At 74.0% G+C, this 53670-nt stretch carries 66 protein-coding genes and 1 riboswitch (1 of these 67 only partly in view); of the genes, 29 read left to right on the plus strand and 37 right to left on the minus strand.

What is annotated here, in order from left to right:
* Positions 1 to 72 precede the first annotated feature (72 nt).
* The 4 genes from NLX85_RS08795 to NLX85_RS08810 all read left to right on the plus strand — a co-directional run bounded on the left by NLX85_RS08795 (position 73) and on the right by NLX85_RS08810 (position 2792).
* On the plus strand, positions 73 to 822 hold the full coding sequence (locus NLX85_RS08795) for an Fpg/Nei family DNA glycosylase (protein WP_254333176.1): 750 nt from the start codon (positions 73 to 75) through the stop codon (positions 820 to 822).
* Between the two features lie 130 nt (positions 823 to 952).
* The gene (locus tag NLX85_RS08800) at positions 953 to 1708 is read left to right on the plus strand and encodes a class I SAM-dependent methyltransferase (RefSeq protein WP_254333178.1); all 756 of its coding nucleotides are present in this window, start codon (positions 953 to 955) and stop codon (positions 1706 to 1708) included.
* Positions 1709 to 1791: 83 nt separating this feature from the next.
* On the plus strand, positions 1792 to 2217 hold the full coding sequence (locus tag NLX85_RS08805; protein WP_254333180.1) for an ATP-binding protein: 426 nt from the start codon (positions 1792 to 1794) through the stop codon (positions 2215 to 2217).
* 173 nt (positions 2218 to 2390) lie between these two features.
* Positions 2391 to 2792: a hypothetical protein gene (locus tag NLX85_RS08810; protein WP_254333182.1), complete on the plus strand. Its 402-nt coding sequence runs from the start codon at positions 2391 to 2393 to the stop codon at positions 2790 to 2792.
* A gap of 79 nt (positions 2793 to 2871) precedes the next feature.
* On the opposite strand, the gene NLX85_RS08815 is transcribed toward NLX85_RS08810, so the two are convergent.
* From NLX85_RS08815 to NLX85_RS08835, 5 genes are all read right to left on the minus strand, one after another.
* The gene (locus tag NLX85_RS08815; RefSeq protein WP_254333184.1) at positions 2872 to 3852 is read right to left on the minus strand and encodes an aldo/keto reductase; all 981 of its coding nucleotides are present in this window, start codon (positions 3850 to 3852) and stop codon (positions 2872 to 2874) included.
* Positions 3853 to 3895: 43 nt separating this feature from the next.
* The gene (locus NLX85_RS08820) at positions 3896 to 4411 is read right to left on the minus strand and encodes a DUF2231 domain-containing protein (RefSeq protein WP_254333186.1); all 516 of its coding nucleotides are present in this window, start codon (positions 4409 to 4411) and stop codon (positions 3896 to 3898) included.
* An 81-nt stretch (positions 4412 to 4492) separates the two neighbouring features.
* Positions 4493 to 5683 carry a cell wall metabolism sensor histidine kinase WalK gene (locus NLX85_RS08825; protein ID WP_254333188.1) on the minus strand — a complete coding sequence of 397 codons (1191 nt, stop codon included), beginning with the start codon at positions 5681 to 5683 and terminating at the stop codon, positions 4493 to 4495.
* Between the two features lie 13 nt (positions 5684 to 5696).
* Positions 5697 to 6362, minus strand: coding sequence for a response regulator transcription factor (locus NLX85_RS08830; protein ID WP_254333190.1), 666 nt, complete (start codon positions 6360 to 6362; stop codon positions 5697 to 5699).
* Positions 6363 to 6427: 65 nt separating this feature from the next.
* Positions 6428 to 7192, minus strand: coding sequence for a DUF3152 domain-containing protein (locus tag NLX85_RS08835; RefSeq protein WP_374628071.1), 765 nt, complete (start codon positions 7190 to 7192; stop codon positions 6428 to 6430).
* A 233-nt stretch (positions 7193 to 7425) separates the two neighbouring features.
* Here NLX85_RS08835 and NLX85_RS08840 point away from each other — a divergent pair, with 233 nt between their 5' ends.
* The 4 genes from NLX85_RS08840 (at position 7426) to NLX85_RS08855 (ending at position 10989) form a co-directional block, all read left to right on the plus strand.
* Positions 7426 to 8619: a DUF2786 domain-containing protein gene (locus tag NLX85_RS08840; RefSeq protein WP_254333194.1), complete on the plus strand. Its 1194-nt coding sequence runs from the start codon at positions 7426 to 7428 to the stop codon at positions 8617 to 8619.
* 104 nt (positions 8620 to 8723) lie between these two features.
* Entirely contained in the window at positions 8724 to 9083 is a 360-nt protein-coding gene (locus NLX85_RS08845; protein ID WP_254333724.1) for a YciI family protein, read from the plus strand.
* A complete protein-coding gene (locus tag NLX85_RS08850; protein ID WP_254333195.1) occupies positions 9080 to 10324 on the plus strand; it encodes an RNA polymerase sigma factor in 1245 nt (414 codons plus the stop codon). The genes NLX85_RS08845 and NLX85_RS08850 overlap by 4 nt, the downstream gene beginning before the upstream one ends.
* Positions 10325 to 10353: 29 nt before the next feature.
* Entirely contained in the window at positions 10354 to 10989 is a 636-nt protein-coding gene (locus NLX85_RS08855; protein ID WP_254333197.1) for a dihydrofolate reductase family protein, read from the plus strand.
* Between the two features lie 12 nt (positions 10990 to 11001).
* Here NLX85_RS08855 and NLX85_RS08860 read toward each other — a convergent pair whose 3' ends face one another.
* The 10 genes from NLX85_RS08860 to NLX85_RS08905 form a co-directional block, all read right to left on the minus strand.
* Complete coding sequence (locus NLX85_RS08860) at positions 11002 to 11442, minus strand: hypothetical protein (protein ID WP_254333199.1); 441 nt, start codon at positions 11440 to 11442, stop codon at positions 11002 to 11004.
* A gap of 17 nt (positions 11443 to 11459) precedes the next feature.
* A complete protein-coding gene (locus NLX85_RS08865) occupies positions 11460 to 11930 on the minus strand; it encodes an EndoU domain-containing protein (RefSeq protein WP_254333200.1) in 471 nt (156 codons plus the stop codon).
* A gap of 43 nt (positions 11931 to 11973) precedes the next feature.
* Complete coding sequence (locus NLX85_RS08870) at positions 11974 to 12468, minus strand: hypothetical protein (protein ID WP_254333203.1); 495 nt, start codon at positions 12466 to 12468, stop codon at positions 11974 to 11976.
* Between the two features lie 2 nt (positions 12469 to 12470).
* Positions 12471 to 12794: a hypothetical protein gene (locus tag NLX85_RS08875; protein WP_254333205.1), complete on the minus strand. Its 324-nt coding sequence runs from the start codon at positions 12792 to 12794 to the stop codon at positions 12471 to 12473.
* Complete coding sequence (locus NLX85_RS08880; protein WP_254333207.1) at positions 12794 to 13219, minus strand: YbaB/EbfC family nucleoid-associated protein; 426 nt, start codon at positions 13217 to 13219, stop codon at positions 12794 to 12796. The genes NLX85_RS08875 and NLX85_RS08880 overlap by 1 nt, the downstream gene beginning before the upstream one ends.
* Positions 13220 to 13329: 110 nt before the next feature.
* Positions 13330 to 13827 (minus strand): hypothetical protein, encoded by a 498-nt coding sequence (locus tag NLX85_RS08885; RefSeq protein ID WP_254333209.1) that lies wholly within the window; start codon positions 13825 to 13827, stop codon positions 13330 to 13332.
* Between the two features lie 133 nt (positions 13828 to 13960).
* Entirely contained in the window at positions 13961 to 14134 is a 174-nt protein-coding gene (locus NLX85_RS08890) for a CsbD family protein (protein ID WP_091260889.1), read from the minus strand.
* A gap of 133 nt (positions 14135 to 14267) precedes the next feature.
* Positions 14268 to 16523, minus strand: coding sequence for a cation-translocating P-type ATPase (locus NLX85_RS08895; protein ID WP_254333211.1), 2256 nt, complete (start codon positions 16521 to 16523; stop codon positions 14268 to 14270).
* A 14-nt stretch (positions 16524 to 16537) separates the two neighbouring features.
* A complete protein-coding gene (locus tag NLX85_RS08900) occupies positions 16538 to 17518 on the minus strand; it encodes a DUF748 domain-containing protein (RefSeq protein WP_254333213.1) in 981 nt (326 codons plus the stop codon).
* Between the two features lie 36 nt (positions 17519 to 17554).
* Positions 17555 to 17764, minus strand: a complete 210-nt coding sequence (locus NLX85_RS08905) for a heavy-metal-associated domain-containing protein (protein WP_091314797.1) — start codon at positions 17762 to 17764, stop codon at positions 17555 to 17557.
* A gap of 154 nt (positions 17765 to 17918) precedes the next feature.
* Here NLX85_RS08905 and NLX85_RS08910 point away from each other — a divergent pair, with 154 nt between their 5' ends.
* The gene (locus NLX85_RS08910; protein ID WP_046568942.1) at positions 17919 to 18218 is read left to right on the plus strand and encodes a metal-sensitive transcriptional regulator; all 300 of its coding nucleotides are present in this window, start codon (positions 17919 to 17921) and stop codon (positions 18216 to 18218) included.
* 44 nt (positions 18219 to 18262) lie between these two features.
* Here the strand turns inward: NLX85_RS08910 and NLX85_RS08915 are convergent, their stop codons facing one another.
* Together NLX85_RS08915 and NLX85_RS08920 are read right to left on the minus strand one after the other, a co-directional pair.
* Positions 18263 to 18889 carry a DUF305 domain-containing protein gene (locus tag NLX85_RS08915; protein WP_254333215.1) on the minus strand — a complete coding sequence of 209 codons (627 nt, stop codon included), beginning with the start codon at positions 18887 to 18889 and terminating at the stop codon, positions 18263 to 18265.
* A gap of 85 nt (positions 18890 to 18974) precedes the next feature.
* Positions 18975 to 19397, minus strand: a complete 423-nt coding sequence (locus NLX85_RS08920) for a DUF6153 family protein (RefSeq protein WP_254333217.1) — start codon at positions 19395 to 19397, stop codon at positions 18975 to 18977.
* Positions 19398 to 19596: 199 nt separating this feature from the next.
* On the opposite strand from NLX85_RS08920, the gene NLX85_RS08925 reads away from it, so the two are divergent.
* Together NLX85_RS08925 and NLX85_RS08930 are read left to right on the plus strand one after the other, a co-directional pair.
* Positions 19597 to 20922, plus strand: coding sequence for a YibE/F family protein (locus tag NLX85_RS08925; protein WP_254333219.1), 1326 nt, complete (start codon positions 19597 to 19599; stop codon positions 20920 to 20922).
* A 154-nt stretch (positions 20923 to 21076) separates the two neighbouring features.
* A riboswitch (cyclic di-AMP (ydaO/yuaA leader) is annotated at positions 21077 to 21208 on the plus strand.
* Positions 21209 to 21211: 3 nt separating this feature from the next.
* A complete protein-coding gene (locus tag NLX85_RS08930; protein WP_254333221.1) occupies positions 21212 to 22231 on the plus strand; it encodes a hypothetical protein in 1020 nt (339 codons plus the stop codon).
* A gap of 63 nt (positions 22232 to 22294) precedes the next feature.
* On the opposite strand, the gene NLX85_RS08935 is transcribed toward NLX85_RS08930, so the two are convergent.
* Positions 22295 to 22963, minus strand: coding sequence for a carbonic anhydrase (locus tag NLX85_RS08935; protein ID WP_254333223.1), 669 nt, complete (start codon positions 22961 to 22963; stop codon positions 22295 to 22297).
* Positions 22964 to 23181: 218 nt separating this feature from the next.
* Between NLX85_RS08935 and NLX85_RS08940 the strand changes: the two genes are divergently transcribed.
* Together NLX85_RS08940 and mycP are read left to right on the plus strand one after the other, a co-directional pair.
* Positions 23182 to 23523, plus strand: coding sequence for a MarR family winged helix-turn-helix transcriptional regulator (locus NLX85_RS08940; RefSeq protein ID WP_254333225.1), 342 nt, complete (start codon positions 23182 to 23184; stop codon positions 23521 to 23523).
* Between the two features lie 59 nt (positions 23524 to 23582).
* Entirely contained in the window at positions 23583 to 24821 is a 1239-nt protein-coding gene (gene mycP / locus NLX85_RS08945) for a type VII secretion-associated serine protease mycosin (protein WP_254333226.1), read from the plus strand.
* Between the two features lie 120 nt (positions 24822 to 24941).
* Here the strand turns inward: mycP and NLX85_RS08950 are convergent, their stop codons facing one another.
* The 7 genes from NLX85_RS08950 to eccCa all read right to left on the minus strand — a co-directional run bounded on the left by NLX85_RS08950 (position 24942) and on the right by eccCa (position 31559).
* Entirely contained in the window at positions 24942 to 25220 is a 279-nt protein-coding gene (locus NLX85_RS08950; RefSeq protein WP_107076550.1) for a WXG100 family type VII secretion target, read from the minus strand.
* A 28-nt stretch (positions 25221 to 25248) separates the two neighbouring features.
* Positions 25249 to 25557 carry a WXG100 family type VII secretion target gene (locus NLX85_RS08955; RefSeq protein ID WP_151462501.1) on the minus strand — a complete coding sequence of 103 codons (309 nt, stop codon included), beginning with the start codon at positions 25555 to 25557 and terminating at the stop codon, positions 25249 to 25251.
* 205 nt (positions 25558 to 25762) lie between these two features.
* Entirely contained in the window at positions 25763 to 26044 is a 282-nt protein-coding gene (locus tag NLX85_RS08960) for a hypothetical protein (RefSeq protein ID WP_254333228.1), read from the minus strand.
* The gene (locus NLX85_RS08965) at positions 26041 to 26766 is read right to left on the minus strand and encodes a hypothetical protein (protein ID WP_254333230.1); all 726 of its coding nucleotides are present in this window, start codon (positions 26764 to 26766) and stop codon (positions 26041 to 26043) included. The genes NLX85_RS08960 and NLX85_RS08965 overlap by 4 nt, the downstream gene beginning before the upstream one ends.
* A gap of 28 nt (positions 26767 to 26794) precedes the next feature.
* Positions 26795 to 27088, minus strand: coding sequence for a hypothetical protein (locus tag NLX85_RS08970; RefSeq protein WP_254333232.1), 294 nt, complete (start codon positions 27086 to 27088; stop codon positions 26795 to 26797).
* Positions 27089 to 27104: 16 nt separating this feature from the next.
* On the minus strand, positions 27105 to 27524 hold the full coding sequence (locus tag NLX85_RS08975) for a YbaB/EbfC family nucleoid-associated protein (RefSeq protein ID WP_254333233.1): 420 nt from the start codon (positions 27522 to 27524) through the stop codon (positions 27105 to 27107).
* Between the two features lie 69 nt (positions 27525 to 27593).
* A complete protein-coding gene (eccCa, locus tag NLX85_RS08980; RefSeq protein WP_254333235.1) occupies positions 27594 to 31559 on the minus strand; it encodes a type VII secretion protein EccCa in 3966 nt (1321 codons plus the stop codon).
* Between the two features lie 170 nt (positions 31560 to 31729).
* Here eccCa and eccD point away from each other — a divergent pair, with 170 nt between their 5' ends.
* Complete coding sequence (eccD, locus tag NLX85_RS08985; protein WP_254333237.1) at positions 31730 to 33127, plus strand: type VII secretion integral membrane protein EccD; 1398 nt, start codon at positions 31730 to 31732, stop codon at positions 33125 to 33127.
* On the opposite strand, the gene NLX85_RS08990 is transcribed toward eccD, so the two are convergent.
* Positions 33111 to 34283 (minus strand): type VII secretion protein EccE, encoded by a 1173-nt coding sequence (locus NLX85_RS08990; protein ID WP_254333239.1) that lies wholly within the window; start codon positions 34281 to 34283, stop codon positions 33111 to 33113. The two genes, eccD and NLX85_RS08990, sit on opposite strands and share 17 nt — an antisense overlap.
* A 163-nt stretch (positions 34284 to 34446) precedes the next feature.
* Here NLX85_RS08990 and eccB point away from each other — a divergent pair, with 163 nt between their 5' ends.
* The 10 genes from eccB (at position 34447) to NLX85_RS09040 (ending at position 42555) form a co-directional block, all read left to right on the plus strand.
* Positions 34447 to 35913: a type VII secretion protein EccB gene (gene eccB / locus NLX85_RS08995; RefSeq protein ID WP_254333242.1), complete on the plus strand. Its 1467-nt coding sequence runs from the start codon at positions 34447 to 34449 to the stop codon at positions 35911 to 35913.
* Between the two features lie 117 nt (positions 35914 to 36030).
* Positions 36031 to 36402: a hypothetical protein gene (locus tag NLX85_RS09000; RefSeq protein ID WP_254333244.1), complete on the plus strand. Its 372-nt coding sequence runs from the start codon at positions 36031 to 36033 to the stop codon at positions 36400 to 36402.
* Positions 36395 to 37657 carry a WXG100 family type VII secretion target gene (locus tag NLX85_RS09005; protein ID WP_254333246.1) on the plus strand — a complete coding sequence of 421 codons (1263 nt, stop codon included), beginning with the start codon at positions 36395 to 36397 and terminating at the stop codon, positions 37655 to 37657. The genes NLX85_RS09000 and NLX85_RS09005 overlap by 8 nt, the downstream gene beginning before the upstream one ends.
* A 222-nt stretch (positions 37658 to 37879) precedes the next feature.
* Positions 37880 to 38356, plus strand: coding sequence for a hypothetical protein (locus tag NLX85_RS09010; RefSeq protein WP_254333248.1), 477 nt, complete (start codon positions 37880 to 37882; stop codon positions 38354 to 38356).
* Between the two features lie 143 nt (positions 38357 to 38499).
* Positions 38500 to 39336, plus strand: coding sequence for a hypothetical protein (locus NLX85_RS09015; RefSeq protein ID WP_254333250.1), 837 nt, complete (start codon positions 38500 to 38502; stop codon positions 39334 to 39336).
* Between the two features lie 41 nt (positions 39337 to 39377).
* Positions 39378 to 39719, plus strand: coding sequence for a YkvA family protein (locus NLX85_RS09020; protein ID WP_254333252.1), 342 nt, complete (start codon positions 39378 to 39380; stop codon positions 39717 to 39719).
* Between the two features lie 49 nt (positions 39720 to 39768).
* Positions 39769 to 40191, plus strand: a complete 423-nt coding sequence (locus NLX85_RS09025; RefSeq protein WP_254333254.1) for a pyridoxamine 5'-phosphate oxidase family protein — start codon at positions 39769 to 39771, stop codon at positions 40189 to 40191.
* Between the two features lie 252 nt (positions 40192 to 40443).
* Positions 40444 to 41100 carry a C39 family peptidase gene (locus NLX85_RS09030; RefSeq protein WP_254333256.1) on the plus strand — a complete coding sequence of 219 codons (657 nt, stop codon included), beginning with the start codon at positions 40444 to 40446 and terminating at the stop codon, positions 41098 to 41100.
* Between the two features lie 87 nt (positions 41101 to 41187).
* A complete protein-coding gene (locus tag NLX85_RS09035) occupies positions 41188 to 41859 on the plus strand; it encodes an HAD family hydrolase (protein WP_254333258.1) in 672 nt (223 codons plus the stop codon).
* Between the two features lie 102 nt (positions 41860 to 41961).
* Positions 41962 to 42555 carry a hemerythrin domain-containing protein gene (locus NLX85_RS09040; protein WP_254333260.1) on the plus strand — a complete coding sequence of 198 codons (594 nt, stop codon included), beginning with the start codon at positions 41962 to 41964 and terminating at the stop codon, positions 42553 to 42555.
* Between the two features lie 54 nt (positions 42556 to 42609).
* On the opposite strand, the gene NLX85_RS09045 is transcribed toward NLX85_RS09040, so the two are convergent.
* Positions 42610 to 43065 carry an Lrp/AsnC family transcriptional regulator gene (locus tag NLX85_RS09045; RefSeq protein ID WP_254333261.1) on the minus strand — a complete coding sequence of 152 codons (456 nt, stop codon included), beginning with the start codon at positions 43063 to 43065 and terminating at the stop codon, positions 42610 to 42612.
* A gap of 96 nt (positions 43066 to 43161) precedes the next feature.
* On the opposite strand from NLX85_RS09045, the gene NLX85_RS09050 reads away from it, so the two are divergent.
* Positions 43162 to 44064 carry an SMP-30/gluconolactonase/LRE family protein gene (locus NLX85_RS09050; RefSeq protein ID WP_254333269.1) on the plus strand — a complete coding sequence of 301 codons (903 nt, stop codon included), beginning with the start codon at positions 43162 to 43164 and terminating at the stop codon, positions 44062 to 44064.
* 4 nt (positions 44065 to 44068) lie between these two features.
* On the opposite strand, the gene NLX85_RS09055 is transcribed toward NLX85_RS09050, so the two are convergent.
* The 3 genes from NLX85_RS09055 to NLX85_RS09065 form a co-directional block, all read right to left on the minus strand.
* On the minus strand, positions 44069 to 44302 hold the full coding sequence (locus NLX85_RS09055; protein WP_254333271.1) for a ferredoxin: 234 nt from the start codon (positions 44300 to 44302) through the stop codon (positions 44069 to 44071).
* Between the two features lie 25 nt (positions 44303 to 44327).
* Entirely contained in the window at positions 44328 to 45533 is a 1206-nt protein-coding gene (locus NLX85_RS09060; RefSeq protein WP_254333277.1) for a cytochrome P450, read from the minus strand.
* A gap of 187 nt (positions 45534 to 45720) precedes the next feature.
* Positions 45721 to 45903 carry an antitoxin gene (locus NLX85_RS09065; protein WP_107075590.1) on the minus strand — a complete coding sequence of 61 codons (183 nt, stop codon included), beginning with the start codon at positions 45901 to 45903 and terminating at the stop codon, positions 45721 to 45723.
* Between the two features lie 130 nt (positions 45904 to 46033).
* On the opposite strand from NLX85_RS09065, the gene NLX85_RS09070 reads away from it, so the two are divergent.
* Positions 46034 to 47137 (plus strand): AI-2E family transporter, encoded by a 1104-nt coding sequence (locus NLX85_RS09070; RefSeq protein WP_254333279.1) that lies wholly within the window; start codon positions 46034 to 46036, stop codon positions 47135 to 47137.
* 88 nt (positions 47138 to 47225) lie between these two features.
* On the opposite strand, the gene NLX85_RS09075 is transcribed toward NLX85_RS09070, so the two are convergent.
* Positions 47226 to 47888: a dienelactone hydrolase family protein gene (locus tag NLX85_RS09075; protein WP_254333281.1), complete on the minus strand. Its 663-nt coding sequence runs from the start codon at positions 47886 to 47888 to the stop codon at positions 47226 to 47228.
* A gap of 246 nt (positions 47889 to 48134) precedes the next feature.
* Between NLX85_RS09075 and NLX85_RS09080 the strand changes: the two genes are divergently transcribed.
* The 3 genes from NLX85_RS09080 (at position 48135) to NLX85_RS09090 (ending at position 49085) form a co-directional block, all read left to right on the plus strand.
* Entirely contained in the window at positions 48135 to 48527 is a 393-nt protein-coding gene (locus NLX85_RS09080) for a MerR family transcriptional regulator (protein ID WP_254333283.1), read from the plus strand.
* On the plus strand, positions 48497 to 48844 hold the full coding sequence (gene trxA, locus NLX85_RS09085; protein ID WP_305885015.1) for a thioredoxin: 348 nt from the start codon (positions 48497 to 48499) through the stop codon (positions 48842 to 48844). Before NLX85_RS09080 ends, trxA begins: the two co-directional genes overlap by 31 nt.
* Positions 48845 to 48905: 61 nt before the next feature.
* A complete protein-coding gene (locus tag NLX85_RS09090) occupies positions 48906 to 49085 on the plus strand; it encodes a hypothetical protein (RefSeq protein WP_254333285.1) in 180 nt (59 codons plus the stop codon).
* A 49-nt stretch (positions 49086 to 49134) separates the two neighbouring features.
* Here NLX85_RS09090 and NLX85_RS09095 read toward each other — a convergent pair whose 3' ends face one another.
* The 6 genes in view from NLX85_RS09095 to NLX85_RS09120 are tightly spaced (at most 47 nt apart) and all read right to left on the minus strand, a layout consistent with a single transcriptional unit that may run on beyond the window.
* Positions 49135 to 51507: a glycoside hydrolase family 65 protein gene (locus tag NLX85_RS09095; RefSeq protein WP_254333287.1), complete on the minus strand. Its 2373-nt coding sequence runs from the start codon at positions 51505 to 51507 to the stop codon at positions 49135 to 49137.
* Complete coding sequence (locus NLX85_RS09100) at positions 51504 to 52253, minus strand: beta-phosphoglucomutase family hydrolase (RefSeq protein WP_091314918.1); 750 nt, start codon at positions 52251 to 52253, stop codon at positions 51504 to 51506. The genes NLX85_RS09095 and NLX85_RS09100 overlap by 4 nt, the downstream gene beginning before the upstream one ends.
* A 47-nt stretch (positions 52254 to 52300) precedes the next feature.
* A complete protein-coding gene (locus tag NLX85_RS09105) occupies positions 52301 to 52768 on the minus strand; it encodes a DUF4442 domain-containing protein (RefSeq protein ID WP_254333289.1) in 468 nt (155 codons plus the stop codon).
* 9 nt (positions 52769 to 52777) lie between these two features.
* Entirely contained in the window at positions 52778 to 53173 is a 396-nt protein-coding gene (locus NLX85_RS09110; RefSeq protein ID WP_254333291.1) for a VOC family protein, read from the minus strand.
* An 11-nt stretch (positions 53174 to 53184) separates the two neighbouring features.
* Positions 53185 to 53373, minus strand: a complete 189-nt coding sequence (locus NLX85_RS09115; protein ID WP_254333293.1) for a DUF397 domain-containing protein — start codon at positions 53371 to 53373, stop codon at positions 53185 to 53187.
* Positions 53364 to 53670, minus strand: partial view of a helix-turn-helix transcriptional regulator gene (locus NLX85_RS09120; protein WP_254333295.1) — the 3' portion only. The gene runs 494 nt beyond the window's last position; the window shows 307 of its 801 coding nt (coding positions 495-801); the start codon falls outside the window, past its right edge — the gene reads right to left on this strand; the stop codon is at positions 53364 to 53366. Before NLX85_RS09120 ends, NLX85_RS09115 begins: the two co-directional genes overlap by 10 nt.

The following is a 53670-nucleotide window of genomic DNA, read 5'->3' on the forward strand; positions in this document are numbered from 1 at the left end:
CTCGGCGACGGCGGCGGTGTGGCCGCGACCCACGGTCGTTTCCGCCCCCGCCCGGTCGGGTACGCGCCGGACATGCCCGAGGGTCACCTCATCCACCGGTACGCGCGGGAGCAGCACGACGCGCTCGCCGGGAGCGACGTCACAATCTCCAGCCCGCAGGGCCGCTTCGACCCCGCCCCGTGGGCGGGCCGGCCGCTGCGGGCCGTCGAGGCCGACGGCAAGCACCTGCTCTACCACTTCACCGACGCGCCCGTCCTGCACGTGCACCTCGGCATGCGCGGGCTGTTCCTGCGCTACGACGACCCGGCCGTCCCGCCCCGCCCCGGCACCCGGCTGCGGCTGGCCGGCCCGGCGGTGGCGTACGACCTCATCGCGCCGATCCGCTGCGAGCCGCTGCCGGCGGACGCGGAGCGCGCCCTGCGGGCCTCGCTCGGGCCCGACCCCCTGCGCGCCGACGCCGACCCGGCCGAGGCGGTTCGCCGGCTCACCGCGGCCGGGACGCCGGTGGGCGCCGCGCTGCTCGACCAGGCCGTCTGGGCCGGCATCGGCAACGCCTGGCGGGCCGAACTGCTCTTCCTGGCCGGGCTGGACCCGGACGCCCGCCCGGTCGGTGCCCCGGCGGCGGAGCGGCTGTGGCGGCTCGCCGTCGTCCACCTCGCCCTCGGCCGGGACCTGGGCCAGGTGGTCAGCGACCCGGCTGCGCCGGACGAGCGGTGGGTGTACAAGCGGGAGCACTGCCGGCGCTGCGGCAGCCCGGTGCGGACCTGGCAACTGGGTGGCCGCACCGCGTACGCCTGCCCGGTGGACCAGCCGGCCGGCTAATTCGGTTGGCGGCCGGCCGCCCGGTGGCTAGCCTCCCCGGCAACGTCACTCCGACTGCCTGAAGAGGGTGTTTTGGTGCCCGTGCCGAGCGCTTCCCGTCTCGTTCCGACCATCGCACCCTTCCCTTGGAGTGACCGCTTTGGATCTGCCACGTAGCTTCACCATCCGCGAGGGCGACCTCCGGATCCTCAACCCGTTCGACGACGCCAAGCTCGCCACCCTGGGCCGGGCGATCAAGCTCCGGCCCGGCGCGTCGATCCTCGACCTGTGCAGCGGCAAGGGCGAGCTGCTCTGCACCTGGGCCCGGGACCACGGCGTCACCGGCACCGGGGTGGACATCAGCACCGCCTTCACCGCCGCCGCCCGGGAGCGCGCCGCCGAACTGGGCGTCGCCGACCGGGTCCGGTTCGTGCACGACGACGCCGCGACGTACGTACCGGAGCAGCGCGTCGACCTGGCCGCCTGCGTCGGGGCGACCTGGATCGGCGGGGGCGTACCCGGCACCCTGGAGATCCTGGAGCGCGGCCTGCGCCCCGGCGGGATGGTCCTGGTGGGCGAGCCGTACTGGCGGCTCGACCCGCCCGACGAGGAGACGGTGGCCGGCTGCCACGCCCGCTCGCGGGAGGAGTTCCACGACCTGCCCGGGCTGGTCGGGCTCTTCGGCGAGTGCGGCTGGGACCTGGTCGAGATGGTCCTCGCCGACCAGGACAGCTGGGACCGGTACGCCGCCGCCCACTGGCTCAACCTGCGCCGCTGGCTGGACGCGAACCCCGACGACGAGCTGGCCGGAGAGCTGCGCCGGGAACTGACCGAGGACCCGCTGCGGCACGTGCGCTACCCGCGGGAGTACCTGGGCTGGGGCATCTTCGCCCTGCTCCGCCGCTGACGCGCCGGACCGGCTCCCGACCGCAGGGTCGGGAGCCGGTCCCGGCCGGCTTAGCGGACGGCTACGCAGGGTAAAGCGAGATCATGGGACAGCTGCGAACGTCGCCGCCACCGCCGCAGGCCGCCGAGCTGGAGCGGTGGGTGCTCAGCACGGCCGAGGAACTGGGCGAGCTGCGGGCCTCGCTGCGCGACGCGCTGACCCGGCACGGCCTGGTCCAGGGCGAGGACCTCGACGAGGTGCCCCACCTCGTGGTGCTCGTGGCCACCGAACTGGCGACGAACGCGCTGCGGCACGGCCGTCCGCCGACGATCGTCACCCTCCTCGCGACCGACGACTGCTTCCTGCTCGACGTGGGGGACCACGACCTCAGCACCGTTCCGGGGCTGGGCGACATCCACCCGCTCGACTCGGGCGGGCGGGGGCTCATGCTGGCCGAGTCGGTCTCGCTCGCCGTCGGCTGGTACGCCACCGACGAGACCAAGAACATCTGGGCCTCGTTCCCCCGCTGAGCCGCCAGAAATTGCTTAACAAATTGTTCTTCACTTAATGTGATCTGCTTTACACCGCCCGCACTGGACGGCTCGTATGGTCCTTTCCGAACCGACCGGGAGAAGAACCTTCCGCCGGTTGTCCCGAGAAACCGCGGGAGATCCCCGCGACTATTCGAAAAGGACCCGAACAGATGCGCAAGCTCACCCGATCCCTCGTCCTGGCCGGCGTCGCCGCGGCCGTGCTGGCCCCGTCCACCGCACACGCCGCGACCCCCGAGCCCACCACCGCGCTGCTCGGCACGTACGGCTTCGGCCGCGCCGCGGTCATCGGTGAGGCCGGCCGGACCGCCGGCACCTGGGAGTCGTTCTCCGTCCGGTCGGGCTTCGCTGGCGACGACCTGATCGTCACCTACCAGCCCCGCACCACGGCCTACCCGGCGGAGAAGCAGGTCTACACCGCCGCCTTCGACCAGGTGGCCGACGCCCAGGCCGAGTGCCGGCAGGTCGGCGCCGACGGCGTCGCACACGGCGTCTGGGTGTCGTTCCGCTGCCGGACCGGCTTCGCCCCCAGCTACACCCTGTTCGTGCGCTGACGCCTTTCCAGCGTCAATTCCTTCGGCATTTCGCCGATTCCGTGAACGGCCGGGAAACTGTTTCCGAAAACCGCCGGCGCTACTGGAATCCCGCGACCGGGTGCGGGACGTAGGGCGCCTCCAGGGCGGCCACCTCCTCGTCGGTCAACTCCAACTCCAGCGCGGCCACCGCGTCGGTCAGGTGGTGCGGCTTCGTCGCGCCCACGATCGGCGCGGTGACCGCCGGGTTGCGGGCCACCCAGGCCAGGGCCACCTGCGCCCGGGGCACGCCGCGCTCCGCCGCGATCCGGGCCACCGCGTCCACCACCGCCCGGTCGTTCTCCTCGGTACGCGCGTACAGCGCCCGGCCGAACTCGTCGGTCTCCGCCCGCGCGGTGCGCTCCCCCCAGTCCCGGGTCAGCCGGCCCCGGGCCAGCGGGCTCCACGGGATCACCGCGACGCCCTGGTCGAGGCAGAGCGGCAGCATCTCCCGCTCCTCCTCCCGGTAGAGCAGGTTGTAGTGGTTCTGCATCGAGACGAACCGGGTCCAGCCGTGCCGCTCGGCGGCCCAGAGCGCCTTGGCGAACTGCCACGCGTACATGGAGGAGGCGCCGAGGTAGCGGACCTTGCCGGCCCGCACCAGGTCGTGCAGCGCCTCCAGGGTCTCCTCGATCGGCGTGCCCGGGTCGAGCCGGTGGATCTGGTAGAGGTCGACGTAGTCGGTGCCCAGCCGGCGCAGGCTCGCGTCGATCTCGCTCATGATGTGCTTGCGGGACAGCCCGCCCCGGTTCGGCCCGGGGCCCATCCGGCCGTGCACCTTGGTGGCGATCACCACGTCGTCGCGGCGGGCGAAGTCCTTCAGCGCCCGGCCGACGATCTCCTCGCTGGTGCCGTCGGAGTAGACGTTGGCGGTGTCGAAGAAGGTGACCCCCAGCTCCAGCGCCTGCTGGATGAAGGGGCGGCTCTCCTGCTCCGGCAGGGACCAGGGGTGGCCGCCGCGGCTCGGCTCGCCGTAGCTCATGCAGCCCAGGCAGAGCCGGGACACCTCCAGGCCGGTGGATCCGAACTTCACGTACTCCATGGGTCCATCTCACCACCGGCGGGCGGGCGGCGCAGGGACCGGCTCAGTCCCCGTCGCCGTCGCCTTGCCCGGCGGTCGCCGCCGGGGTGTCGCCCCAGACGGCCTTCGCCCCGGAGTCGCCGACGCGGTAGACCTGCACCAGGCTCGCCCCCGCGACGACCACGGCCAGCACCGCGACCACCACGCCGACCACGCCACGGCCGGGGGTACGCGGGCCTTCCGGGACGCCCTCGGCCGGCCGGCCGGACCGGCGGTGCAGCCAGACCAGCGCGACCGCGGCGACCAGCAGCGGCAGCGCGAACCAGATCAGGGTGTCCCCCAGCTCGGCGTGCCGGCCCGGGTCACCGACCCGGCGCTCCAGGCCCTCGCCGCTCTCGGTGGCGAGCGGGACGGCGGCGGCGGCCAGCGCGGCGATCAGCACGACGAGCACACCGAAGCGGCCCCGCCAGGACGGGCGGACGGCCAGCGCCACCACGCCCAGCGCGGCCAGCGGCAGGAGGACCACGACGGCGTGCACCACGAGCGGGTGCACCGGCAGTCCGTTGACGGTGTCGGGCACGATCTCTCCTCGACGGGTCGGTGGCGTTCACTGTCCGGCCCCACAGTGCCCAGCGTTTCTTGGGAAGTTCTTGCGGCGGGGTCAGGCCGCCGGCAGGACCAGGGTGACGGTGGCGCCCCGCCCCGGCGCCCCGGCGACCTCGACCGCGCCGCGGTGGGCCTGCGCCACGTGCTGCACCAGGGCCAGGCCGAGCCCGAACCGGCGGCCGGCTCCGGCGGTGCCGTGCGCGAAGCGGTCGAAGAGCCGGTCCGCCTCGGCCGGGTCCAGGCCCACCCCGTCGTCGGCGACCGCGGCGGCCACCCGGCTGTCGCGGCGGGTCACGGTCACCGTGACGTGGCCGCCGTCGGTCGCGTGCCCGACGGCGTTGTCCACAAGCGCGGTCAGGGCCCGGCGCAGGGCCGTACGGGCGCCCCGGACCCGGGCCGGACCGGCCGCCTCGACCCGCAGCTCGACCCGGTGCTCCCGCGCGTACGCGGACATGCTCGCCACCACCTCGCGTGCCACCTCGGCCAGGTCCACCTCGGTGTCCGGCAGCGGCTGGTGCTCGGCGGCGGCCGACACCAACAGGTCCTCGACCACCTCGCCGAGCGCCCGGGTGTCCGCCACGAGCTGGTCGAGCTGGTCGGTGAGCCGGTCCGCCGGCTGGCTCCGGGCGCGGCGGGCCAGCACCTGCGCCCGGGTGTGCAGCACGGTGAGGGGGGTGCGCAGCTCGTGCGAGGCGTCGGCGACGAAGCGGCGTTGCAGGGTCAGCGCGGTGGCCAGCGGCGCGACCGCCCGCCGCGCCAGCAACGCGGCGGCGACCAGCGCACCCGCCAGGCCGGCCAGCTCGGCCACGAGCAGCGCCACGGCGAGCTGGCTCTGCCGCCGGCGCAGCGGCGCGAGGTCGGCGGCGACCGCCCAGCGGCTGCCGTCCGCCCGGCGGGCGACCAGCACGCGGACCCGCTGGTCGTCGGCGGTGTCGGTCTCGTACCGCCCGGGCGGCCGCCCGACGGCGCCGTCCAGGATCCGGACCAGCTCCGGGGACGCGCTCCCGGTCACCTCGACCGAGGCCACGCCGGGGCGCTGCCGGGCCAGGAACTGGCCGGGCGGCGGGTCGTCCACGTCCTCGGCCGCCGCCAGCACCTCGGTCAGCCCCGCGTTCAGCGCCCGGGACTCCTGCCGGCTGGTGAGCACGAACATCAGCGCGCCGACCAGCAGCAGGACGATCCCGATCACCCCGGCGGTCTGGGCCACGCTGGTCCGCCGGGCGCGGTCCAGCCGGGCCTCGTCCACGCCGCCGCCCGCCTCAGCCCGGCCCGAGCCGGTAGCCCAGCCCGTGCACCGTGCGGACGGCGTCCCGGCCCAGCTTGCGGCGCAGGTGGTGGACGCAGGCGTCGACAGTGCCCGGCGCGTCGGCGTTGTCGAAGGCGGTGCTGAGCAGCTCGGCCCGGGTGAAGACCTTCGTCGGCCGGCCGGCGAGGGCGTGCAGCACGGCGAACTCGCGGGCGGAGAGCGGGATCTCCCCGGCGCCGTCGAGCACCCGGCGGTTGTCGACGTCCAGCCGACGCCGCCCGAGCGGCAGCCAGCCGGCCGTCTCCGGGTGCCGGCGGCGCAGCGCCCGAAGCCGGGCCAGCAGCTCGGCCACCTCGAACGGCTTGACCAGGTAGTCCTCCGCGCCCGCGTCCAGCCCTTCCACCCGGTCGTCGACCGATCCCCGGGCGGTCAGCAACAGCACCGGGCAGGTCACACCACGCGCCCGCAACCTGGCGACCAGCGCCAACCCGTCCAGCGCCGGCAGCCCCCGGTCGACCACCATGAGCTGGTAGTCGCGGGTCAGCGCGTGGTGCAGGCCGCTGTGCCCGTCGCCGGCCACGTCGACCTCGTACCCCTCCTCGGTCAGCAGGTCGGCGAGCAGGCCGGTGAGGGCACGGTCGTCCTCGACCAGCAGCAGGCGCGGGCGAACGCTCTCCACGCGCCCAGTATTCACCCTTCTGTGACCACTCCCGCCCGGCGCGTCCGGCGCCGGGCGGGACCGGGTCAGTCCTCGGCCGGGATCGGGTCGTCGTACTGGCCGGACGGGCCGCTGTGCGGCGCGCCGTCCACGAGGGGCCAGGCGTTCGGGGTGCAGCCGTGCAGGCCGAGCGTCTGCTGCTCCATCACCGGCGCCGGGCCGCCGGCCCGGGGGCAGAGTTCGTGACCCTGGCCGAGCCGGTGCCCGACCTCGTGGTTGAGCAGGTACTGCCGGTAGCGGCCGAGGTCGGGGAAGTGCGGCACGCCGTGCACCCAGCGGGCCACGTTGATCACCACCTGGTCGCCGTTGCGGCAGGAGGTGTAGCGGTCCGTGGTGTCGGCGCAGAGCCGGCCCCGGGTCACCGGCGTGGTCAGCAGCACGGTGAAGTCGGCCGGGTCGTCGCGTCCCACCCGTTGCAGCCGCCACCGGCCGTCACCGGTCCAGCCGCGCGGGTCGGCCAGGGTCGCCGCCACCTCCCGGGCGAAGCGCTCCACGTCGACGCTGCCGATGCCGTCCTCCACGGCGACCCGGTAGCGGAGCAGCTCGCCGCCGCGGCCGGCCACGGCACCGACGCCGGTTGCGGTGCGGAAGGCACCCGTACCCCGGGCCGGGTAGCTGATGCCGGGCGGCACCCGGCCGGCGGCGGGGACCGGCGGCGCGGCCCGCGGGGTCACCGCCGGGCGGGCCGGCCCGGCGGCCGGGGCGCCGGCCGCGACCAGCAGGTCCGGGTGCCGCCGGGCCGCGTACCCGCCGGCACCGAGGCCGGCCGCGACCAGCAGCACCACCAGGATCAGGGTGCCGCCGCGGGAGGCCCGCCGCCGACGGTGCAGCCCCCGGTCCCGCCCACGCCGCCCGCCCACGCCGATCTCCGTCCGTCGCGCCGCCCCGGTCCGGCCAGGAGTACGGACGCCGGGCCCGGACGGATGAACGGTGAGCGCGCTCACGGGTCGGGGACGCTCCCGCGCCGGTACCGTTCGTTCCCGGGTGCGCGACCCGCCACCTGCCGCCAGAGAGGGAGCCACCCGTGCCGGACGCCGAGCAGGTGCTCGCCGACGCCCTCGCGGCGGCGCGCGGCACCGACGTACGCGCGGCCGAACGGGCCCTCGACATGCTGGTGGTCGGCGACCCGCCGGCCGTGGACGGGGCGCTGCTCGCCCGGCTGAGCCACGGCGTGGCGCGGCTCTGGCCGCGCGGCTGGCAGCCCGTCGACCTGGAGCGGATCGCCACCCGACGGCTGACCCCGCGGGGCGCCCGGCTGCTCCGGGACGTGCTGGCCGCGCAGCGGCGGGCCATGCCCGAGCCGGTGCCGTCCTGGTTCGACGACCAGCTCGCCGAGCTGGGCGCGCGGTGGGACGGCGACCCGGGCTGGCTGGACCGGCGCGCCGACGGCGACCGGATCAGCGCGCTGCGGGACGCCGTCGACGCGCTCGCCCTGCTGGCGGGCCTCCCGCCCATCGCGGTGCTCCGCCCGCCGCCCGGCGGTCCGGCCGCCGCCCCGCGCGCCGCCGCCCCGCCCACCGGTTCCCGGATGCTGGACCGGGTACGCGCGCTGCTGGCCAAGGCCGAGTCGACCACCTTCCCCGCCGAGGCGGAGGCGCTCACCGGCAAGGCGCAGGAGTTGATGGCTCGGCACAGCATCGACGCCGCCCTGCTCGACGCCGCCGCCGAGCGACCCGACCGGCCCGGCGGGGTGCGGCTCGGCACCGACGCCCCGTACGCGGCCGCGAAGGCGCTGCTCATCCAGGAGGTGGCGGCGGCCAACCGCTGCGAGTCGATCTGGTCCGACGACCTGGGCTTCGCCACCGTCCTCGGCTTCCCGGCCGACCTGGCCGCCGTCGAGCTGCTGCACACCTCGCTGCTGGTGCAGGCCACCGCCGCGATGCTGCGCGGCCGGGGCGAGCGCCGCGCCGGCAGCGGCCGGCGCACCAAGGGCTACGACGAGTCCTTCCTCAACGCGTTCGCGCTGCGCATCGGGGAGCGGCTGCGGGCGGCCACCGCGACGGCGGCCGAGGAACGGGCCGACGACCGGCTGCTGCCGGTGCTCGCCGCCCGCTCGGACGCCGTCAAGGAGCGGGTCGACCAGCTCTTCCCCGGCGTCACCCGGCACCGGCTCCAGGTCCGCGACGCCGAGGGCTGGACCTCGGGCACCACGGCCGCCGACCGGGCCTCGCTCGACGCCGGCACGCCGACGCGCCGACCGGTACGCGGCGGCCGCTGAGATTTTCCTCGGGGATGATGTCGGATCAGGCGAGCCGGCTCCGACCCGTCTGCGAGAGGCGCCACCGCCGGTGGCCCGAACCCGAGGAGTGGATCGTGAAGTACATGCTGCTGATCTGGAACCGGCCCGGCTTCGTCGAGGAGCTGTCCGAGGAGGAGCGGAACGCGATCTTCAGTGACGTCGACGTCATCATGAAGGAACTGACCGAGTCCGGCGAGCTGGTGGGCGGTGAGGCGCTGGCCCACCCGTCGCAGACGCGTACCGTCCGGCCCGGCGCCGCGGGCGCCGAGATCACCGACGGGCCGTTCGTGGAGAGCAAGGAGCAGTTCGCCGGCTACCTGATGGTCGACTGCGAGACCCCGGAGCGGGCCGCCGAGATCGCCGCCAGCTGGCCGGACGTCGCGCGCGGCGTCGGCGTGCTGGAGGTGCGGCCGGTGATGGAGCAGGCCGGGACGGAGATGTGACCGACCGGGCGGTCGAGGACCTGCTGCGCGCCCTCGCGCCGCAGGTCCTCGGCGTGCTCGTCCGCCGACACGGCCAGTTCTACGCCTGCGAGGACGCCGTCCAGGAGGCGCTGCTCGCCGCCGCCACCCAGTGGCCCGCGCAGGGCCTGCCCGACCATCCCCGCTCCTGGCTGGTCACCGTGGCGACCCGCCGGCTCACCGACGAGTGGCGCAGCGAGCGGGCCCGCCGGGACCGCGAGGTCGCGGTGGCGGTCCGGGAACCGGCGTACGCGGCGGTCGCCCCGCCCGCCGACGAGGAGCCGCCGACCGGGGACGACACCCTGAAGCTGCTCTTCCTCTGCTGCCATCCGGCGCTCACGGTCAGCGCCCAGGTGGCGCTCACCCTGCGAGCGGTGGGCGGGTTGAGCACCGCCGAGATCGCCCGGGCGTACCTGGTGCCCGAGGCCACGATGAGCCAGCGGATCCGCCGGGCCAAGCAGCGGATCGAGGCGGCCGGGGCCCGTTTCGACATGCCCTCGGCGGCCGACCGCGACGCCCGGCTGCGCTCCGTGCTGCACGTCCTCTACCTGGTCTTCAACGAGGGGTACACCGCCTCCAGCGGGGCCGAACTGCACCGGGCCGAGCTGACCGGGGAGGCGATCCGGCTGGCCCGGGAGCTGCGCCGGCTGCTCCCCGACGACGGCGAGGTGGCCGGGCTGCTGGCCCTCATGCTGCTCACCGACGCGCACTGGGCGGCGCGCACCGGCCCGGGCGGCGAGCTGGTGCCGCTGGCCGAGCAGGACCGCACCCGCTGGGACCGGGCCGGGATCGCCGAGGGCGTCGCCCTGGTGACCGAGGCGCTGACCTGGTCGGCGCCCGGCCCGTACCAGGTGCAGGCCGCCATCGCGGCGGTGCACGCCGAGGCGCCCACCGCGGCCGACACCGACTGGCGGCAGATCGTCGCGCTGTACCGGCTGCTGGCCCGACTCGCGCCGAACCCGATGGTCACCCTCAACCAGGCCGCCGCGGTGGCCATGGTGGACGGTCCCCGGGCCGGGCTCGCCCTGCTGGCGCCGCTGGACGCCGACGAGCGCACCGCCGGCCACCACCGGCTGGCCGCCGTCCGTGCCCACCTCCTCGAACTGGCCGGCGACCGGGACGACGCCCGGACCGCCTACCTGGCCGCCGCCCGGGCCACCACCAGCCTGACCGAGCGGCACTACCTGGAGGTACGCGCCGCGCGGCTGACCACCGACCGATGAGTCACGCCGACCGGGAGAGTCCACCTCGCATGGGAGAGGTCACCAGTCAGATGTCGGTGTCGCTGGACGGCTACGTCGCGGCGCCGGGGCAGAGCCGGCAGGACCCGCTCGGCCGGGGCGGCCTGCGGCTGCACGAGTGGTTGTTCGCCAGCGAGAGCTGGCGTGAGCGGCACGGGCTGGCCGGCGGGGAGCGGAACGTCGACGCCGAGGTGGTCGAGGAGATCACGGCGGGCGTCGGCGCGTACGTGATGGGGCGCCGCATGTTCGGCGGCGGCGAGGGCGGGTGGGACCTGGACTGGACCGGCTGGTGGGGTGACGACCCGCCGTGGCGGGTCCCGGTCTTCGTGCTGACCCACCACCCGCGCGAGCCGCTGCTGATGCGGGGCGGCACGGAGTTCCACTTCGTCACCGACGGCATCGAGGCGGCGCTGGCACGGGCCCGCGCGGCGGCCGGCGACCTCGACGTGGCCGTGGCGGGCGGGGGCGGGGCGGTGCGCCAGTATCTCGCCGCCGGGCTGCTCGACTCACTCTGGCTGCACGTGGTGCCGATCGTGCTGGGCGGCGGCACCCCGCTCTTCGACGGTCCCCTCGACGTGCCCCTGGAACCGGTGCGGGTGGTCGCCGCCCCCACGGTCACGCACATCCGCTACCGCGTTCCCCGCTGACCCCGTTCCAGATCAGAACAGCCGGCCCCGGTACGGGTGCGGTCGACCCCACTTCTCCTCCCAGCGCAGCAGCGCCGCCTGCCACTCCGGCAGGTCCGGCCGGTACTCGCGGATCAGCGGACGCTCGGGAAGAGTCACCAGGAAGGACCAGTAGTCCTCCAATGCCTGCTTCACCTCGTCGACGGTGTACTCACCGTGCTCGTGCTCCAGCCACGAGTTCTGAATCACGATCCCGGACGAGGCGAAGGAGACCTCGTAGTTCTCGCTGCTCCACTCCTCGAACGGCGGGCGGCCGTTCGACACGTCATCGACCATCGCCAAGCCGTCGAGACAGACCAGGAAGTGCCGCGAGACGTCCGCGATCAGCCAGGCTCCCAGCGTCTCGTAGCGCTTGTCGTCCACCTGGAACACGGGGAGGTTGAACTGATCGAGCGAGAACGTGATGGAGCTCAAGGGATTCCTTCCGCAGGTCAGAGGACGGGCCACCCGTGGGTGAACCCACCGGCGCCATCGTAGAAGCCTTCGATGGTCAGGCCGCGGTACGTGCCACGCCACATGTTCCCGCCCGCGGGAACGGCGTTGTTGAAGGCTCCGGGGACCGCTGCGTCCACCTCCGCCGGAGTCCAGTGGTCGGGATAGAAGGAGCTGACGCCGTTGTTACCCGCCTTGGGCTTCCACTCTCCGTGTGGTGGGTTCCGCGTCGGGTCGAAGAACTCGGGTTCCGCCTCGTACGCCCCGGTTCGCGGATCCCGGTTGACGGTGCCGGGCTTGAGCCGCCGGCCCGGGAAGTCCTCACCGCCCGGCCGGTAGTGGTAGCCCGACCCCTTCGGCTGCCCGGGCTTCACGTGCCCGCCGAAGACGTGGTCCCGGAAGTGGGCGTTCATCCGCCCTGGACGATTACGCCTGTTGGCGCGCTTCAGGTACTTCAGCGCGGCGCGCATGAGGCGACCGCTGGCCTTCCCCGATCCCTTGGCCATCAGCTCGTCACCCGTCGAGGAGTTTCCAGATGACCTCTTGGACGAGGTTGCCGACGATGGTCCGGGCCAGCTGCTGGAAGACCGGGATTTCCAGGAGCGAGGCGCCGAAGGTGACCGCCGCCGTGGCGATCGCCTGGGCGATCTCGATGGCCAGGACGACCAGTTGCACGATCACGGCGATCTTCAGGGCGAGCACGATAGCGCCGCAGATGATCAGCCCGGTGCCGGTGAGCACGGCTGCCGTCACCCCGTCGCGCAGGCTGTCGGCGGGGCTGTCCTCCCGGTTCCACCAGGACTGGAAGGCGGTGATGTCCTGGCCCGTGTGGCTGGACCAGACGGTGGCGGCCCCGGTGTGCGCCTCGGCCACCACGCCGGACAGGGTGCCGGAGAAGCGGATCCAGGCGTTGCCCATCTCGAAGAGCTTGACCTCGTCGGCCTCGGGCCACGTGTAGCCGAGGATGCCGAGCAGCGAGCGCAGCTCGCCGGGTAGTTCGAGCCCCACCGTCAGCCTCCCAGCCCCTGCCGCAGCCCGTCGAAGCCCTGCTTGATGGCGGCCTCGATCTCGGCGTAGCGGACGGCCATGCCGGTGAGGTCGGAGCCGGCGGCGGCGATCTCCTCGAGGGCGGTGTCGAAGCACTCGAAGGCGAACGCGGAGACCTCGTCGTGGGCGGCGCCGATCAGCGAGCCGATGTCGTCGGAGCCCCAGGGCCGGCCGAAGGCGGCCAGCTCGGCCTGGAACGCCGTCATGGCCTGGCCGAACCGGGTGGCCACGTCGCCCAGGGCGCGGCCGGAGCCGCCCAGCCCCTCCGGGTCGACCTCGATGGCCATCACCGGCCGCCCTGGCCGGACAGCCGGTCCTGCGCCTGGACCAGTGCGTCGGTGAAGGTGGTGAGCTGCCGGCCGGCGTCCTCCTGGATCCGGCGCAGTTGCTCGCCGAGGGAGCTGAGGTCGACCTGGCCGGGGACGGCGCCGGTCGCCTTCTCCTGAAGGTCGGCGAGCGCCGCGTTGACCGCCGTGCTGATCTCTTCGGCCAGGGATTCGCTGGGCAGCCGCATCACCCGGGGGTCGAGGGTCAGCGCGGTGATCCGCCCGGGCGGACCGGCCGTCACCCGGACCAGGCCGTCGGCCGCCTCGCCGACGCCCTCCGGCGGCGGGGGCGCCTCGCCGTCGGCGCCGGCGGTGAACCGCCCCAGCGCGGACATGGTCTCGGACAGCACGCGGCCGAGGCCGGACGGATCGACGGGCTGGGCCATGGGCGTAGCTCCTCCGGGTCGAGGTCGCTTCGCATCCTACGAACTGTCCGCCACCGATGTGGCCCCCGGTGCGGCACTGTGGACTGTCCGACGGGGAGCCCCGGCGAGCGTCAGGCCCGGCACTCCCGGGTGAGCCGCTGCGGGATCTCGACGAACGTGGAGCCGAGCCACTTCACCGGGGTCGACGAGTTCGCGCCGGCCTCGATCCGCCGGGCGGCGTCGCCGACCAGCGCCTTGATCTCCGGGTCCTCGGCCCGGGCGGCCTGCCCGCGTACGTCGTCGGCCAGGTCGGCCAGGTCGGCCTTGACCTGGTCGTTGATCTGCTCGGGGGTGAGCTGGCGGCGGGTCGCGGCCGCGGAGTCGGCGGCGATCTCCTTGCTCTTCGCGATGATCAGCTTGTCGACCGCGGCGCAGACGGCGGCGGTGTTCGCGGCGGTGACCGGCGACGGCGGGGCGGTGGCCGCGGGAGGGGCGGTGGCGCTGGGCACGGCGGTGGCGCTGGGCGCCGCGGTCGTCTCGGCGGCCGGCTCCTCGGTGGACTGGCAGGCCGCGGCGAGCGCGGTCATCGTCACGAGGGCGGCGGCGCGGATCGCGCTGGTACCGGACATCGTTCTCCCGTGTGGTCGGCGGCCGTCGTTCCGGCCGGAGCGGGCGGTGACGACGCGCGACGGCCGGGCCACCCCCGCGCGCAGCACGCCGGGCCGGCAGGGCTGCCGGCCCGGCGAAGCGTACGACTCGTGCTCAGCTCTTGAAGGCGTCCTTGATCTTCTCGCCGGCCTGCTTCAGGTTGGCGGCGGCCTGGTCGTTGCGGCCCTCTGCCTCGAGGCGCTCGTCGTCGGTCGCCCGGCCGACGCCCTCCTTGACCTTGCCGGCGGTGTTCTCGGTCGCGTTGTCGATCTTGTCGTCGATACCCATGGGAACCTCCACTCAGCAGTTCCTGACGAGATTGAGGTACCCCGGCCGCCACCCGCTCAACCGCACCTTCATCACACCGGGTGAACGGAGGTGCCGCCGGCCCCGGAGTCCGGGACCGGCGGCACGCGGCTGGTCAGCCGACCGGGCGGAAGCCGCGCAGCCGGAGGCTGTTGGCCACCACGAAGACCGACGAGAAGGCCATCGCGGCGCCCGCGATCATCGGGTTGAGCAGGCCGGCGGCGGCCAGCGGCAGGGCGGCCAGGTTGTAGGCGAAGGCCCAGAACAGGTTGCCCTTGATGATCGCGAGGGTCCGCCGGGAGAGCCGGATGGCGTCCACGGCGGCCATCAGGTCGCCCCGCACCAGGGTCAGGTCGGACGCCTCGATGGCCACGTCGGTGCCCGTGCCCATGGCCAGCCCCAGGTCGGCCCGGGCCAGCGCGGCGGCGTCGTTGATGCCGTCGCCGACCATGGCCACGGTCCGCCCCTCACCCTGGAGCCGCTCGACCACGTCCACCTTGTCGGCCGGCAGCACCTCGGCGATCACCTCGTCGATGCCGACCTCGGCGGCCACCGCCTTCGCCACGGTGGTGTTGTCGCCGGTGAGCAGCACCGGGGTCAGCCCCAGCTCGCGCAGCCGGGCGACCGCCGCCCGGCTGGTCGGCTTCACCACGTCGGCCACGGCGAGGACACCGCGGGCCCGCCCGTCCCAGCCGGCCAGGACCGCCGTCCGGCCGGCGGCCTCCGCACCGGTCGCCGCCCGCGCGACATCCTCGGGTACGTCGAGACCGCGCTCGCGCAGCAGCCGGAGCCGCCCGACCACCACCTCGCGGCCGTCCACCGCGCCGGTCACGCCGAGGCCCTCGGCGTTGGCGAAGCCGGTGACGGCGGGCAGCGGTCCCGCCTCGGCGGCGCCGTCGGCGACGGCCCGGGCGATCGGGTGCTCGGAGGCGGCCTCCAGCGCGCCGGCCAGCCGGAGGAGTTCGGCGGCGTCCTCACCCTCGGCGGGCAGCACGTCGACCAGGGTCATCTTCCCGGTGGTCACGGTGCCGGTCTTGTCCAGCACCACGGTGTCGACCTGGCGGGTGGACTCCAGCACCTCCGGTCCCTTGATCAGGATGCCGAGCTGGGCGCCCCGCCCGGTGCCGACCAGCAGCGCGGTCGGGGTGGCCAGCCCCAGCGCGCAGGGGCAGGCGATGATCAGCACCGCCACCGCGGCGGTGAACGCGGCGGTCGTCCCGGAGCCGGTGCCGAGCCACCAGCCCAGCGTGCCGGCGGCCAGGGCGATCACGATCGGCACGAAGACCCCGGAGATCCGGTCGGCGAGCCGCTGCACGGCCGCCTTGCCGGTCTGCGCCTGCTCCACCAGCTTCGCCATCTGGGCGAGCTGGGTGTCCCCGCCGACCCGGGTGGCCCGGACGACCAGCCGGCCGCCGGCGTTCACGGTGGCGCCGACGACGGTGTCACCCGGCCCCACCTCGACCGGCACGGACTCGCCGGTGAGCATGCTGGCGTCGACCGCCGAGGTGCCCTCGTCGACCACGCCGTCGGTGGCGACCTTCTCGCCCGGCCGGACCACGAACCGGTCCCCGACCACGAGCTGGTCCACCGGGATCCGGGTCTCCTGCCCGTCGCGCAGCACCGCGACGTCCTTGGCGCCCAGCTCCAGCAGGGCGCGCAGGGCGGCGCCGGCGGTCCGCTTGGACCGGGCCTCGAAGTAGCGGCCGGCGAGGATGAACACGGTCACCCCGGCCGCGGCCTCCAGGTAGATGTTGCCGGCCCCGTCGGTGCGGGTGATGTCCAGCCGGAACGGGTGGGTCATCCCGGGCATCCCGGCGTCGCCGAGGAAGAGGGCCCAGAGCGACCAGCCGAACGCGGCCAGGGTGCCGAGCGAGACCAGGGTGTCCATGGTCGCCGCGCCGTGCCGCAGGTTGATCCAGGCGGCCCGGTGGAACGGCAGCCCGCCGTAGACGACCACCGGGGCGGCCAGGGTCAGCGACAGCCACTGCCAGTAGTCGAACTGCCAGGCCGGCACCATGGCCAGGAGGATCACCGGCACGGTCAGCGCCACCGACACCCACAGGCGGGTACGCAGCCCGTGCAGCTCGTCCACCGGCTCCGCGGTCGCCCCGGCCCCCACCTGGGTGGGCGGCGGCGGGACGACGGCCGTGTAGCCGGTCTTCTCGACGGTGGCGATCAGGTCGTCCGGGGTGACCTCGTCGGCGTACCGGACGCTGGCCTTTTCGGTGGCGTAGTTGACCGTGGCCTCGACGCCGTCCATCCGGTTGAGCTTCTTCTCGATCCGGGCGGCGCAGGAGGCGCAGGTCATGCCACCGATCGCGAGTTCGATCATGTTCGGCGCGACCGGCAGGGACTTCGCGGTCGATGTCATCGCGGCACCTCCTGTCAACTGTGCCCGTGACCCGGGGTGCCGTGGTCGGCGTCCGGGGTCGGTGCGGTCGTGGGGGCCGGCGCGGCGGGCGCCGGAGCGGCCTGGTCACCGGCCACCACGGTGAACTCCGCGGTGTGCACCGCGTCGCCGTGCCGGAAGTCCAGGTAGAGACGGTACGTGCCGGCCGACGGCACCTCGGCGGCGAAGGTCACCGCCGGCCCGGCCGGGGTCCGCCCGTCGCCGGGCGCGCCCTCCGGGTGCACGTGCAGGTACGCGAGGTCGCCCTGGCGCAGCGCCACCAGGTGCCCGTACGCCCCCAGGTAGGGCTGGAGGTCGGTGACCGGCCGGCCGTCCCGGCTGACGGTCAGGGTGAGTCGGCTGGTCCGGCCGGGCTCCGGGGTGCCGGTGAGGGTGACCGTGTAGCCGTCGACCGTGGTGCTGGTCGCCGGGGCCGGCAGCGGCCGGGTGTCCAGCGCGCCGGGGACGGTGACGTCGACCCCGAGTGTGAGCGGCCCTCCGCCGGTCGGGGTGAAGTCGGCGAACGCCCGCCAGACGCCGGGACCGGCGAGCGGTGAGGCGACCCGCCAGGTGCCGTCGGCGGCCAGCTCCGGGTGGACGTGCCGGAAGCCGGAGAGGTCTCGGCGGGCGACGATCAGGTGCATGCGCTTGTCGTGCGCGACGTCGTAGCGGGTGACGGGCCGGCCGTCCGGGCCGGTGATGCGGAAGGCGAACTCGCCCGCCGGGGCGGTCACCGGCTGGAGGGTGTAGCCGCGCTCGGAGACGAGCAGCCCGCCGGGCAGGTGGGCGGTGGCGGTGGCCGTGTGGCCGCCGTCACCGTGGTCGGCTCCGGCGGAGCCGTGGCCGGCGTCGGTGGCGTCGTGGCGGGTCTCGGCGGCCGGGGTGACGGGGCCGGCCGCGTGGCCGACCCCGTACGCCGTGCCGAACACCGCCGCGAGGCCGAGGGCGAAGCCGCTCAGTTTCGTCGCCGTGTTCATCGTGGTACCTCGGTTTCTTCGGGTCTTTCGGACCCGTCACGCCCCGACGAGGTCGTAACCGGCCTCGTCGACGGCGGCGCGGACGGTGTCCGTGTCCAACGGGCTCTCACTGGTGACGGTGACCCGGCCGGAGGCCAGGTCGACCTGGACGTCGGTGACGCCCGGCAGCGCGCTCACCTCGGTGCTGACCGAGTTGACGCAGTGCCCGCAGGTCATGCCCTGCACCTGGTACGTGGTGGTGACCATCGCGCATCTCCCCTTCCTGCCGCCTCCGATCATATACCCCCTGGGGGTAAGCGGAAGAGAGACGGCTGCCACTTTCTGTACCGTTACCCCGTGGGGGTATCGGCCACGAACAGGACCGTACCATACCCCCGAGGGGTACGCTATCCTTGACGTCATGACCGCACCGACGACCCCGACCCGGGGCTACACCGCCAGCAAGGACCAACTGCTCGCGCGGCTCCGCCGCATCGAGGGCCAGGTCCGCGGCATCGAGAAGATGGTCGAGGACGACCGCTACTGCATCGACGTGCTGACCCAGATCTCCGCCATCCAGGCCGCGCTCGACAAGGTGGGCCTCGGCCTGCTGGACGGGCACGCCCGGCACTGCATGCACGAAGGCGCCGCCGAGGGCCGCGCCGACGAGATGGCCACCGAGATGATGGCCGCCGTCGGCCGCCTCATGAAGCGCGGCTGACCGGGCCGGGTGCCCCGCCGCCGGCGAGGCACCCGACACGTGGCTCAGAGCCGGTCGAGCATCTTCCTCATGGCGTCGATCTCGCCCTGCTGGGTGGTGACGATCTGCCGGGCCAGCGCCGTGGCGTCCGGGTGGGCGCCGCGGGCGATCTCCTCCTTCGCCATGGTGATGGCGCCCTCGTGGTGGGCGATCATCATGGTGAGGAACCGCCGGTCGAAGTCGGTGCCCGACGCCGCCCTCAGCGTCGCCAGGTCGGCCTCGGACATCATCCCGGGCATGCCGTGGTCCATCCCCGGCATCCCGTGCCCGGCGCTCATCGAGGGCGCCGGCCGGCCCCACGCGGCGAGCCAGCCGCGCATGGTGGCGATCTCCGGCCCCTGGGCCGCCTTGATCTGCCCGGCCAGCTTCCTCACCTCCGGGTCGGCCGCCCGGGTCTCCGCCAGCTCGGACATCTCCACGGCCTGCTGGTGGTGCGGGATCATCATCTGGGCGAACATCACGTCGGCGGCGTCGAACGAGGCCGAGGCCCCCGCGGCGGGCGTGGCGCTGCCGGCCGCGCCCGGCATGCCGTGGCCGGCCGTCGGATCGTCGCCACAGGCGGCCACGGCCAGAGCGACGGTGACGCTCGCGCCGGCCAGAGCGGCCCGGCGCGCGATGGTACGAGTGAACACGAGTGTGCCTTTCGCAGTGTCGGAACGTACGCAGCGGACGACGGACGCGGGGCGCCGGTGGTCCGGTCCCCTCGCGTCGGGCGTCCTATCTGCGCAGCACCGACGTCGTCGCCAGGCGCAGCCCGTAGAGCCGGGGTGGCGGGGCGCGCGGGCCGGTGGGATGCCGGAGCGCGCCGCGGGCCGCCGCGACGGCGGCCCGTGAGCCGGTCCGCAGCAGCACGACGACCAGCAGCGCGACGGCGAACGCGCCGAGGACGGCCAGGCAGACGCTCCACCCGGACGGATCCCCACCCGGATCGGCCGGCGGCAGCGCCCGCGCCGGGCAGCCGTCGCCCACGCAGTCCGCGACCATGGCGACCGCTGCGGTGTGCCCGGCCGGATGGCCCGCCGGGTGTCCCGACGGGGAGTGGGCTCCGTGGCCCAGGGTGTGCATCGCGGTCAGCCCGACCAGCGTGCAGAGCAGCAGCAGGAGCCGGACCCACCGTCCGGTCGCCGCCGAGCCCACCATGTCACCACGGTAACCGGCCCATCCGGCACGCCCCGGCGGAACCGCCGCAGCACCGTGTCCCGGGGCGTCCCCGACCCGCCTGGCTACCATTCCGGGGCGACGACCCGGCCCGCGTCCGTCCCGCGGCGCACCAGCCGGTCCGGCGGACCGACCGGCCCCGGAGACACGAATCCCGTTGCGAATCGTTGGGAGAGACGCCATGGGCGCCGACCACACCCGTCCCGCTCCGTCGGCCCCACCGGGGGTACGGCGGATCCTGGTCGCCACGGTGGTGCCGCTCTTCCTGATCACCGTGGTCGCCGCGCTGGTGCTCTGGCCCCGGCAGGACCGGGAACCGGCGGACGCCCCGGCGCTGCCCCGCTACCACGGCACGGTGACCCGGGTGGTGACCGAGCCCTGCCCGCCGACCCCGGAGGCGCCGGAGGGGAGCCCGGGCGGTTCCGCCGGGCCGTGCGGCACGGTGACCGTCGCCGCCGAGCAGGGCCCGGACGCCGGCCGGCAGGTCGAGACGCCGGTGCCCTCCGGCCCCGGCGCGCCCCGGGTCGAGGTCGGCGACGAGGTGATCCTGGTCGAGCTGACCGACCCGGCCGACCCGGCGGTGAAGAGCTACAACATCGCCGAGCACCAGCGCGGCGCGCCGCTGGTCTGGCTGGCGGTGCTCTTCGCCGTGGCGATCGTGGCGTTCGGCCGGTGGCGCGGGCTGGCCGCGCTGGGCGGGCTCGCGGCGAGTTTCGCCGTCCTGCTCGGCTTCGTGCTGCCCGGGATCGGCGCCGGCCAGCCGCCGCTGCTCGTGGCGATCGTGGGGGCCGCGCTGATCATGTTCGTGGTGCTCTACCTGACCCACGGGATCACCGCGCAGACCTCGGTGGCCGTGCTCGGCACGCTCGGCAGCCTGGTGCTGACCGGGGTGCTCGGCACCCTGGCCACGGCCGCCACCCACCTCACCGGCTTCGGCAGCGAGGACGCGACCACCCTGTCGATGCTCCAGCGCGACGTGGACCTGCACGGCCTGCTGCTCGCCGGCATCGTCATCGGCTCGCTGGGCGTGCTGGACGACGTCACGGTCACCCAGGCGGCCACGGTCACCGAGTTGGCCCACGCCAACCCCGCGCTGTCCCGCCGGCACCTCTACCGGGCGGCCACCCGGGTCGGCCGGGCGCACATCGCCTCCACGGTCAACACGATCGTGCTGGCGTACGCGGGCGCCTCGCTGCCACTGCTGCTCCTGCTCGTCGCCGATTCCCGGCCGGTGAGCCAGATCCTCACCAGCGAGTTCCTGGCCCAGGAGATCGTCCGCAGCGCGGTGGCCACGCTCGGCCTGATCGCCGCCGTACCGCTGACCACCGGGCTGGCCGCGCTGGTGACCACCGCCGGGCGGCGCGGGACCGCCGCGGGCCCGGCGGATCCTCCCGCGCCCCGGCCGCCGGCCGGGCGGGACGAGGCGCTGGAGGCGCTCGGCGGGGCGCCCGGGCCGCGAACCGGCGGGTGGCCCGGCGGCGACAGGAACACGGAGGCCGCATGGTGACACTCCGCAGCGTGATGACGGATTCCAAACGCGATCCTGGTCACGCTGGGCGAGGACGAAATCTCGCTATTGGTCGGCTTCCGGACGTAGAACACCGGGAGGACTCTCGGGTAACCTCGCTGCCGGTCACCGCCGAAGGCGCGCACCGGCGCCAGCGGTGCCGCCGCCCAATCGCCCGCGGGCGAGCCGGGGAACCAGGTACATGGGGTGAATCCGCGCGAGCGGTAGGGGCCACTTCCGTCCCGAACCCGTCAGCTAACCCGGTCGGCGGCCGACGGAAGGGAACACTGTGACGGCACCCCTGCGGCGCTGGCTGACCCCCGTGGTGGCCGTCGTGGCCGCGCTCACCGTGCTGGTGGGGCCGGCCCCGGCGACGGCCGCGCCGACCACCCCCACCCCCTCGGGGCACTCCGAGGACGACGACGACCCCCTCATCACCGAGGCCATCGACACCGCCAACCGGGCCTACCTCCAGGCCAAGGCGAAGCTGGACAAGTCGCGCAAGCGCCAGCTCCAGCTCGCCCTCGAGGTGAAGGCGGCGCAGAACGAATTCGACGCGCTGAGCCCGCAGGTGGCCCAGATGGCCGCGCAGTCCTACCGGACCGGCCGGATGGGCGCCATGGCCATGCTGCTGGACAGCAACACGCCCGACTCGTTCGTCCGGCGGGCGGCCGCCCTCGACGAGCTGAACCTGATGAACGCGCAGAAGCTCGCCGCCATCAACGCCGCGAAGAACCGCGCCGAGCAGGCCAAGATCGCGCTGGACGTCGAGGTGCGCGAGCAGGAGAAGCAGAAGAACGCGATGGCCCGCGAGAAGGCCGAGACGGAGAAGGCGCTGCAGCTGGTCGGTGGGATCGGCTTCACCGGCGGCCTGGTCTCGGCCACCTCTCCGGTCGCCCGCATCGGCCCCGGCCGGACCGCCGACGGCGACTGGAAGCCGGAGTCGTGCAGCGAGAACGACCCGACCACCTCGGGCTGCATCACCTCGCGCACACTGCACGCGTACAAGGAGGTGAAGCGGGCCGGCTTCAACCGCTTCGTGGGCTGCTACCGCCCCGGCGGGCCGTGGGAGCATCCCAAGGGCCGGGCCTGCGACTGGTCGCTGCAGAACAGCGGCTTCTCCCCGTGGCGGACCAAGGACCAGCGGATGTACGGCAACAACGTCGCCGCCTTCCTCATCCGCAACGCCGACCGGCTGGGCATCTACTACGTGATCTGGAACCGGCAGATCTGGTTCCCGGCCACCGGCTGGAAGTCCTACAGCGGGCCCTCCAACCACACCGACCACGTGCACATGTCGCTGCTCTGACGCCATACGCCGAGAGGGGCCGGTCCGCGATGCGGGCCGGCCCCTCGACGTTCGGCGGGTCGGTCAGCCGGCGAGCGCCGGGTCGGCGGGCGCGGCCGGGGCCGGCACCGGCGTGACCGGCGCGGTGGCCGGAATCTGGGCGACGGTGCGCGCCTCGCCGGCGCTCAGCCGGTAGGACATGCCGACGATCGTGCACTCACCGGCGGCCACCCGCTCGGCGAGCACGGCGGACCGGGCCACCAGGGCCTCGACGGTCTGCGCGATGTGGATGTCGACGATGGCGTCCAGGTCCTCGACGCCGTCCCGGCCGGCCCGGAGCAGGCTGGGCGCGACGGCGTCCACCACCGCGCCGAGGTGCCCGGACGGCGAGGTGCCGGTGCGGACCGCCTCGCGGGCGGCCTGGACCGCGCCGCACGAGTCGTGGCCGAGCACCACCACGAGCGGGGTGCCCAGCACGGTCACCGCGTACTCGACGCTGCCGAGCACCTCGGGGCCGGCGGTGTGCCCGGCGGTGCGGACCACGAAGAGGTCACCGAGGCCGCGGTCGAAGATGATCTCGGCGGCGAGCCGGGAGTCGGAACAGCCGACGATCACGGCGAACGGGTGCTGCCCGTCGGCGACCGCCGCCCGGTGTCCGGCGTCCTGATTCGGATGGCGCGGGGCACCGGTGACGAACCGCCGGTTACCGGCCTGGAGCTCGGCGAGCGCCTGTTCGGGAGTGGTCGGCGGCATCCATCCTCACCTCGTCCTCGCGCGAAAACGACCTGGTCAGCCGGCCGGCGACGGAGGCGGCCTCGGCACCAACCGTCACACGCAGTCCAAGGTACGTCAAGATTTACGTGATACGCATTTCATACGTTGAGCCGCCCTTGACGGCGGCGCCGGGGCTCGGTCCGGCCGTGCCGGCCGGGGCCGGGGCAGGACCGGGAGACGCGGGAAAGGGCCATACCATGACGACCATGGCGACGACACCAGGCGAGAACGGGAGCGGCCGGAACTGGACCTTCCTCACCAACCACGGGCACGTGCTGCTGGCCATCGCGCGCAACCCCACAGCGCGGTTGCGGGACGTGGCCGAGGAGGTGGGAGTGACCGAGCGGGCCGCCCAGGCGATCGTCGCCGACCTGGAAGCCGGCGGCTACCTCCACCGCACCCGGGTGGGCCGGCGCAACGAGTACACGATCAACCCGAGCGGGCACTTCCGGCACCCGGCCGAGGCCGACCAGCAGGTGGGCGCCCTGCTCGCCCTCTTCACCACCGACGCGGCCGCGGAGCCGGCGACCGAGAGCTGACCGCCGTCCCGCGGATGCCCGTCACCGCACGGACGGCGCGGCGACGGTAATCTCACCGCGTGCGCGACAGCTTGCGGCCGGACGGGACGACGGAGCACGTCCGTACCGGGCACCGGATCCGATCCGTCCTCTCCGGAGTGTCGGTGGCCGTCCTCCTCGGCGGCGCGCTGGCGATGCCCGCTCCCGCCGTGGCGGCCCCGAAGTGCGGCCCGCCCGGCGGCCCCGCCCCCACCGCGGCGCCCTGGGCGCTGAACCGGCTCGACCCGGCCGCGGCCTGGCGGGTCACCAAGGGACAGGGCATCACCGTCGCGGTCATCGACTCCGGCGTCTCCCCCGCCCACCCGCTGCTGCGCGGCCGGGTGCTCGCGGGCGAGGACTTCAACCAGCTCGCCAAGCTCAACGGCCAGTGCGACCTGGTTGGCCACGGCACCCTGATCGCCGGCATCATCGCCGGACGGGAGGGCACCGGCTCGCCGTACACCGGGATCGCGCCGGAGGCCCGGATCCTGCCGGTCCGCGTGCTCGCCGACAACCAGCGGGCCTTCGACGAGTCCATTCCGGCCGAGATCGGCAAGGCCATCCGGTGGGCGGTCGACCACGACGCCGACGTGATCAACCTGTCCCTGGTCACCCTGGACGACCCGGCGCTCAGGGCGGCCGTCGACTACGCCCTCGGCAAGGGCGTGATCCTGGTGGCCGCGGCCGGCAACCGGCAGGAGAACCAGCAGGACCAGCCGGCGTACCCGGCCGCGTACCCGGGGGTCATCGCGGTGGCCGGGGTGGACGAGAACGGCGGGCACGTCGGCAGTTCGGTCACCGGGGACTATGTGGACATCGCCGCCCCGGGGCTGAACATCGTGGGCCCCGCCCCGCAGGGCGCCGGCTACCGGGCCGAGCCGCAGGGCGGCACCAGCTTCGCCACCGCGTACGTCTCCGGGGCCGCCGCGCTGGTGCGGGCGGCGCACCCGGACATCACCCCGAAGGACGTCGCGTTCCGGCTCACCCGCACCGCCGACAACCCGCCGGACGGGCACAACGCACTGGTCGGGTACGGCGTGGTCAACCCCTACCGGGCCGTGACCAGCCTGCTGGGCACCCGCAGCGACCCGCCGCTGGGCGCGATGCCGGCACCGGCGCCGCACACCGATCCGCTGGCCTGGCAGCGCACCGTGGCGATCTGGGCGGCGGCGGTCGGCGCGCTGCTGGCCGGGGTCCTGCTGGCGCTGCGGCCGATCCTGGTCCGGGGCCGGCGGCGTGGCTGGCGCCCCGGCCGCCGGAGCGCCCCGCAGGACGCCTGACCGGGGCCGGCGCCGGGATCCGTGCCGGCGCCGAACCGGTCCGGCGGGATCCGGCCCGGAAAAGCACCACGGCCCCGACCCCGGCGCGAGCCGGAGCGGAGCCGCAGCGGTTCGGTCGGGTCAGCCCCAGACCTTGGAGTTGCTCATCTCGGTGGTCATGTAGTTCTCGCGCGCGATGCCCACCGCACCGCCGATCTCGTTCAGGACCTTGTTGATGTCCCGCACGGCGGCGTCCCACTGAGCCTGGTGCTGCTCGTAGGCGGCGCGGTCCTGACCCTCCCACTCGAGCTTGGTCAGCATCGAGCGAAGCGTGTCCAGCTTCTCGTCGATGGTCCGCGAGATGGCCTGCATCTGCTGGTTGCTGCTCTCGAGGACAGCGTAGTCAACCTTGATGCTCATCGATTCCTCCTCTGCCTGTCTTCGCGGATCACGGGTTGAGAGCAGAGTGGAACTTGTCCAGCATCTGCTGCTGCTCTTCGTCGTTGACCTGGTGCGTCGTGCCGGACTTGTCAAGCAGGTCGGCGATGTTGTCCATCGCTGTCAGCAGCTTGTTCGTGTCCTCGTTCCAACGCAGCATCAGGTTCTGGAAACCCGTGGACGCGCCGCCCTTCCAGGCCATGGCCAGGTCGTCGACGACATTCCACAGCTTCTTGAGCTCACCGTCGACGTCGCTGCGCGTGGACCGCACGTCACTCGCGGCGGTGTGCAGGCTCGCTGCACTGACCTCGAACGCCATGCTTCACACCCTTCCGTCATCTCTGTGGCGGCGGATCCGCCGCGCCCCTCCCCCGCGGCAAGGCGAACACACCCCACCGACGGACACTTCAATCGAACCGTAGCGGACGACGTCCAATCCGCGCAGCCCTGCATCACCATGGCGCACAACGCCGTCCGGCGATCACGACCGTACGACGTGGACGGTCACGGACGCCAGGGGCCACTCAGGACGGCCGCCCGTACGACCGGACGTGCATCGCCGCGCCGAAGACCAGCACGACGACCAGCAGCGCCACGAAAAGCCAGAGCACCGGCCTGTCGAGCGCCCGGTCGAGCACCACCGGGATCAAGGCGGCGACCCCGGTGAGCAACACCACCTCGCTGGCCCGCTTCGCCCACGCGGCGCGGGACAACTGGGCGACCAGCGCCAGCCCGATGAAGGCCGGCACGGTCACCAGGAAGTACACGAAGAGCACCAGCAGCACCCCGGGGCCCCTTCCCGTCACTGGTAGAACTTGGAGTCCTGCACCCAGTCGATCTTGATGTCCTTGATGTCCGGGTCCTGGCCGGTGGCCGCCCAGCCGGGCCGGGAGTCCGACACGAAGGCGAACCGGTCGTTGCCCTGGAAGCCGGCCATGACGGCCGAGAACACCGCGCTGATGTCGCCGAAGACCAGCGCCAGGATCGCCGCGCTCGCCACCATCCCGGCCACGCCGATCGCCTCGGCGATGGGCGCGGTCGGCGGGAACGCCTGGAGGACCACCGACGCGATCACCGCGATGAGGATCGGGATGAGCGCGTCGACGAGCGCGTTCACCGCGTCGTTGAAGGCGTCCCGGGCGGAGGTCAGGGTGTCCTTGTTGGCGTTGAACGCCTCGGCCAGCGAGTTGATCTCGGCCCCGAGCTTGCGGAGGAAGAGGTCGAACGCGTCCCGGTCGTCGAAGTCCCACTCGGTGTCCGACGGCGGGACCTGCTCCAGCGCCGCGCCGAACTGGTCGCCGCCGAGCAGCCGCGCCGCGTCGCCCCACTCCTTGATGGACTTGTTGACCTCGTCGTTGTCGAACGTCTCCAGGTAGGCGATGGCGGCGCCCAGCGCCCCGGCGAACACCAGCCACATCCAGTTGGCCCGGGCCGCCGGCAGCAGGCCGCGCACCGGGGCCGTCGCGGCGGCGACCGTGTGCGTGCCGGTCACCGTGCCGGCCGCGTTGGCGATCAGGATCTCCGACATCAGCTGCCCTCCCCGTCCACCCGGCCGGTCACTTGACCACCCAGGGCTGGTCCGACTTCTCCCAGTTCTTGGCGGTCTGCTCCAGCTGCTCGGCCGCCTTGTGCAGGTGCTCGATGCCCGTCTTGACGTTCTTCAGGTGACCGTCCACCGAGGCGTTGTGCGCCTGCACGGTCGCGCCGCCGAAGAGGGTCAGCGCGCCGTCCGGCAGCTTCACGCTCTCCAGCAGCGACTGCACGTTGCGCAGGTACTGGATCGGGCCGTCCGGAGCGTCGAGCTTCTGGCTCGCCTTGCGGATCGCGTCGACGTCGACCTTGTTCGCCACCGCGTCTCCTCCCTGGTCAGCGGCGCAGGCCGCGGGTCGGGTCGGTCAGGTCCACCCCGAACTGGCGGAACCAGTCCTCCGGGGTGAGGGTGCCCGCCTGCGCCTGGCGGACCAGGTCCGAGCCGCCGAGCATCTCGGTCATCAGCTCCTGCTGCCGTTCGGCGAAGGAGGCGTACGCCGCGTCGATGGCGGCCTGGAGCGACTCGGCCAGGGTGTAGCTGTCCAGCCGCATCGCCCGGGCGTTGATGTCGATGCCGCCGACCTTCATGTCGCCGTCGACGGTCACCCGGACCAGGCCGTCCGGGCTCTCTCCGGTCACGCGCAGTTCGGCGCGCTGCTGCTGGAACTCCGCCAGCCGGCGCTGCTGCTCCTGCGCCTGGCGCAGCAGGTTCTCCACGGCGCCGCCGGCGCCGCCGTAACCCCACGAGGTGCTCACGACTGTCCTCTCCTCACCACTGGCGGTCGGGCCGACGCTACCGGACCCGATCGTGGGCCGTCCGCCCCGTCACGCGGGCTCCGTCCAGGCCGTCTGGATGAGCTGCTGGCCGTCCCGGCGGCGGACCAGGGTGCCCCGGCCGGGCGGCTGCGGGCTCGGCCGCAGGTTGCCGAAGACCGCGCCCTCCTCGCGGCTGCCGGACATGAGCAGGCCCGGCGAGTCCAGCTCGCGCAGGCGTTGCAGCACCGGCTCGTAGAGGGCCCGGGCCACACCGCCCACCCGCCGGGTGATGATCAGGTGCAGGCCGATGTCCCGCGCCTGCGGCAGCAGCTCGTGCAGGGCGCTGAGCGGGTTGTTGCCGCCGGAGGCGACCAGGTCGTAGTCGTCCACCAGGATGTAGAGCTCCGGCCCCTTCCACCAGCTGCGGTCGCGCAGCTGCGCCGTGGTCACGTCCGGCCCGGGCAGCCGGTTCTGCAGGGCGCTGCGGATCGAGCCGAGGCCCTGACTGAAGACCTGGTTGGACGGCGCGTAGTCGAGCAGGTGGTCGCCCTCGACGGCGCCCAGCAGGCCGCGCCGGTAGTCGGCGATGACCAGCCGGGCCTCGGCCGGGGTGTACCGCTCGGCGATGCCCCGGGCGATCAGCCGCAGCAGGTTGGTCTTGCCGCACTCGGCGTCGCCGAACACGGTCAGGTGCGGCTCGGTCGTCAGGTCCAGGTAGACCGGGGCGAGCGCCGACTCGTTGACGCCGATCGGGATGCCCGGCGCCGAACGGTCGATCACCTTCGCCAGCTCGCCGACCGCCAGCCTGCGCGGCAGCAGCCGTACCTTCGGCGCCGGGCGGCCCGGCCAGTTGGCCGCCACGTGCCCGGCCAGGGCGACCGACGCCTCGGTCAGGTCCTCGATGTCGCGCTTGCCGTCGATCCGCGAGATGCCGGTGAGGAAGTGCAGCTTGTCGCGGGTCAGGCCGCGACCCGGCGCGCCGACCGGCACGTTCTGCGCGGCCCGCCGGTCGATCTCCGACTCGGCCGGGTCGCCGAGCCGCAGCTCCAGCTTGGTGCCGAGCAGGTCCCGCATGTTGATCCGGATCTCCGCCCACCGCACGGCCGTGATCACCACGTGTACGCCGAAACCGAGCCCGCGGTTGGCCAGGTTCGTGATCGTCTGCTCCAGCTCCTCGTACTCCTGGCGCAGCGTGTTCCAGCCGTCGACCACGAGGAAGACGTCACCGAACGGGTCGTCGGCGAACTCACCGGCCGCCCGGCGCCGCCGGTAGCTGGCCACCGAGTCGATGCCGTGCTGGGTGAACCGGTTCTCCCGCTCGTCGATGACGGCGACCACCTCGGCCACGGTCCGGCGGACCGCCTCGACGTCCCGCCGCCCGGCCACACCGGAGGTGTGCGGCAGCCCGTCCAGGCTGCGCAGCGCGCCACCGCCGAAGTCGAGGCAGAAGAACTGCACCTCGCGCGGGGTGTGGGTGAGCGCCAGCGAGGCCAGCATCGTGCGCAGCATGGTGCTCTTGCCGCTCAGCGAGGCGCCGACGATCACCACGTTGCCGCCGGCACCGGAGAGGTCGACCATCATGGGGTCGCGGCGCTGCTCGTACGGGCGGTCGACGATGCCCACCGGCACGGCGAGCCGGCCCCGCCCCGGCCAGTCCGCGGTGGTGAGGCCGAACGTCGGGTGCACCTTCAGCGGCGGCAGCAGCTCCGCCAGGCCTGACGGCTCGGCCAGCGGCGGCAGCCAGACCTGGTGCGCCGGGCGGCCCTGCCCCTTGAGGCGGTCGATCAGCACGTCCAGCATGGCCACGGCCTTGCCGTCGCCGCTCTGCTCCGGCTCGGGCGCGGTCTCGGCCGGGCTCGGCAGGGCCGGCGCCGGGACGTAGTCGATGCCGTACGGCACGATCCGGCGCTGGACCTGCGCCCGGACCGAGCGCTGCACCTGCCCCGGCGCCCGGTACGGGCCCGAGACGTAGGCGGCGCGGAACCGGAGCATCGTGGCGGTGTCGGTCTTGAGGTAGCCGTGGCCGGGCGCGCTCGGCAGCTCGTACGCGTCCGGCACGCCGAGCACGATCCGGCTCTCCACCGCCGAGAAGGTCCGCAGGCCGATCCGGTACGACAGGTGGGTGTCGAGCCCTCGGAGTTTCCCCTCCTCCAGCCGCTGGCTCGCCAGCAGCAGGTGGACGCCGAGCGACCGGCCGAGCCGGCCGATCATCACGAAGAGGTCGATGAAGTCCGGCTTCGCGGCGAGCAGCTCGGAGAACTCGTCACAGATGATGAGCAGGCTGGGCATCGGCTCCAGCGGCTCGCCCGCGGCCCGGGCCTTCTCGTAGTCGTAGCGCGAGACGTAGTTGCCGGCCGCCCGCAGCACCTCCTGGCGGCGGTTCATCTCACCGGCGAGGGCGTCCCGCATGCGGTCGACGAGCGGCAGCTCGTCGGAGAGGTTGGTGATGACCGCGCTGGTGTGCGGCAACGCGTCCAGCGAGGCGAAGGTGGCGCCACCCTTGAAGTCGACCAGGACGAAGTTGAGCTCCTCGGACGAGTGGGTCACGGCCAGCGCCGCGACCACCGTACGCAGGAGTTCGCTCTTGCCGGAGCCGGTCGCGCCGATGACCAGGCCGTGCGGGCCCATGCCCTCGTGCGCGGACTCCTTGAAGTCCAGCTCCACCACGTTGCCGTCCGGCCCGACGCCGAGCGGGATGCGCAGCCGGTCCCGGTGGCTGCGCGGCCGCCAGGTCTGCTGGGTGTCCACGGTGGCGGCGTCGCCGACGCCGAGCAGATCCGGCAGCTCCATGCTGCGGGCCAGCGGCTCCTCGGTGCTGGCGCCCTGCTGCTGGGAGAGCCGGTAGGGGGCGATCTGCCGGGCCAGCCCCTCGGCCGCGGCCATGCTCAGCCGGTCCGGCCGGCCCAGCCGGGAGTTGGTCGTGCCGCGGACCAGGTCCAGTCCGCTGCCGTCGCCGGCGTCCAGGCAGAGCAGCCAGCGGCCGGCGTCGCGGGGCACCGCGCCGGAGAGGTCGATCACGGTGGCGCCCAGCAGGCCCGGCCCCATGAGCGCGCAGGTCGACGAGACCTCGCCGCCGTCGAGCACCACCACCACGTGCGGCGCGGTGGTGAGCGGCTTCGCCTCGGGGGCGAACCGGGGCCGGCCGCCCAGCTCGTTGGCGAGCGCCGCCTCCGCCTCGGCGAGGCTGGCGAAGACCATCCGGCGCGCGCCCGCCGCGTCCGTGCGCCCCGGGTGCTGGGCGTGCGGCAGCCACTTCACCCAGTCCCACACCGGCTGCCGGTCGGGCGCGGCCACCACGGCCACCAGAAGGTCGTCCGGGGCGTGGAAGGTGACGAGCTGGCCCAGCGCGGCCCGGGCCAGGTCGAGCACCGGCTCGCGGTCACCGCGCAACGCGACCCGGCTGAACGCGCGCAGCGACAGCGCGGTGGGCAGGTCCGGCACGCTGGAGTGGGCCCGGACGAACCGGCGCAGCGCGATGGCGCTCATCGGCTCCAGGTCCTCCACCGGCTTGGTCTCCGGCGGCACGATCTCCACGGCCAGCCGCTGCGGGCCGAGCGCGATCCGGGCCTCGCAGAAGTCGTCCTCGGTGATCCGCCGCTCCCAGAGGCGGCGCGAGGCGGCGACCGACCAGAGGGCGTCCGGCTCCGGGTGCCGCCAGGTCATCGCGGCGCGCTGCTGCTCGGCGGCCCGCCGGGTGCGCTTGCGCATCTGGGTCAGGTAGCGCATGTAGTCGCGCCGCTGGGCGTTCAGCTCGGCCTTGTCGTTGCCGCCGTTGCCGAGCGTGCCGACCGCCATGCCCAGCATGGACACGCCGAACAGGCCGCCGGCCACGTACGTCATCATGCCGCCGCCGCGACCCGCGTAGAGGAAGGCCATCGCGCCGACGCCGCAGAGCATCGGCAGGATCATCAGCACCTGACCCATGCCCTTGGCCTGCGGCTCCGGCAGTTCGGGAGGGGACTCCAGCAGCACCTCCCCGCGCGGAAGCGCGGGTCCCGGTTGACGCGGAAGCCGGCGGAACACCACCGTGCTCAACCTTGTCTCCTCCCCAGAGGCGGCCCTGCTCGTGGTCGGCCGACGCACCCGAGTCGTCGGGTGGGCAACCTGTGCGACCGCCATCGTAGGTAATCTCCCGGAGGCGCCGTGGACCCACGGGGGCGGCGCCGACGGCCGGGTGGATCGTAGGCGAGCACGAGGAGGCCACTGTGGCGACGAAGACGGCGACCGGCGGGCTGAGCCGGATCACCATCGTGGCGCCGCGGACCAGGATGGATCTGGCGTTGCCGTCCGACGTGCCGCTGGCCGACCTGTTGCCGACGCTGCTGCGCTACGCCGGCGAGGACCTCGCCGACGAGGGCGTGCGGCACGGCGGCTGGAGCCTGTCCCGGCTGGGCGGGCAGCCGCTCGACGGCGGCCGCACCGCCGCGCAGCTCGGCGTCCGCGACGGCGAGGTGCTGTACTTCAACCCGCGCGCCGCCGCTGCGCCCGAGATCGTCTTCGACGACGTGGTGGACGCGGTGGCCACGGCGACCAACCAGCGGGCCGGCGCCTGGCAGGTCGGCACCACGCGGGCCTTCTCGGTGCTGTTCGCCGGGGCGGCGCTGGCGGCCGGCGGGGCGGCCGTGCTGCTCGCCGGGCCGCCGCAGCTGCCCGGCGCGCTCGCCGCGCTGGTGGTCGCGGTCGCGCTGCTGGTCAGCGCCGCGGTGCTCTCCCGGGCGGTCGGCGACAGCCGGACCGGCGCGGTGCTCGCCATGGGTGGCCTCGGCTACGCCGCGATCGGCGGCCTGCTGGTGCTCGCCGGGGATCGGCGGCTCACCGAGCTGGCCAGCCCGCACGTGCTGCTGGCGGCGACCGCGGTGGTGCTCTTCGGCGCGGTCGCCGCGCTGGCCGTCGGGGACCGGCTGCCGCTCTTCCTCGGCGCCGTCGGGGTGGGCGTGGCGGTCGGTTTCGGCGCGGCGCTCTGCCTGGCCTTCGGCATCGGCGCGGCGGCCGCCGCGGCGGTGGTGGCGACCGTGGCGTTCGGCGCGCTGCCGGCGCTGCCGATGATCTCCTACCGGCTGGCCCGGCTGCCGGTGCCGTCGATCCCGACCGGCCCGGACGACCTGAAGAGCGACACCGAGTCGGTGGACGGGCCGCGGGTGCTGCGCAACAGCGAGCGTGCCGACGCGTTCCTCACCGGTCTGCTGTGGACGGTGTCGGTGCTGGTGCTCGGCGGCGAGCTGGTGCTCGCCGACAACGGCCGGCTGCCGGCGGTGCTGCTCTGCCTGGTGCTGGCCCTGCTGGCGCTGCTGCGGGCCCGCCCGTTCCTCGGCCGCGGCCAGCGCACGCCGGTGCTCCTGGCCGGCACGGTGGGCCTCGGGCTGGCCGCCGCGGCCACCTTCGGCGCCGGCTCGCTCGCGGTGCGGCTCGGGCTGATCCTGGGCGGCCTGCTTGTGGTGACCGTGATCAGCCTGATCTACGGGCTCACCGTGGCGGGCAAGCGGATCTCGCCGGTCTGGGGCCGCACCCTGGACATCGTCGAGATCCTGCTGATCGTCGCCCTGGTGCCGCTGGCCGTCTGGGTCTGCGGCCTCTACGGCTGGATCGTCAACCTTCGACCGTGACCGTGCCCATGGCGGTGCCCACCGGCGCGGTGGCGTAGACGCCCGGGCCGTGCTGGCCGTCCAGCGGGCGGGCCGGCACGCCGGAGCGGCGGGCCACGTCCCGGACCACCTTCACGAGCGCCTCGGCGTGGCCGTCCATGGCCGCCACGCGCAGCAGCGGCGGAAGCTGCCGGCCGCCGGGGAGCACGACCGCCGCGACCGTGTGCGACGGGGCGGAGGTGGCGGTCACGGCGTCCACCAGCGCGCCCAGCGAGCCGTTGGGTCGGACCCGCAGCGCCAGGCACCGCTGCGTCCAACCACCGCCGCGCAGACCGGTCCAGCTCTCCACGGGGGACTCCGGGGCCAGGTCGAGGCCGGCGCCGGAGACCACCGCGGCGTGCAACTCCTCCCGGCCGAGCACCCGGTGGCCGAGGCCGGCGGCGTTGAGGGCCTTGCCGAGCCGGCCGACGCCGGCCGCCACCGTGCGGTGCACGCCGCGCAGGCCGCCGCCCCGGCTGACCGTCTCGGCGCGGGCGTCGGCGACCGACAGCCGCAGCGCCACCCAGACCGTGCGGTGCGCCGCCGGGGGCGCGCCGGGCGCCGGGTACCAGACCAGGGTGTGCGAGACGACCTGGGTCTGGGTGACCGGCCCGGTGAAGTCGGCGAGCACCGCGAGCGCCCGGTCGACCACGGCCGCCTCGATCGACCCGGCCTGCGTGCCGGGGCGGCCGGTCAATGCGACCGCGGCGAACCAGCCCCGGTCGTCCTGGCCGACGCCGAGGCGGGTGCCGCGCTCGGTCAGCTCGACGACGGACAGCTCCGGGGCGAGGGCGGCCAGCCGCGGGTCACCGGCCGGGGCCGCGCCCCGGGCCCGGCCCCGGCGGCGGCGCAGCCGGCGGCGGAGCATCAGGTCCTCGTACCACCAGCGACCGCCGCGGCGGGCGAATGCGGCCACCACGGCCAGCAGCGCCAGCCCGGCGACGGTGGCGAGCAGCCAGGTCGGTCCGCCGGAGGCGAACCAGACGGCGAGCGCGGCGCACTCCAGCACCACGAGCTGGCCGACGACCAGCGGGCCGAGCCGGCCGCGCCGGCGCTTGTCGGCCGGGGTGACCGGCCGGTCCGCCGGCACGGCGGGGGCGGTGGCCGTACGACCGGGTGGCGCCTGGACCTGGGTCATCGGTGAGCGTCCCTTCTGGACATCCTGGGCATCCGCCGGTGCGGTGCGTCGCCGGGGGGCGGGCGGGGGTCCCGGTGAACCGTCGACGGCCCCTTATCGTAGGGAAGCCCGCGGCGGAGTTCGGACCTGATCGTCGCGGACCCACCCCTGCCGGAGGTTAGTCATGCGGACCCGCCGCGATCAGGTGCAGGCGTACCGCTTCGTCACCCGCCGGATCGTCTCGGCGCTGCTCTCCGGCGACCCGGAGACCAACGACCTGCCGATGCGGCGCCTCGGCATGGCGGTGTTCGGCAGCGTCATCGCCGCCGCCGTCGTGCTGGGCGGCGCGGGCGCGTACGGGCAGTTCACCAGCAACTCCGCCCCGCTGGAGCCGAACACGCTGGTGATCGAGCGGGAGACCGGCGCCACCTACGTCTTCGGCGACGACAAGGTGCTGCACCCGACGCTCAACTACGCCTCGGCGCGGCTCATCCTCAACGACGCCGGCGCGCCGGTCCGCACCATGTCGCAGGCCTCGATCAAGGACCGGCCGCGGGGCCGGGCGGTGGGCATCGTGGGCGCCCCGGACGACCTGCCGGACCGGAAGTCCCTGGTCGGCCTCCCCTGGTCGGTGTGTGACGTGCCGGACCCGAACGACCCGCAGCGCTCCACCACCCGCCTGGTGATCGACCGGCCGCTGCCCGGCGGCGCCCCGCTCACCGACCGGGCGGTCCTGGTCAAGGTGAACGACGCGCGCTACCTGCTCACCGGCGGCTCCCGGCTGCGGGTGGTCGGTGACGAGCAGGCGCTGGTGGCGCTGAAGATGGCCGGCGCGGCCACCCTCACGGTCGGGCAGCAGCTGCTCAACGCGGTGCCGGTCGGCCCGGCGCTGCGCAAGCCGACCATCGACGGGGAGGGCGGCCCGAGCGGGCTGACCGTGGGCGACCGCCCGGCCCGGGTCGGTCAGGTCTACCGGGCCGCCGGCCAGTACTACGTGCTGGCCAAGCAGGGCCTGGTGGCGATCGGGGAGGTCACCGCGCTGCTGCTGCTGGGCGGCGGCGGCCAGGTCACCGACATCACGCCGGACCAGGCCGGCCAGCTCCTCACCGACCAGCGGCTGGAGGCGGAGGGGCTGCCGGTCCGGCTGCCCACCCTGCACGAGGTCCGCGCGGGGCGGACGGTGCTCTGCGCCACGTACCGCTCCGGTCCGGCCGGCCAGCCGACCACCACGCTGGAGGTCTTCGACCAGCCGCCGGCCGAGCTGACCGCGGCGACCGCGGTGCCCGCGCGGCAGAGCACCCGGGACGCGGTCCGGACCGCCGAGAGTGTGCTGCTGCCCGGCGGCAAGGGCGTGCTGGTGCAGGCCACCGCCGGGGAGACCGGCAAGCCGGCGGCCGGCTCCACGGTCTACCTGATCACCGCCCAGGGGGTCCGTTACCCGCTCGGCACCGCCTCGGGCGACGCGAAGAGCGCCCTCGGCTACGGCGACGTGACCCCGCTCGCGGTGCCCGCGTCCCTGCTGGCGCTGGTGCCGACCGGTCCGACCCTGGAGCGCGAGGACGCGATGACCCACTTCGATCCGGGCGCCACGCCCGGCGGCGGCGCGACGGCCGGTCCGGGCGACGACGCGGCCCCCGCCCAGGGCGGGTGACCAGCGTCGCGACGGTCCGAAGTGGAAGGAACCCGATGACGGGTCGCCCCGGTTGGCCCGGGTCGACTAACCTGAACGTGGCCAACGGTTAGCGACGATGACTACGGGGATGCAGCCATGACCGGGCGCACGACAGTAGACGTACTGTCCTTGGAGGACTTTCACCAGCGGCTCGAGCGCAGGCTGAGCGAGGCCGAGTCGGTGTTGAAGAAGCTCAACACCGAGATGCAGTGCCGGCCGCCGGCGCTCGGCACGTTCACCGACGCCAACGACAACGCGCGTCGCTACTCCGAGACGCACCAGAGCTACGTCAACCACGTCGAGCGGTTGCGCCGGGCGATCGTCGCCGCCCAGAAGGCCACCAAGACGATCATGACGAACTACAAGACCGCCGAGGCACGCAACGCCGCCGCCGCGGCCGACATCGCCGCCGCCCTCTCCGGGCTGACCGAGGCGATGAAGCCGAAGGGAGAGGATCCGCGTGTCTGAATACACCCAGCGCTACGAGCACGTCAGCCACAAGGAGCTCTACCAGGGCGTCAACGCCGGTGACCCGAAGCAGATCGACGGGCTCAGCGCCCAGTGGACCTCGCTCAAGGGCACCCTCGACGACCTCGGCCGGGACCTGACCGCCGACCTCGACGCGCTGCTGAAGACGTGGACGGGCGACGCCGCCCGGGAGTTCCACCGCCGGCTCAACCTGGTCGCCGACTACTCCGGCAACCTGGCCGAGGGCATGACGGGCATCCGACAGGGGCTCGACATGATGGCCAGCGAGCTGCGCACCGCCCAGGCGAAGGCGGAGAGCCCCGAGGAGACCGACGACAACGACAAGATGCTCTCCAACGCCGGGAAGGGCTTCCTGGTCGGCGGCCTGCCCGGCGCGCTGGTCGGCGGCATCGTCGGCCACGAGCAGGACAAGGCCGAGCAGGAGAAGGCGCACCAGCGGATGGTGCAGGTCGTCGCCAAGCTGGCCGAGGGCTACGACTTCTCGGCGTACGGCCGGATCGTCGTGCCGGAGCCGGCGAACACGGAACTCCCGGGCCACAGCGACCCGACCGACCCGACGCTGCGCAACGGCCCGTCGGTGAGCACGCCGTCGGCCGGGCCGGGCGTCGGCAGCTTCGGTCCGGCGGCGAACGGCACCGCGACCACCTCGGGCGTGCACCACACCGCCCCGGGCAGCGGCACGGTGGGCGGCGGCACGACGGGCGGCGGCACCGGCGGCCAGCCCGGCACGGGCACCCCGGGCAGCATCGGTTCGGTCGGCACCGTCGACCCGACCGGCACCTCTCTGGCGGGCGCCGGTCCGCTGACCGTTCCCGGTCCGACGACGGGCCTGGCGGGCCCCGGGCTCGGCGGCGCCAACCCGACCCTGCCGGCCGGTGGGGGCGGCGGCTCGCTCTACGGCATGCCGGGTGTGCTCGGCACCGGGTCGCTGGCCGGCTCGGCCGGCGGCTCGGCCGGCTCCGGCCGGGTGGGCGGCATCGGCGCCGAGAGCCGCTCGGCCGCCGGCACCGGCCGCCTCGCCTCCGGGCGGGGCGTGACCGTCGAGACGGAGGGCCGCTCCACCGGCAAGGGCAGCGCCACCGGGCGGCCCGCCATGGCCGGCCGCAACGGCGTGCTGGGCGCCCGCGGCGACGAGGACGACGACGCCGAGGGCCGGCTGACCTGGCTGACCGAGGACGAGATGGTCTGGACCGACGGCGAGGCGGCCCCGCCGCCGGTACTCGGCGGCAACTGACCGCAGGCTGACGACGGCGCGGCGTCCCCCACCGGGGCGCCGCGCCGTTCACGTCCGGCGGAGCCGCGCCGTTCACGTCCGGCGGAGCCGCGCCGTTTGCGTCCGGCTGAGCGCCGCCCGTCCGCCGGAGAGGCTCCGTCCACTCCGAATGGTGGGGCGGGTCACGTCGACCGGGAAGATCGTCGAGCTGCACGATGCGGACCTGACCGATAGGTTGAAACGGTGCTGCCCGTAGCGTTCGCCTCGTCCCTCTGGACGGCCACGCTGCGCAGGATCGCTCGCACGGCGGTGACCGCCCTGGCGCTCATCGCCGGCCTCACCGGCCCGGCCGCCATCATGGCCGCCGACCACCACCCGGACGCGACGGCCCGCCCGGCCGTCGACCTCCGGATCGACGCGCTCTCCGCCGTCGACCTCCAGACCCATGCGCCCTCCGCCGTCGACGTCCGGATCGACGCGTCTGCCGCCGTCGACCTCGGCCCGGCCGGCCGCCGGGTCGCGGAGGCGTCCGGCGTCCGGCCCGCCGTCGCGCCGACCGCGGACTCGCCCGTCCGGCACCCGCTCACCGCGCCGGCTCCGGCCGGGCCGCCGCGCCGCACCACGGCGGACGCCGCCGCACCGGTCACGGGTCCGGACGTCGTGGTCGCCGCCGACCCCGGCCGGGCCGCCAACGCCCGCCGCGGCCCACCGCGCGCCTGACGGCGCCGACCCTCCTCGGGTACGCCCCGGCGCCGCTCGACCGCGCCCGCCGCGTGTCCCCGTCGCGTGCCGCCGCGACCGTCCGCCCGCCGACCGGGCCCCCGACCGTTTGACTCCGACCGTTCCACTACGAGGTGCTGGTGATGCAGACCGTCTTCTCCACCGTCCTGCCGGACGTTCCCCGGGCCGCCGTGATCTGGCTGGCCCTGCTCGCCGTGGCGGCGATCGTGGTCGCCGCCCTGATCGTCCGCCCGACCCGGTTCCGGTCGGTGTTCGGCGACCGGATCAGCGAGGCCGCCCGGCCGAGCAGCATCGACCTGGCCGAGCAGGCCCGGGAGGAGGCCCGCGAGCGGGCCCGGTACGCGCAGGAGGTGGCGGTGGCCGCGTCCCGGGCGGCGGCGACCGCCGAGCGGCGCCGGACCGAGTGGCTGGCCGCGCAGGAGGAGGTCGAGGAGGCGTGGCGGGCGTACGAGGCGGCGGAGGAGGACGTCCGCCGGCTGGCCGCCGCCGCGGCGCTGCCCCTGCCCCGGACCGCCCGGACCCCCGCCGAGTACGTGGACCGGGAGCGCTGGCTGCACCGGGCGGCGCTGGACGCCCAGTGGCGCAAGGAGATCACCGTGCGGCAGCTCAGCGACATCCTCGGCCACCGGGGCTGGGATCCGAGCCGGCACCCGGTGGAGCAGGAGCTGCTGCTGCGCCGGCTGGTCCGGGACAACCTCCGGGCCCGGCAGCAGGCCGCCCTGGAGCGGGAGCAGGCCGCCTGGCGGGCCGCCGAGCTGGCCGCCGCCGCCGCGCGGAGCCTGCGCGACGAGGCGTACGCGGCGACCCGGCCGGCGGCCGCGCCGCGGTCGTCGCTGTCCATCGTCGACCTGACCGGTCCGGAGGCCACCCGGGAGCTGCCGACGCCCAGCCGGGCCGCCGAGGCCACCCGGGAGCTGACCCCGGTGGCCCGGGGGCGGGCGGCGGTGCCGGCGTACTGACGCCGCGGGCGGAACTGGCCCGGCTCGGTTAGCGTGACGTCGTGTCCCGTGAAGCGTGGGTGCTTGTCGTGCTCGCCGCCGTCGCCGCGCTGGCGACGCTGGTCGGGGCGGTGCTGCTCGCCGTCCGGGTGGTCCGCACCCGCCGCATGCTGGGCGCGCTCGGGGTGGGCGGCAAGGTCGCCTTCTACGGCGCGCTGATCTACACGATCCTGCCGGTGGACGTGCTCCCCGACCCGATCTACCTGGACGACATGGGCGTGCTGGCCGGCGCGTTGATCTATCTGGGCCGGCTGGCCGCGAAGCACCGGGCCGCGCAGCAAGGGCTGCCCGACCGGTCGGACTCCCCGCCGGGCCCGGGCCGGTCGCGCCGACCCGTGTCATGATCGGCGCGGGGCCGGCGGTCGGCCCGGACCAGGGCACCGAGGACGGAACATGGCGGGCGACCACCGGCTGGATCCACACGACGAGCGGGTCGCCCGGTTCTTCCGGGACCGGCACCTCGCCACGCTGACCACCCTGCGCACGGACGGTACCCCGCACGTCGTGCCGGTGGGGGTCACCTTCGACGCCGGCGCCGGGCTGGCCCGCGTGATCACCTCCGGCACCTCGGCCAAGGCCCGGCACGTCGCCGCGGCCGGCGCGGCGGGCACGCCCGTGGCGGTCTGCCACGTCGACGGCCGCTGGTGGCTGACCGTGGAGGGCCGGGCGGTGCTGCGCCGCGACCCGGAGTCGGTGGCTGAGGCCGAGCGGCGGTACGCCGAGCGGTACCGCACCCCACGGCCGAACCCGCAGCGGGTGGTCATCGAGATCGCCGTGACCCGTCTGCTCGGCAGTCTTCCCACCGGCACCGCCTGACCCGTCCGTCACCGCGCCGACGACCCGCTCGCGCCGGATGTCCGGTTAAACCGTGACGGCCGCCACCTGCGGAAATCGGGGCCCGCACCGGGCCGTTGCACCTCCCGTACGAGCGATCTGAGCGAGCGGGCGGCAGGCCCGCCGCCCCCGGTGCGCGAGTGGGACCGACGTCCCACGAGAGCACGCCGAGCGCCACTCCCGGTGCCACGTCTCCGCACCCCGGAGACGTCAACCCCCGAATGGAGCCTCGCCATGAACTCGATCCTCCGTAAGAGCATGCTGTCCGTCGCCGGCCTGTGCGTGTCCGGCGGCGTCGTCGCCGGCCCGGCCGTGGCGGCGCACGCCGCACCGGCGCAGGCCGGTCCGAAGGCCCTGTCGACCGCGGCCAAGGGCGTGGCCAAGGGCAAGGGCGAACGCAGCGCCGGCTACGAGTACGAGGCGCAGCCGAACTTCTTCTACTGTGGCCCGGCCTCGACCCGGATCGCCCTGTCGGCCGAGGGCAAGGAGGTCAGCCAGGACGAGCTGGCCGCCAAGCTGGGCACCACCGAGAACGGCACCGACTCGGCCCTCGACATCACCCGGGTGCTCAACGAGTACACCGGTGGGAAGTACAAGACCACCGAGATCCGGGACGACGTGGCCACCAAGGAGCAGGTCGAGCGCCTGCGGGCGGACGTCAGGGCCGCCGTGGACCAGGGCCGGCCGGTCGTGGCCAACATCCTGGGCGGCGCGCTGGACATCGACGGTGTCGAGCACAGCTACCCCGGCCACTACCTGACCGTGGTGGAGTACAAGGACGACGGCAACACGGTGCTGATCGCCGACCCGGCCAGCCCGAACGAGCCGACGTACTGGATGGACGTGACCGAGCTGGCCAACTGGATCGCCGGCCGCGGTTACAGCTCCTGACCGAGCGCACAGGGCCGGTCTCCCCCGGGTGGGGAGGCCGGCCCTTTCGGCGTCCGCCCGGTCACCGGCCTCGCTAGAGTCTGGACCGTGCCACGACCGGTGATCTTCGACCTGTTCCACACCCTGGTGCCCGGCGGCGACCCCGAGCGGGACCGGATCGTCGGCGAGATGGCGCTGATGGTCGGGGTCGAGCCGGCCGCGCTGGTCGACTCGTACCACGCGACCTGGCGGGACCGGATGACCGGCTGGGACACCGCGGAGACGGTACGCATCCTGGCCGGGCGGCTCGGCGGCACGCCCACCGAGGAGCAGGTGGCTCGGGCCGCCGCGCACCGGCGGGAGCTGGCCCGGCGGCTGTTGTCGCGTGTCCCGCCGGAAACCGTCGCGGTGCTGGACGCGCTGCGCGCCGACGGCCACCCGATCGGGCTGGTCAGCAACGCCACCGCGGAGACCGCCGAGGCGTGGCCCTCGACCGACCTGGCCCGCCGGTTCGACGTCGCGGTCTTCTCCAGCGACGTGGGCCTGGCCAAGCCCGACCCGGCGATCTACCGGCTGGCGGCGGAGCGTCTCGGCGTCACGCCGACCGACTGCGTCTTCGTGGGCGACGGCGCGGACGGCGAGCTGGCCGGAGCGGCGGCGGTCGGCATGACCGTGGTCCGGACCACCGAGCACAACGACAGCGACCCCGCCTGGGTCGGCCGCGCGCTGACCGCCCTCGGCGAGCTGCCCGCCCTGTTGCGGGAGCCGATCAGCGGCTGAGCACCTGTGGGAGGCGACGGAAATCCGGCTGGTTCGATCGACCGGACGAGGGTAGTGGGCCAGGCAAGCCGTTCCGCAACCCACCGGTAAGGGGCTACTCAGATGACCGACGTACAGACGGAACGGGACGTCGTCGACGTCCTGATGACGGACCACCGCGAGGTCGAGGCGATCTTCGTCGAGCTGGAGAGCCGGCAGGGCACCCCGGAGCACCGGCGGCAGCTCGCCGACGTGGTGATCGCCGAGCTGGTCCGGCACTCCGTGGCCGAGGAGGCCCATGTCTACCCGGCCGCCCGAAAGGCCCTTCCCGACGGCGACCAGCTCGCCGAGCACGAGATCTCCGAGCACGCCGACGCCGAGCGGACCATGAAGGAGCTGGAGTCGCTCGACCCCTCCGAGCCGCGCTTCGACGAGCTGCTGGCCAAGCTGACCGCGACCATCCGGCACCACGTGCAGGACGAGGAGAACGACCTCTTCCCCCGGCTCCGCGCGGCCTGCGCCCGCGAGGAGCTGGTCGAGCTGGCCGGCAAGGTGGAGGCGGCGAAGAAGTCGGCGCCGACCCGGCCGCACCCGGCCGCCCCGGACCACCCGCCGGCGAACAAGCTGCTCGCCCCGGGCACCGGCCTGGTCGACCGGATGCGCGACGCGCTGAGCGGCCGGCCCACCTCGATGCGGGAGTTGCGCGAGAAGTCCTGACCACCGATCGCGGCGGCCACGCTCCCGGCACGGGGGCGTGGCCGCCGTCGCGTGTCAGGGGGTCTGCGGGTACGGGTCGAGCGGGCGCTCGAAGAAACTCTCCAGCACCACCACGGTCTGCGTGCCGGTGACGCCCTCGACCTGGAACAGCCGGCGCAGGCTGGCCTGGAGCTGTTCGGGCGTGCCGACGCGGATCTTCACGAGCAGCGAGGCGGGGCCGGCGATGACGTGTGCCTCCTCCACCTCGGGCAGCGCGGCGAGCGCCTCCCGGGTGGGGTGGTCGCCCATCCAGGCGTTCGCCTCCACCAGCACGAACGCGAGCACGCCCCGGCCGACCGCGGCCGGGTCGACGTCCACCGTGGTCCGCCGGACCACCCCCTGCTCGCGCAGCTTTCGCACCCGTTCGTGTACCGCTCCCGTGGAGAGGCCGACCTGCCCGGCCAACGCCGCGTACGACTGGGTGGCGTCGTGTTGCAGCGCCGCCAGCAGCTTCCGGTCGACGTCGTCCACGACCGCACCCCCGTTCAGTGTCCCACCTCATGGCTGATTCTGGTTCGGTCATGTTAGCTTCTTGCCGAACGTCAGTCACGGGTGGAGGCGGTCGGCATGGATCGGTTCAGGACGCGTTTCGAGGTGCGGGACGAGCGGTTCCGCCGGGTCAACGGCGACGAGTGGACGGAGTGCCTCTGGACCGGGGGCCGCTGGCTGGAGGGCCCGGCCTGGTTCTCCGCCGGGCGCTACCTGGTCTTCAGCGACATCCCCAACGACCGGCTGCTGCGCTGGGACGAGACCACCGGCGGGGTCGGGGTGTTCCGCCAGCCGGCCGGCTACGCCAACGGGCACACAGTCGACCGACGGGGGCGGCTCGTGAGCTGCGAGCAGGGCCGGCGGCGGGTCACCCGGACCGAGGCGGACGGCACCGACACGGTGCTCGCCGAGCGCTGGCGCGGTAAGCGGCTGAACAGCCCGAACGACGTGGTCGAGCACTCCGACGGCTCGATCTGGTTCACCGACCCGAGCTACGGCATCGACAGCGACTACGAGGGCCACCGGGCCGAGAGCGAGATCGGCGGCAACCACGTCTACCGGGTCGACCCGCACGACGGCGAGGTACGACGCGTCGCCGACGACTTCGGGCAGCCGAACGGGCTGGCGTTCAGCCCCGACGAGTCGCTGCTCTACGTGGTCGACACCCGGGCGAAGCACCTGCGCCGGTTCGCCGTCACCGAGGGCGGCGCTCTGCGCGGCGGCGAGGTCTTCGCCACGTGCGACGCCGGCTCCTTCGACGGCGCACGCCTCGACGACGCCGGCCGGGTCTGGGTGGCCGCGCACGACGGGCTGCACTGCTTCGACCCGGACGGCACGCTGCTCGGCAAGCTGCACCTGCCGGAGGTGGTCGCCAACTTCACCTTCGGCGGCCCGAAGCGCAACCAGCTCTACATCTGCGCCTCCAGCTCGCTGTTCAGCCTGCGGGTCAACGTGAACGGGGCCCGCTATCCCGGCTGGTGACCGGTCAGCCCTCCGGGGCGATCCGCCGGAGGTTGTCCAGGTCGGACACGACGATCGCCTCCAGCGGGCAGGACTCGGCCGCGTCCAGCACCGACTCGTCGGCGGCGATCCGCTCGGCCACCGGCCGGGACAGCCCGTCGACAAGCACGAAGTGCTCGGGCGCCACACCGGCGCAGATCCCGGAGCCGATGCACCGGGTCGGGTCGACGTGCAGCCGCCACTCCGTTCCCCCGCTCACGCTTCCTCCCCCGCTCCGGCCCGGTTCACCAGGTCACCGGCATCGCCACCAGGCCCCGCACCAGCAGGCCGCTCTTCCAGGTCAGCTCCTCCACCGGCACCGCGAGCCGGAGCCCCGGCGCCCGGTCGAGCAGGGTCTCCAGCACCACCCGCAGCTCCATCCGGGCCAGCTGCGCGCCGACGCAGTGGTGCACGCCGTGCCCGAAGCCGAGGTGCGGGTTGACCGTCCGGGTCAGGTCGAGCCGGTCGGCGTCGGTGAAGACGGCGTCGTCCCGGTTGGCCGCCGCTATGTTGACCACCACGGGCTCGCCGGCCCGGACCAGCACCCCGCCCAGCTCGACGTCCTCGGTGGCGTAGCGGGGGAAGGCGGCCGTCGCGCCGAGCGGGATGAACCGCATCAGCTCCTCGACGGCGACCGGCACCAGCTCGGGCCGCTCCCGCAGGGTGTCCCAGGCACCGGGGGTGGTGAGCAGGACGTACACCATGTTGGGGATCTGGGTCACGGTGGTCTCGTGGCCGGCGGCGAGCAGCCCGGCGGCGAGGGTGACCATCTCCTCCTCGGTGAGCCGGTCGGCGTGCTCGTCGCGCGCCCGGACCATCGCGCTGAGCAGGTCGTCGGCGGGTTCGACCCGGCGCTGGGCGACCAGCCCGCCCATGTAGGCAAGCAGGTTGTCGAGGTAGTCCTGGGCGAGACCCGGCTCCAGCGAGGTGGTCGACACGATCGCCTCCGACCAGGTGTGGAACCGGTCCTGGTCGGACACCGGCACGCCGAGCAGGTCGCAGATCACGCGGATGGGCAGTGGAGTGGCCAGGTGCGCCACCAGGTCGGCGGGCGGCCCGGCGGCGAGCAGCCCGTCGACCAGTTCGTCGGCCACCGCCCGGGTACGCGGCCGCAGCTCCTCGACCCGCCGCGCGGTGAACGCCTTCGCCACCAGCCGGCGCAGCCGGGTGTGCTCCGGCGGGTCCATCGAGAGGATGCCGGTCTCCTGCTGGCGCGGGGTGTTCCGGGGTTCGTCGCGGCCGACCGACGCGGCCCGGCTGAACCGGGGGTCGCCGAGCACCGTCTTCACGTCGGCGTGCCGGGTGGCCAGCCAGGCGGGCTCGCCGTAGGGCAGTTGGACCCGGACCAGTGGCTGCTCGCGCAGCTCGGCGTAGCGGGCGTCCAGATCGAGCCGGACAGGGGCGTTGAACGGGTAGCGCTGCGGGATGGTCGCCTGGGAAGTGTCGGTCACCGGCTGGCTCGCTCTCGTCCACGGCACCGCGGGCGGTGCGGGTCGACTCCGCACGACTCGACGCTGAGTCATGCCCCGACTGCGGATGGTAGCGAGATCGGTCGATGGAGACCAGAGGATTGTTCCGGGTCCGACACGACGATCCCGGGCCGCCCCATGCGGGAGGGCCCGGGATCGCGAGCTGCGGTCAGCGTCCGGTGTCGCCCTGACCGGTCCGCTGCTGCGCCATGTCGACGCCCTTGTCGATCTGCTGGTCGTACTTGCCCTGGGTGCGTTTGTCGGCCATGTCGCCGCCCTTTTCGATGCCCTGGTCGACCTGCTTGTCATGCTTGTCGGCCATGTCCTTGGCCTTGTCCATGAAGTCGCTCATGTCGGTGCTCCCTTCGATACCGTGAATGCCTTCCCTGGGGCGGGAGGCACAAACGCGCCGCGCCCAGAGATCGACCGGGTGTCGGATTCCCGCGCGACGGGTACCGAACGGCCACGATCGAGGAGGCGACGTGGACGAGGACGCTGAAACGCCCGAGCCGGCACAGCGAAGCCGGGCGGCGGGACCGCGACAGACGTGGGCCGGGCTGCCCTGGCCGGTACGGACGGCGGTCACCTGGAGCGCGTGCCTCGTGGTGGTCATCGCCGCGCTCTGGCTGCTCGGGAAGATCGCGGTGCTGCTGGCGCCGCTGGCCGTGGCGCTGGCCGGCACGCTCTTCCTCGCCGCGCTGCTCGACCCGGTGCTGCTGCGGCTGCGCCGGCTCCGGGTGCCGGCGGCACTGGCCGCCCTGCTCAGCATCCTGTTGCTGCTCGGCGTCCTGGTCGGCGTCGGGGCGCTGGTGTGGAACCTGACGGCGAGCCAGTTCGGCGAGCTGAGCCAGCAGCTCGACCAGGGCCTGGAGCGCAGCCGGGACTTCGTCACCTCCAGCCTGCCGGTCACCGACGAACAGCTCGACCGGCTGGTCGAGCAGATCCGGAACGGGCTGAGCGGCAGCGCCCCCGACCCGGTCGCCGGGGCGCGGACGGCCGCCGAGGTCGCCGGTTCGATCCTGCTCGGCCTGGTGCTGCTCTTCTTCCTGCTCAAGGACGGCCGGTCGATGTGGCACTGGGTGCTGCGCCGGATGACCGGGCCGCGCCGCGACCTGACCGCCGAGGCGGGCCGGGCCGGCTGGCGCACGCTCGGCGCGTACAGCCGGGGCACGATGATCATCGCGGCGATCGACGCCATCGGTATCGGGCTGGCGCTGGTGCTGCTGGGCGTCCCGCTGGCCCTGCCGCTCGCGCTGATCACCTTCTTCGGCGGGTTCGTGCCGATCATCGGCGCCACCGTGGCCGGCGCGGTGGCGGTGCTGGTCGCCCTGGCCGCCAACGGCCCCACCACCGCCCTGCTCACCCTCGCCGCGGTGATCGCCGTGCAGCAGATCGAGGGCAACCTGCTGGAGCCGCTGGTCATGAAGCGGCAGGTGCAGCTGCATCCGGCGGTCATCCTGGTGGTGGTCACCGCCGGCACGCTGGTCGCCGGCATCGCGGGCGCGTTCGTCTCGGTGCCGATCGCCGCGGTCACCTGGCGGGTGCTGGACACCGTGCAACGCCACCGGGCCGCCCTGCCCGGGTGACGTCGGCTTCCCGCACGGTCCGGGTGCGGCGTGGCGGCGCCCGGCCGACACGGCGGCGCCGGGCGTCGCTGCATCCGGCCGGTCCGGCTCAGGCCGGGTGCGGCTGGCGGAGGTGGGTGGTGAACCAGGCGCCGGCCTGCTCGGCCACCTGATCCAGGGTGCCCGGCTCCTCGAAGAGGTGGGTGGCGCCCGGCACGATCCGCAGCTCGGCGACATCGCCCAGGTCCGCCTGGGCCTGCTCGTTCAACACGATCACCTCCTCGTCCAGCCCGCCGACGATCAGCAGCGTCGGGGCGCGTACCGCCGACAGCGAGCTGCCGGCCAGGTCCGGACGGCCGCCCCGGGAGACCACCGCGCCGACCTGTTCCGGCCGGGCGGCCGCGGCGACCAGTGCGGCGGCCGCACCGGTGCTGGCGCCGAAGAGCCCGATCGGCAGCCGACCCAGGGTCGGCTCGGCGGCCATCCAGTCGACGATGGCGGCCAGTCGCTCGGCGAGCATCCCGATGTCGAAGCGCAGCTCCGCGGTGACGGCGTCCCGCTCGTCCTCCTCGGGCGTGAGCAGATCGACCAGCACGGTGCCCAGTCCCCGCCCGTTGAACTGGTGCGCCACCGCCACGTTGCGCGGGCTGTGCCGCGAACTGCCGCTGCCGTGCGCGAACAACACCACCCCCACGGCCCCCGACGGCACGATCACGTCGGCCAGCAGCCCCCCGTCCACCACCGGCACGCTCACTTCGGTCGTCTCCCCCATCCCGACACCTCCCACCCGCCGCATACCCCCACCCACCCCCACCTCACCTCCACCCGGCACCCGCACCGCACCGCACCGCACCGTTGATCATGAAGTTATTGCCGCATGGCAGCGCTCTCACGGGTAATAACTTCATGATCAACGGCGGGCGAGGACGCGGCGGGCGCGAGGGTTGCCTTGACGTCGGCGGCAAGGTTTAGCGTGACGGTGGTCAGGGGGCGAGCTCGGCGGGTGGGGGCGGGTGGCATGCGGATCGGGGAGTTGGCCGAGCGGGCCGGGACCAGCACCCGCACCCTGCGGTACTACGAGTCCCAGGGGCTGGTGTGCCCGCGCCGGTCGGCGAACGGCTACCGGGTCTACGACGAGGCGGAGCTGCGCGTCGTGCACGAGATCCGGGCGCTGCTGGCGGTCGGCTTCGGCCTGGACGACATCCGGCCGTTCGTGGCCTGCCTGCGGGCCGGCAACAGCTCCGGGGACGTCTGCCCCGACTCCGTGGCGGTGCTGCGCCGCAAGCTCGCCGAGGTGGACGACTACCTCGACCGGCTCGGCGCGGTCCGCCACCAGCTGCACGACCAGCTCGCCCGCGCGATCGCCCATCGGGAGGAAACATGCCTCAGGACACGCAGCAGGGTCGACTGACCCCGGTCACCGACGAGACCTTCGCGGCCGTCGTGCTGGCCGCCGACCGGCCCGTGGTGGTCGACTTCTGGGCGGAGTGGTGCCCGCCCTGCCGCCCGGTGTCGAAGCACCTGGCGGAGCTGGCCGAGGAGTTCGGCGACGCGCTGCGCTTCGTCACCGTGAATTCGGACGAGAACCCGCAGAGCACCCGGGCCTACCAGGTGATGTCGATGCCGACGATGCTGGTGTTCCAGGACGGCCAGGTGGTGGGCTCGATCGTCGGCGCCCGGCCGAAGAACCACCTGCGGCTGAGCTTCGCCCGGCACCTCGACGGTTGAGCCGGACCGGATCGGGAAGGCGCGGGGTGACCACGGACCCCGACGGATCGCGAGGATCGTCATGGCGAAACAGGACAGGTCCCGAGAGCAGGAGCTCACCGATCAGGAACGCCGCAAACAGGAGCTGAAGGGCTCGGAGGACTGGGCGGACCGCGCCTCCGTGGCACGCACCTCCGACGACCCGCGGGCGACGGCGCCGCGTGACGCCGGCGGCCGGCCGTCCAACGGCCGCCAGTTCTGACGTACGCCGGTGAAGCCCCGGCCCGCGAACACGCGGGTCGGGGCCTCGCTCAGCTCATGTTCTCCGGCAGGTGCAGCAGGGGTGCCCGGCCCGGCGGCTGCTCCGGCTGCGGCCCCGAGGCGTGTGCCGCTGGCACCGGCACGGTCACCGGCTGGGCGGCGGTGACACGGATCGGCTCGGCGTGGTGGCGCAGTTCCACCACGGTGTCCGATCCCCCGTTGCGCAGCGAGTACGTCGTCTGGTGCGGCCGGACGTCGACCCGCAGCCGCATCCCGCGCCACTGGAGGGAGAACTCCAGCCGGCTGAGCCGGCTGGGGAGCCGGGGCGAGAAGGAGAGCGTCCCGTCGTGGTCGCGCAGGCCGCCGAAGCCGGCGACCAGGGCGATCCAGGCCCCGGCGAGCGAGGCCATGTGCACGCCGTCCCGGGTGTTCTCGTTCAGGTCGTGCAGGTCCATGAGCGCGGCCTCGCGCAGATAGCGGTGGGCCAGCTCGGGGTGGCCCACCTCGGCCGCCATCACCGCCTGCGTGCAGGCGCTCAGCGAGGAGTCCCGCACGGTGCGCCGCTCGTAGTAGTTGAAGTTGCGCATCTTCTCCGGCCCGGTGAACGCGTCACCCCGCCAGTGCATGGCCAGCACCAGGTCCGCCTGCTTGACCACCTGCTTGCGGTACAGGTCGAAGTACGGGTAGTGCAGCAGCAGCGGGTACTTCTCCGGGGGCGTGTGCTCGAAGTCCCACTCCTGCAACCGGGTGAAGCCCTCCACCTGCCCGTGCACCTGGACCTCCGGGTCGTACGGGAGGTGCATGGCGCTGGCCGCGTCCCGCCAGGCGGCCGCCTCCTCCTCGGTGACGCCCAGGTCGAGGGCCTGGTCCCGGTGGCGCATGGCGCAGTCGGCGGCGGTGAGCAGGTTCCGCTGCGCCATGAGGTTGGTGTAGACGTTGTCGTTCTTCACCGCGGTGTACTCGTCCGGGCCGGTCACCCCGTCGATGTGGAACCGCCCGGTGCGGTCGTGGTGGCCGAGGGAGCGCCACAGCCGGGCCGTCTCGACCAGCAGCTCCAGGCCGATCTCCTCCTCCAGCGCCTGGTCGCCGGTGACCAGCACGTAGCGGCGCAGCGCGTCGGCGATGTCGGCGGCGATGTGGAACGCGGCCGTCCCGGCCGGCCAGTACGCCGACGACTCCGGCCCCTCGATGGTCCGCCACGGGAAGGCGGCCCCGGCCAGGTTCAACGTCCGGGCCCGCTCCTGCGCCTGTGGGAGGGTGGAGTGGCGCCAGTGCAGGGCGTCCCGCACCGCGCCGGGTTGGGTGTAGGTGAGCACCGGCAGCACGAACATCTCGGTGTCCCAGAACGCGTGCCCGTCGTACCCCGGGCCGGTGAGGCCCTTGGCGGCGATCGGCCGGCGTTCCGCGCGGGCGCCGGCCTGGAGCACGTGGAAGAGGCCGAACCGGACGGCCTGCTGCACCTCCGGGTCGCCCTCGACCCGCACGTCGGCGGCGTCCCAGAACTCGTCGAGGTATTCCCGCTGCTCGCGGCGCAGCCCGTCCCAGCCGTCCAGCCGGGCCGCGGCCAGCGCCGCCCCGACCTGGTCGCGCAGCGCCGGCAGCGACCGCCGGCTGGACCAGCCGTACGTCAGGTACTTGACCACCCGCAGCGTCTGGCCGGGCTTGAGCACGCATCCGATGGTGGTGCGGACCCAGTCCTCGTAGCCCTCGGACTCGATGGTGGTGCGCTCCGGGGCGTCCACGTCGTGTGCCATGGCGGCGGCGACCCGCAGCCCGCTGACCTTGGTGCGGTGAATGAGCAGCCCGCCGTCGTCGGTGGTCAGTTCCTCCTCGGCCTGCAACGGCGACTCCAGCACGGCGGCCACCCGCGGGTCGCGGCTCTGCGGCGGCAGGGTCTCGTTGGCCACCAGCTCGGACTGGAGGATGAGCCGCAGCGGCCCCTCCAGCGCCTCGACCTCGTAGTGGATCGCGGCGACCGCCCGCTGCGTGAACGACACGAGCCGGGTGCTGCGGACCTTCACGTCCCGGCCGGCCGGCGAGCGCCAGTGCAGCTCGCGGTGCAGGGTGCCGGCGCGCAGGTCGAGCACCCGCTCGTGGGAGAGCAGTTCGCCGTAGCGGACGTCGAGCGGCTCGTCGTCGACCAGCAGCCGGATGAGCTTGCCGTTGGTGACGTTGACGACGGTCTGCCCGGACTCGGGGAAACCGAAGCCGGCCTCCGCGTACGGCAGGGGGCGCAGCTCGTAGAAGGAGTTCAGGTAGGTGCCGGGCAGGCCGTGCGGCTCGCCCTCGTCGAGGTTGCCGCGCAGCCCGACGTGGCCGTTGGAGAGCGCGAAGACGGACTCGGACTGGGCCAGCACGTCCATGTCGAGCCGGGTCTCCCGGACGTGCCACGGCTCGACCGGGTACGCCCGTTCCCGGATCACGCGTGCGCCCCGGTGAGCAGCTCCGACAGGTCGGTGACCACCACGTCGGCGCCGTGCGCGCGCAGGTCGTCGGCCTGGCCGACCCGGTCGACGCCGACCACGTACCCGAAGCCGCCCGCCTTCCCGGCGGCGACGCCGGCCAGCGCGTCCTCGAAGACGGCCGCGTTCTCCGGCGGCACGCCGAGCAGTTGCGCGCCGGCCAGGAAGGTGTCCGGGTGCGGCTTGCCGCGCAGGCCGCGCTCGCGGGCCACCAGCCCGTCCACCCGCGCCTCCAGCAGCGGCTCCAGCCCGGCGGCGGCGACCACGTCCCGGCAGTTGGCGCTGGCCGAGACGACCGCCCGGCGCAGCCCGGCCCGGACGGCCTCGTGCAGGTAGCGCACGGAGCCCTCGTAGACCTCGACGCCGTCGGTGTGGATCCGCTTGAGCAGGATGACGTTCTTCCGGTTGCCCACACCGTTGACGGTCTCCGCCTCGGGCGGGTCGTCCGGCGAGCCCTCGGGCAGGGTGATCCCGCGCGAGGCCAGGAACGAGCGCACCCCGTCGGCGCGCGGTTTTCCGTCCACGTACCGGTTGTAGTCCGGGCCGGGGTCGAACGGGCGGAACGGCTCGCCGGTGGTCGCCGCGCGCGCCCGGAGGAACGCGTTGAAGGTCTCGGTCCAGGCGGCGTTGTGCACCTTGGCGGTCTGCGTCAGCACACCGTCCAGATCGAAGAGACAGGCGGTCACGTGAGCGGGTAGGCCCAGCATTGCCTGAATCTATCCAGCGCACCGGCCGGACAAACCCGATTCGGACCTCAGCGGTTCGGGCGGAGCGTCCAGACGACGGTGAGCGCCGAGGTGACGGTGCCGTCCTCGGTGCCGATCTCCACCTCGACCGGGAACTCCGGCCGCTTCCCGGCGTCCAGCTCCGCGAGCACCTCGGCCGGGGTACGCCCCAGCCGCGCGGTGGCCAGGACCGGCCCCAGGGCGATCTTCTGGTAGCGGATGGTGGCGGTCACGGCGAGCGGTACGGCCCGGTCGAGCACCGGCCCGAACGCGGCGAGCACCACCGCCCCGGAGGCGGTCTCCCCGAGGGTGAACATGGCCCCGGCGTGCGGGCCGCCGACGTGGTTGTGGTGCTCGGGGACGTCGGGGAGCCGGACCACGGCACGGACGCCGCCCTCGGCCTCGGGGGCGACCTCGACGAATTCGATACCGAGCGTGCGGGCGAAGGGCACGGCCTCCAGCAGACCGGCCGCCACCTGGCGAGAGTCGATGGACATGCCCAGACGCTACTCGTCAGTAACTTTCCCGGCAAGGGCGCGCTCGGCGTCGCTGCGCACCACGCAGAACTCGTTGCCCTCGGGGTCGGCCAGCACGACCCAGCCGCTGCCGTCCGTTTCACGCCGGTCGGCGACGACGGTGGCGCCCAGGCCCAGGACCCGCTCGACCTCCCGGTCGCGCGGCACGTCGGGCTCCAGGCAGATGTGCACGCGGTTCTTCACGGTCTTCGGCTCGGGCACGCGCTGGAAGTAGAGCCGCGGGCCGTCGGGCGGTTCGATGACGAGTTCCTCGTCGCCGGGCTCGAACTCCGGGTCGACCGGACAGTCGAAGACCCCGCTCCAGAAGCGCGCCAGCTCGTACGGGTCGGCGCAGTCGAACGCGACGTTGCGGATCTTGGTTCCCATCCCGACCCCGCTCAGTGGCGCTTCACGTACGCGACGAAGGACGCCCAGCTCGCCGGGCTGAAGGCGAGCGCCGGCCCGTGCCGGTCCTTGCTGTCCCGCACGGCCACCACGCCGGGCAGGTTGTCGGCCACCTCCACGCAGTTGCCCTGGTTGCCGCTGCTGCGGGTGCTCTTGCGCCAGATCGCGCCGGTCAGGTCCATTGCTCTGCCGCCTCCGAGATCGCCGCCAGGGTGGCCCCGTGCGGCATGGCCTCCGCCCGCACGGACTCCCAGATCTGCCGCAGGGAGTTTACGTCCACCGTCCGCTCGACGATGGTGCCGTGCAACTGGTTATCCAGGTAGCCCACGTCGTCGCCGTCCGGCGGGGTGGCGAGCACGAACGCGCCGTTCAGCCCCGGGTAGGCGCCGGTGCCCCGCGGCACCAGATGCAGGTGGACGCGGGGGCGGTGGCCCACGTCGGCCAGGTGCCGCAGCTGTTCCCGCATGACCTTGGGGCCG

The sequence above is a fragment of the Micromonospora sp. A3M-1-15 genome, assembly GCF_024213425.1.
GTDB lineage: Bacteria > Actinomycetota > Actinomycetes > Mycobacteriales > Micromonosporaceae > Micromonospora > Micromonospora chersina.

Coding starts and splice junctions, on each gene's coding strand:
- NLX85_RS08805 (WP_254333180.1), top strand. CDS start 1,792: ATGGGACAGCTGCGAACGTCGCCGCCACCGCCGCAGGCCGCCGAGCTG.
- NLX85_RS08950 (WP_107076550.1), bottom strand. CDS start 25,220: ATGAGCATCAAGGTTGACTACGCTGTCCTCGAGAGCAGCAACCAGCAG.
- NLX85_RS09015 (WP_254333250.1), top strand. CDS start 38,500: ATGCAGACCGTCTTCTCCACCGTCCTGCCGGACGTTCCCCGGGCCGCC.
- NLX85_RS09065 (WP_107075590.1), bottom strand. CDS start 45,903: ATGAGCGACTTCATGGACAAGGCCAAGGACATGGCCGACAAGCATGAC.
- trxA (WP_305885015.1), top strand. CDS start 48,497: ATGCCTCAGGACACGCAGCAGGGTCGACTGACCCCGGTCACCGACGAG.
- NLX85_RS08935 (WP_254333223.1), bottom strand. CDS start 22,963: ATGCCGCCGACCACTCCCGAACAGGCGCTCGCCGAGCTCCAGGCCGGT.
- NLX85_RS09100 (WP_091314918.1), bottom strand. CDS start 52,253: ATGCTGGGCCTACCCGCTCACGTGACCGCCTGTCTCTTCGATCTGGAC.
- NLX85_RS08940 (WP_254333225.1), top strand. CDS start 23,182: ATGACGACCATGGCGACGACACCAGGCGAGAACGGGAGCGGCCGGAAC.
- NLX85_RS09115 (WP_254333293.1), bottom strand. CDS start 53,373: ATGGACCTGACCGGCGCGATCTGGCGCAAGAGCACCCGCAGCAGCGGC.
- NLX85_RS08795 (WP_254333176.1), top strand. CDS start 73: ATGCCCGAGGGTCACCTCATCCACCGGTACGCGCGGGAGCAGCACGAC.
- NLX85_RS08925 (WP_254333219.1), top strand. CDS start 19,597: ATGGGCGCCGACCACACCCGTCCCGCTCCGTCGGCCCCACCGGGGGTA.
- NLX85_RS09040 (WP_254333260.1), top strand. CDS start 41,962: ATGACCGACGTACAGACGGAACGGGACGTCGTCGACGTCCTGATGACG.
- NLX85_RS08875 (WP_254333205.1), bottom strand. CDS start 12,794: ATGGCCATCGAGGTCGACCCGGAGGGGCTGGGCGGCTCCGGCCGCGCC.
- NLX85_RS09110 (WP_254333291.1), bottom strand. CDS start 53,173: ATGGGAACCAAGATCCGCAACGTCGCGTTCGACTGCGCCGACCCGTAC.
- NLX85_RS09000 (WP_254333244.1), top strand. CDS start 36,031: ATGACCGGGCGCACGACAGTAGACGTACTGTCCTTGGAGGACTTTCAC.
- NLX85_RS08990 (WP_254333239.1), bottom strand. CDS start 34,283: ATGACCCAGGTCCAGGCGCCACCCGGTCGTACGGCCACCGCCCCCGCC.
- NLX85_RS08810 (WP_254333182.1), top strand. CDS start 2,391: ATGCGCAAGCTCACCCGATCCCTCGTCCTGGCCGGCGTCGCCGCGGCC.
- NLX85_RS09090 (WP_254333285.1), top strand. CDS start 48,906: ATGGCGAAACAGGACAGGTCCCGAGAGCAGGAGCTCACCGATCAGGAA.
- NLX85_RS09030 (WP_254333256.1), top strand. CDS start 40,444: ATGAACTCGATCCTCCGTAAGAGCATGCTGTCCGTCGCCGGCCTGTGC.
- NLX85_RS08845 (WP_254333724.1), top strand. CDS start 8,724: ATGCTGCTGATCTGGAACCGGCCCGGCTTCGTCGAGGAGCTGTCCGAG.
- NLX85_RS08920 (WP_254333217.1), bottom strand. CDS start 19,397: ATGGTGGGCTCGGCGGCGACCGGACGGTGGGTCCGGCTCCTGCTGCTG.
- NLX85_RS08965 (WP_254333230.1), bottom strand. CDS start 26,766: ATGTCGGAGATCCTGATCGCCAACGCGGCCGGCACGGTGACCGGCACG.
- NLX85_RS08895 (WP_254333211.1), bottom strand. CDS start 16,523: ATGACATCGACCGCGAAGTCCCTGCCGGTCGCGCCGAACATGATCGAA.
- NLX85_RS09105 (WP_254333289.1), bottom strand. CDS start 52,768: ATGTCCATCGACTCTCGCCAGGTGGCGGCCGGTCTGCTGGAGGCCGTG.
- NLX85_RS08905 (WP_091314797.1), bottom strand. CDS start 17,764: ATGGTCACCACCACGTACCAGGTGCAGGGCATGACCTGCGGGCACTGC.
- NLX85_RS08910 (WP_046568942.1), top strand. CDS start 17,919: ATGACCGCACCGACGACCCCGACCCGGGGCTACACCGCCAGCAAGGAC.
- NLX85_RS09050 (WP_254333269.1), top strand. CDS start 43,162: ATGGATCGGTTCAGGACGCGTTTCGAGGTGCGGGACGAGCGGTTCCGC.
- NLX85_RS09025 (WP_254333254.1), top strand. CDS start 39,769: ATGGCGGGCGACCACCGGCTGGATCCACACGACGAGCGGGTCGCCCGG.
- NLX85_RS09075 (WP_254333281.1), bottom strand. CDS start 47,888: ATGGGGGAGACGACCGAAGTGAGCGTGCCGGTGGTGGACGGGGGGCTG.
- NLX85_RS08855 (WP_254333197.1), top strand. CDS start 10,354: ATGGGAGAGGTCACCAGTCAGATGTCGGTGTCGCTGGACGGCTACGTC.
- NLX85_RS08885 (WP_254333209.1), bottom strand. CDS start 13,827: ATGTCCGGTACCAGCGCGATCCGCGCCGCCGCCCTCGTGACGATGACC.
- eccB (WP_254333242.1), top strand. CDS start 34,447: ATGCGGACCCGCCGCGATCAGGTGCAGGCGTACCGCTTCGTCACCCGC.
- NLX85_RS09080 (WP_254333283.1), top strand. CDS start 48,135: ATGCGGATCGGGGAGTTGGCCGAGCGGGCCGGGACCAGCACCCGCACC.
- NLX85_RS08880 (WP_254333207.1), bottom strand. CDS start 13,219: ATGGCCCAGCCCGTCGATCCGTCCGGCCTCGGCCGCGTGCTGTCCGAG.
- NLX85_RS08865 (WP_254333200.1), bottom strand. CDS start 11,930: ATGCGCGCCGCGCTGAAGTACCTGAAGCGCGCCAACAGGCGTAATCGT.
- NLX85_RS08815 (WP_254333184.1), bottom strand. CDS start 3,852: ATGGAGTACGTGAAGTTCGGATCCACCGGCCTGGAGGTGTCCCGGCTC.
- NLX85_RS08890 (WP_091260889.1), bottom strand. CDS start 14,134: ATGGGTATCGACGACAAGATCGACAACGCGACCGAGAACACCGCCGGC.
- NLX85_RS08955 (WP_151462501.1), bottom strand. CDS start 25,557: ATGGCGTTCGAGGTCAGTGCAGCGAGCCTGCACACCGCCGCGAGTGAC.
- NLX85_RS08900 (WP_254333213.1), bottom strand. CDS start 17,518: ATGAACACGGCGACGAAACTGAGCGGCTTCGCCCTCGGCCTCGCGGCG.